General features: G+C 38.3%; 47 protein-coding genes (2 of these 47 cut by a window edge). All 47 read right to left on the bottom strand.

The genetic code is table 11. The features are described 5' to 3' along the window. A protein-coding gene (locus DXA60_RS06330) for a hypothetical protein (protein ID WP_147345384.1) crosses the window boundary here: on the bottom strand, window positions 1-1,157 show its 5' portion. It extends 307 nt beyond the left edge of the window; the window shows 1,157 of its 1,464 coding nt (coding positions 1-1,157); its start codon is at window positions 1,155-1,157; its stop codon lies off the left edge, out of view. A gap of 66 nt (window positions 1,158-1,223) precedes the next feature. Then, on the bottom strand, window positions 1,224-1,868 hold the full coding sequence (locus DXA60_RS06325) for a NeuD/PglB/VioB family sugar acetyltransferase (RefSeq protein ID WP_117920485.1): 645 nt from the start codon (window positions 1,866-1,868) through the stop codon (window positions 1,224-1,226). A 12-nt stretch (window positions 1,869-1,880) separates the two neighbouring features. Beyond that, window positions 1,881-3,053: a LegC family aminotransferase gene (locus DXA60_RS06320; protein ID WP_117920484.1), complete on the bottom strand. Its 1,173-nt coding sequence runs from the start codon at window positions 3,051-3,053 to the stop codon at window positions 1,881-1,883. A gap of 35 nt (window positions 3,054-3,088) precedes the next feature. Continuing rightward, window positions 3,089-4,069 carry an NAD-dependent 4,6-dehydratase LegB gene (locus DXA60_RS06315; protein ID WP_117920482.1) on the bottom strand — a complete coding sequence of 327 codons (981 nt, stop codon included), beginning with the start codon at window positions 4,067-4,069 and terminating at the stop codon, window positions 3,089-3,091. Between the two features lie 16 nt (window positions 4,070-4,085). Beyond that, entirely contained in the window at window positions 4,086-5,318 is a 1,233-nt protein-coding gene (locus DXA60_RS06310; protein WP_117920480.1) for an O-antigen polymerase, read from the bottom strand. Window position 5,319: 1 nt separating this feature from the next. Beyond that, window positions 5,320-6,015 carry an acylneuraminate cytidylyltransferase family protein gene (locus DXA60_RS06305; protein WP_199536196.1) on the bottom strand — a complete coding sequence of 232 codons (696 nt, stop codon included), beginning with the start codon at window positions 6,013-6,015 and terminating at the stop codon, window positions 5,320-5,322. Window positions 6,016-6,022: 7 nt separating this feature from the next. After that, window positions 6,023-6,862 (bottom strand): glycosyltransferase family 2 protein, encoded by an 840-nt coding sequence (locus tag DXA60_RS06300; protein WP_147345382.1) that lies wholly within the window; start codon window positions 6,860-6,862, stop codon window positions 6,023-6,025. Window positions 6,863-6,879: 17 nt separating this feature from the next. Then, entirely contained in the window at window positions 6,880-7,923 is a 1,044-nt protein-coding gene (locus tag DXA60_RS06295; protein ID WP_199536195.1) for an N-acetylneuraminate synthase family protein, read from the bottom strand. Window positions 7,924-7,946: 23 nt separating this feature from the next. Then, on the bottom strand, window positions 7,947-9,263 hold the full coding sequence (locus tag DXA60_RS06290; RefSeq protein ID WP_117920473.1) for a capsular polysaccharide export protein, LipB/KpsS family: 1,317 nt from the start codon (window positions 9,261-9,263) through the stop codon (window positions 7,947-7,949). 2 nt (window positions 9,264-9,265) lie between these two features. Beyond that, on the bottom strand, window positions 9,266-10,291 hold the full coding sequence (locus DXA60_RS06285) for an acyltransferase family protein (protein ID WP_117920471.1): 1,026 nt from the start codon (window positions 10,289-10,291) through the stop codon (window positions 9,266-9,268). Window positions 10,292-10,296: 5 nt separating this feature from the next. Beyond that, on the bottom strand, window positions 10,297-11,334 hold the full coding sequence (locus DXA60_RS06280) for a sugar phosphate nucleotidyltransferase (protein WP_117920469.1): 1,038 nt from the start codon (window positions 11,332-11,334) through the stop codon (window positions 10,297-10,299). A gap of 13 nt (window positions 11,335-11,347) precedes the next feature. Continuing rightward, complete coding sequence (murJ, locus tag DXA60_RS06275; RefSeq protein WP_117920467.1) at window positions 11,348-12,889, bottom strand: murein biosynthesis integral membrane protein MurJ; 1,542 nt, start codon at window positions 12,887-12,889, stop codon at window positions 11,348-11,350. A gap of 25 nt (window positions 12,890-12,914) precedes the next feature. Next, window positions 12,915-14,591, bottom strand: coding sequence for a hypothetical protein (locus DXA60_RS06270; RefSeq protein ID WP_158570865.1), 1,677 nt, complete (start codon window positions 14,589-14,591; stop codon window positions 12,915-12,917). Window positions 14,592-14,610: 19 nt separating this feature from the next. Further along, window positions 14,611-15,753, bottom strand: coding sequence for a glycosyltransferase family 4 protein (locus DXA60_RS06265; RefSeq protein WP_117920463.1), 1,143 nt, complete (start codon window positions 15,751-15,753; stop codon window positions 14,611-14,613). A 6-nt stretch (window positions 15,754-15,759) separates the two neighbouring features. Beyond that, complete coding sequence (locus tag DXA60_RS06260) at window positions 15,760-16,377, bottom strand: sugar transferase (RefSeq protein WP_117920461.1); 618 nt, start codon at window positions 16,375-16,377, stop codon at window positions 15,760-15,762. 32 nt (window positions 16,378-16,409) lie between these two features. Next, the gene (locus DXA60_RS06255) at window positions 16,410-17,060 is read right to left on the bottom strand and encodes an acetyltransferase (RefSeq protein ID WP_117920459.1); all 651 of its coding nucleotides are present in this window, start codon (window positions 17,058-17,060) and stop codon (window positions 16,410-16,412) included. A 19-nt stretch (window positions 17,061-17,079) separates the two neighbouring features. Beyond that, complete coding sequence (locus tag DXA60_RS06250) at window positions 17,080-17,640, bottom strand: hypothetical protein (RefSeq protein ID WP_117920457.1); 561 nt, start codon at window positions 17,638-17,640, stop codon at window positions 17,080-17,082. Then, complete coding sequence (locus tag DXA60_RS06245; protein ID WP_117920455.1) at window positions 17,637-18,947, bottom strand: AAA family ATPase; 1,311 nt, start codon at window positions 18,945-18,947, stop codon at window positions 17,637-17,639. The genes DXA60_RS06250 and DXA60_RS06245 overlap by 4 nt, the downstream gene beginning before the upstream one ends. Window positions 18,948-18,971: 24 nt before the next feature. Continuing rightward, on the bottom strand, window positions 18,972-20,243 hold the full coding sequence (locus DXA60_RS06240) for a DegT/DnrJ/EryC1/StrS family aminotransferase (RefSeq protein ID WP_117920453.1): 1,272 nt from the start codon (window positions 20,241-20,243) through the stop codon (window positions 18,972-18,974). A gap of 28 nt (window positions 20,244-20,271) precedes the next feature. After that, a complete protein-coding gene (locus tag DXA60_RS06235; protein ID WP_117920451.1) occupies window positions 20,272-22,137 on the bottom strand; it encodes a polysaccharide biosynthesis protein in 1,866 nt (621 codons plus the stop codon). 90 nt (window positions 22,138-22,227) lie between these two features. Continuing rightward, a complete protein-coding gene (locus DXA60_RS06230) occupies window positions 22,228-24,156 on the bottom strand; it encodes a hypothetical protein (protein WP_117920449.1) in 1,929 nt (642 codons plus the stop codon). Beyond that, window positions 24,153-26,150, bottom strand: a complete 1,998-nt coding sequence (locus DXA60_RS06225; protein WP_117920448.1) for an O-antigen ligase family protein — start codon at window positions 26,148-26,150, stop codon at window positions 24,153-24,155. Before DXA60_RS06225 ends, DXA60_RS06230 begins: the two co-directional genes overlap by 4 nt. Window positions 26,151-26,158: 8 nt before the next feature. Next, window positions 26,159-26,686: a KdsC family phosphatase gene (locus DXA60_RS06220; RefSeq protein WP_117920446.1), complete on the bottom strand. Its 528-nt coding sequence runs from the start codon at window positions 26,684-26,686 to the stop codon at window positions 26,159-26,161. Beyond that, window positions 26,676-28,916 carry a 6-hydroxymethylpterin diphosphokinase MptE-like protein gene (locus DXA60_RS06215; protein WP_117920444.1) on the bottom strand — a complete coding sequence of 747 codons (2,241 nt, stop codon included), beginning with the start codon at window positions 28,914-28,916 and terminating at the stop codon, window positions 26,676-26,678. Before DXA60_RS06215 ends, DXA60_RS06220 begins: the two co-directional genes overlap by 11 nt. 99 nt (window positions 28,917-29,015) lie before the next feature. Continuing rightward, window positions 29,016-30,596: an aldolase catalytic domain-containing protein gene (locus DXA60_RS06210; RefSeq protein WP_117920442.1), complete on the bottom strand. Its 1,581-nt coding sequence runs from the start codon at window positions 30,594-30,596 to the stop codon at window positions 29,016-29,018. Window positions 30,597-30,625: 29 nt separating this feature from the next. Next, window positions 30,626-31,279: an acylneuraminate cytidylyltransferase family protein gene (locus DXA60_RS06205; RefSeq protein WP_117920508.1), complete on the bottom strand. Its 654-nt coding sequence runs from the start codon at window positions 31,277-31,279 to the stop codon at window positions 30,626-30,628. Window positions 31,280-31,298: 19 nt separating this feature from the next. Beyond that, window positions 31,299-32,027 carry an ABC transporter ATP-binding protein gene (locus tag DXA60_RS06200; protein WP_117920440.1) on the bottom strand — a complete coding sequence of 243 codons (729 nt, stop codon included), beginning with the start codon at window positions 32,025-32,027 and terminating at the stop codon, window positions 31,299-31,301. Further along, window positions 32,027-32,809 carry an ABC transporter permease gene (locus tag DXA60_RS06195; protein ID WP_117920438.1) on the bottom strand — a complete coding sequence of 261 codons (783 nt, stop codon included), beginning with the start codon at window positions 32,807-32,809 and terminating at the stop codon, window positions 32,027-32,029. The genes DXA60_RS06200 and DXA60_RS06195 overlap by 1 nt, the downstream gene beginning before the upstream one ends. 58 nt (window positions 32,810-32,867) lie before the next feature. Then, the gene (locus DXA60_RS06190; protein WP_117920436.1) at window positions 32,868-33,698 is read right to left on the bottom strand and encodes a 6-hydroxymethylpterin diphosphokinase MptE-like protein; all 831 of its coding nucleotides are present in this window, start codon (window positions 33,696-33,698) and stop codon (window positions 32,868-32,870) included. A gap of 9 nt (window positions 33,699-33,707) precedes the next feature. Beyond that, on the bottom strand, window positions 33,708-34,463 hold the full coding sequence (locus DXA60_RS06185; protein WP_117920434.1) for a glycosyltransferase family 2 protein: 756 nt from the start codon (window positions 34,461-34,463) through the stop codon (window positions 33,708-33,710). Window positions 34,464-34,468: 5 nt separating this feature from the next. Next, entirely contained in the window at window positions 34,469-35,848 is a 1,380-nt protein-coding gene (locus DXA60_RS06180; protein ID WP_117920432.1) for an exopolysaccharide biosynthesis polyprenyl glycosylphosphotransferase, read from the bottom strand. A gap of 226 nt (window positions 35,849-36,074) precedes the next feature. After that, window positions 36,075-40,493, bottom strand: a complete 4,419-nt coding sequence (locus tag DXA60_RS06175; protein ID WP_117920430.1) for an N-acetylmuramoyl-L-alanine amidase — start codon at window positions 40,491-40,493, stop codon at window positions 36,075-36,077. Window positions 40,494-40,664: 171 nt separating this feature from the next. Next, window positions 40,665-43,997, bottom strand: coding sequence for a hypothetical protein (locus DXA60_RS06170; RefSeq protein ID WP_117920428.1), 3,333 nt, complete (start codon window positions 43,995-43,997; stop codon window positions 40,665-40,667). Between the two features lie 77 nt (window positions 43,998-44,074). Next, window positions 44,075-44,869 (bottom strand): hypothetical protein, encoded by a 795-nt coding sequence (locus tag DXA60_RS06165; protein ID WP_117920426.1) that lies wholly within the window; start codon window positions 44,867-44,869, stop codon window positions 44,075-44,077. Further along, complete coding sequence (locus tag DXA60_RS06160; protein ID WP_117920424.1) at window positions 44,853-45,857, bottom strand: DUF6077 domain-containing protein; 1,005 nt, start codon at window positions 45,855-45,857, stop codon at window positions 44,853-44,855. The genes DXA60_RS06165 and DXA60_RS06160 overlap by 17 nt, the downstream gene beginning before the upstream one ends. A gap of 13 nt (window positions 45,858-45,870) precedes the next feature. Further along, complete coding sequence (locus tag DXA60_RS06155; protein ID WP_117920422.1) at window positions 45,871-46,680, bottom strand: hypothetical protein; 810 nt, start codon at window positions 46,678-46,680, stop codon at window positions 45,871-45,873. Between the two features lie 15 nt (window positions 46,681-46,695). Further along, window positions 46,696-47,718, bottom strand: coding sequence for a DUF6077 domain-containing protein (locus tag DXA60_RS06150; RefSeq protein ID WP_117920420.1), 1,023 nt, complete (start codon window positions 47,716-47,718; stop codon window positions 46,696-46,698). Between the two features lie 61 nt (window positions 47,719-47,779). Next, entirely contained in the window at window positions 47,780-49,264 is a 1,485-nt protein-coding gene (locus tag DXA60_RS06145) for a flippase (protein ID WP_117920418.1), read from the bottom strand. 2 nt (window positions 49,265-49,266) lie between these two features. Then, window positions 49,267-50,043 carry a glycosyltransferase gene (locus DXA60_RS06140; RefSeq protein WP_117920416.1) on the bottom strand — a complete coding sequence of 259 codons (777 nt, stop codon included), beginning with the start codon at window positions 50,041-50,043 and terminating at the stop codon, window positions 49,267-49,269. An 8-nt stretch (window positions 50,044-50,051) separates the two neighbouring features. Then, window positions 50,052-50,984: a glycosyltransferase family 2 protein gene (locus tag DXA60_RS06135; protein WP_243006779.1), complete on the bottom strand. Its 933-nt coding sequence runs from the start codon at window positions 50,982-50,984 to the stop codon at window positions 50,052-50,054. Between the two features lie 41 nt (window positions 50,985-51,025). Next, window positions 51,026-51,859: a glycosyltransferase family 2 protein gene (locus DXA60_RS06130; protein ID WP_117920412.1), complete on the bottom strand. Its 834-nt coding sequence runs from the start codon at window positions 51,857-51,859 to the stop codon at window positions 51,026-51,028. Between the two features lie 53 nt (window positions 51,860-51,912). Further along, window positions 51,913-52,857, bottom strand: coding sequence for a glycosyltransferase (locus tag DXA60_RS06125; protein WP_117920410.1), 945 nt, complete (start codon window positions 52,855-52,857; stop codon window positions 51,913-51,915). 13 nt (window positions 52,858-52,870) lie between these two features. Further along, on the bottom strand, window positions 52,871-53,785 hold the full coding sequence (locus DXA60_RS06120) for an NAD-dependent epimerase/dehydratase family protein (protein ID WP_117920409.1): 915 nt from the start codon (window positions 53,783-53,785) through the stop codon (window positions 52,871-52,873). An 11-nt stretch (window positions 53,786-53,796) separates the two neighbouring features. Continuing rightward, window positions 53,797-54,951: a glycosyltransferase gene (locus DXA60_RS06115; RefSeq protein WP_117920407.1), complete on the bottom strand. Its 1,155-nt coding sequence runs from the start codon at window positions 54,949-54,951 to the stop codon at window positions 53,797-53,799. A 67-nt stretch (window positions 54,952-55,018) separates the two neighbouring features. Then, window positions 55,019-56,179, bottom strand: a complete 1,161-nt coding sequence (locus DXA60_RS06110) for a glycosyltransferase family 4 protein (RefSeq protein WP_117920405.1) — start codon at window positions 56,177-56,179, stop codon at window positions 55,019-55,021. After that, a complete protein-coding gene (locus DXA60_RS06105; protein ID WP_117920403.1) occupies window positions 56,176-57,381 on the bottom strand; it encodes a glycosyltransferase family 4 protein in 1,206 nt (401 codons plus the stop codon). The genes DXA60_RS06110 and DXA60_RS06105 overlap by 4 nt, the downstream gene beginning before the upstream one ends. Then, on the bottom strand, window positions 57,350-57,671 hold the 3' portion of the coding sequence (locus DXA60_RS06100) for a hypothetical protein (RefSeq protein WP_117920401.1). Its footprint extends 857 nt past the window's final position; 322 of the gene's 1,179 nt are visible here — the last part of the coding sequence; its start codon lies off the right edge, out of view — the gene reads right to left on this strand; it ends in the stop codon at window positions 57,350-57,352. Before DXA60_RS06100 ends, DXA60_RS06105 begins: the two co-directional genes overlap by 32 nt.

The following is a 57,671-nucleotide window of genomic DNA, read 5'->3' as shown; positions in this document are numbered from 1 at the left end:
GCAATCATCTCAAGCTGTTCATCCTCTGTCATCTGTTTCCGGTTACGATTTTTTAATTTAAGAAGAAATGCATCAATTCCTGTTTTTTTACTGGCAGTCTGAACCGATCCAAACAGACGCACTCCATAAACATCAAACACCTCTGCTGTATTCTGCAGTCTGCCAGCAAATAATACCTGACATACACTCCACATAGCGGATAAAATAACGCCAAGAGCAAAACCTAATACTAGGTATTTTGTGCTAAATCCCGGTTTAACAGGTTCCACAGGTGTGGCATTTGTCATACTGCCCTCATCTGTTTCTTCCTCGTCTATCACCGCATCTCCAAGTGCCTCCAACTGTGCATTGGACATTCCGGTTTTTAACGTTTTCAACTGATTTCGGTAATTATTGACCATAGTCTGGTAATCCTGCTGTGCGTTGATCAGCTTATCATCTGTACGTACTGTAGTTTCTTCTGAAAGTAATTTCAAAGAATGACTTCCAATACTTTTAGAGAAAACCGGAGTCTGTGCATCCAATGAATCCTTTACAACTTCTGCAATATCAGATAGCACGGATGCATCCGGATATGCTACTTCCACACTGAAACTTTTGCCTGATAAATCTGAATCCACGCTGATCAGTTCTTCCACATACCGGATTTCATCACTCAGTGATAATTTATCAATCATCTGCTGCGCCAGATCGCTGTTCTGTGCATAATTTCCATAAGCACTCACCAATGCATCCGTATAATTTACACTGTTATCCTCTGTGTAATTAAACGTATAATCGGAATCAACATAATACTCCATGATCAATACATTTTCTTTATACGCATTCAGATTCATATAAATAGAATTCTGCATATACAGACGGCTTCTGTCTAACAGACTCTGTAAAGATTTTGCATCATTTATCTGTTGCAGCTCCTCTGCAGTAAACTCAGCTTCATTTACAGAATCCTGCTCTCCTGATTCAATTGCAGCAATCTGCTTCTGATACTCTGCACATGCAGAATTATAAGCTCTTTGTGCCTTAAAATGATAACCAAACGGCAGTAAAATCGCAAACAACACTGCAAACGCAAGCAAGCGTCTCCAATCCTGCACGATTTTCCACAACAAATCCTGCAAGGCTACCTCTCTTTCAAATACTTTTGTTGATTCCATATCATATTCTCCTGACATTTTTGTTTTCTCAAACAGCTTTCTATAACTCCCATTCATAGATTGGGCTTATAAATTTCTAGTGGGTACACCAACTGCTTTACAATCATCAGCAATATTTCGGATGACAGCACTGCCAGCTCCAACCACCACGTTCTTTCCTATCTCAATTCCCTGAATAACATGTGTCCCCATACCAATATCACTGTTTTCACCAACTCTTACAGCTCCAGCAAGTGCAGCTCTCGGACTAATTGTAACAAAATCGCCAATTATTCCATCATGACATATCATACCCCCTATGTTAACAAATACAAAATTGCCAATTTTTACATTTGTAGATATGCAGCATTCCGTACTGATTATACATCCCTGTCCCATTTCAATATCTTTACATACCTGTGCACTTCCAAGTATAAGTGTTGGAAATTTTATAAATTCATTTTTCTTTAATTTCTGCACAATTTTTCTGCGTAACCCAGGATTTCCGACCGTAATGGCAACATTGATTTCGCTCTTTTGCTCCAATAACCACATATCATCCCCTAAATACGGACAACATATGCCACTGACATAACAATCTTCATTTCCTTCCGCTTTTTTATTATCCACATATCCAAGTACTTTCCATTCTTTGGCATTCTTTCCTTCATATATCTGCCATAAAATTTCTCGCATGCAGCCGCCTGAACCTACCAACACGATATTTTCCATAGTTCCTCCGTTTTATCTGCCGCATATCTCCTTTACCAAAGCAGCAACATACTCAATTTCTTCCGCTGTGATCTGCGTACTACAAGGCAGATTAATAATGCACTGACTAAATTTTTCTGCCTTTTCCACTTCAAATGCCTCCGACATCTGATATGGTCTCTGTTGATGGATCAGTCCCCAAATTGCTCTCGTCTGTACTCCTTTTTCCTGTAATTCAGAAATAATACGGTGTAATCCATCCTGACTTTTGATGTTAAACAGTTCTAACGCATAAAACCAGCAATTTGAACGTGTTCCTTCACGAAATGTCAACAACCTTCCCCACTGGAAATCTGCCAACAATTCTTTATAAAGATTATAATTATTATTTTTACGTTTTATAAACTCGTCAAGTTCCTCAAGCTGTGCCACACCAATTGCTGCCTGTACATTTGTCATTCGATAATTATACCCTATTTCATGATGAATATAATAATGTACATCATCTTTTGCCTGTGTGGAAAGATAACGTATATGCTCTACTTCAGCCGCATTTCTTCCGGTTACAGCACCACCGCCGCCTGTCGTAATAATTTTATTTCCATTAAACGAATATGCACCAAAGTCACCAATTGTTCCCGCGTATTTTCCGTTATATTTTCCTTGTGTGTAATGTGTACCAAGTGCCTCTGTTGCATCTTCAATCACCTTTAAATGATATTGCTCCGCAATCTCCATAATGGATTCCATATCCGCCAGATTACCAAATACATGTACCACCACGACCGCTTTCACCTGTTTTCCAGAAGCCTTATGTATACACTTATCATCCTGTAACTCACATTCTGTATCACAGAACTTTTTTAACTTAACTGGGTCCATACACAAACTATCATCACAATCCATAAATACTGGCTCTGCAAACTGATATCGAACCGGATTAACTGCTGCAATAAATGTAAGTGTAGGAACGATAACCATATCTCCAGGCATAACTCCACACTCAACCAATGCCAGATGTAATGCTGCTGTTCCACTCTGACAAGCTGCTACCTGAGGCACCCCAAGATACTGCTCTAAACTTTCTTCCAGTTTCGTAATATATGCGCCACCGGTTGATACCCAGCCCTGTGCTACTGCATCATTTACATATTTTTGTTCATTTCCCTCAAAATTAGGGATTGATAATGGAATAAACTTGCCCATGTTACCCTCCTGCTTTATATCTGTACTTTTTCACTTTAAATATTATAAATATCGGCTTTATATGCATTCATATGTTCACGCATCCATGCTATCGTCTCAGCAATTCCCTGTGCAAATGTGTACTGCTGCTTCCAGTCTGTGAGTTCTTTTATTTTTGCATTTGCACCAAGCAGACGATTTACCTCACTTTTTTCAGGACGTAATCTCTGCTCATCACATACGATATGTGCCTTTGGATTAATCTGGGATATAATTTCCTCTGCCAGCTCTCCAATTGAAATTTCCTGCTGCGTTGCAATGTTGATTTCCTGTCCAATCGTTCTATCCGATTCTGCAATTGCAATAAATCCTGCAGCTGTATCCTTTACATAATTAAAATCTCTGGTCGGAGTCAAAGAACCCAGTTTTATCTCTTCTTTTCCAGCAAGCAGCTGGCTGATAATAGTCGGAATAACAGCTCTCGCTGACTGTCTTGGACCAAACGTATTAAATGGACGTACAATAGAAACCGGAAGATTAAAACTTCTGTAAAAACTTTCTGCCAGTCTGTCTGCACCTATTTTGGTTGCAGAGTAAGGTGACTGTCCCTGATATGGATGTTTCTCGTCAATCGGAACATATTGTGCTGTACCATATACCTCTGAGGTTGACGTCACAAGAACCCTTTCTGTTCCAAGATCCCTTGCAGCCTGTAAAACATTTAAAGTACCTTTAATATTGGTATCCACATAGGAGTCCGGTGAATGATAGCTAAACGGGATTGCGATCAGTGCAGCCAGATGAAATACGCCATCCACACCTTTCATTGCTTCGCGCACACCGTTTGGATCTCTGATATCTCCTGTAAACACCTCAATCTGATCCAGTTTCTCTTTTGGAAGTGAATCTAACCAGCCCCATGTATTGAAAGAATTATAATAAGCAAATGCTTTTACTTCATATCCTTTTTCCAATAAACTCTCCGTCAGATGGCTTCCAATAAATCCATCCGCACCTGTTACTAATACTTTTTTCATTGTTATTCCTCCATTTTTATTTTCTGATATATATTTTATTTGTAATCTGTAATATTGCACACAATGCAATCGCAGTTACTATCATAAAATCAATACTTCCAACATGCCATATATAATATAACGGTGAAAGCACACACATTGTAAGCATATAAGGCTGTAATACAAGGGCAACTCTGCTTCTTCTCTTATATTTATATAGTTTTCCCATTACAAGTCCCATAAAAAAGGTAACGATCAGCGTTCCAAATAAGCCAAAATCACGCATATAACCCGTCACAAACGGGGTGTAGGAACCAACGAGACATGGGATCTCTTTCACAATCGTGTTATACGCAGGAAAACCACTGAAAAAAAAACCAATTACTCGAAACATATATGCCCCAAAATGCGGCTCTGACATATCTATTTGCTCAAAAATCTGTGCATAATAAGGAACACTATGTGTAAAATAATAAAAAATGTTATATATTGGTTTTCCCAAAGGAGAATTACCAATAATCTGCCATATAGCTTTTACCTCTATTTCCCCATAATATGGCATTATGGTCGTATATGTGGATGAGACACCTCTTACCATAAACAATAAAAAGCAGATTCCAAGAAGTATACCTATGGCTATACACAACAAAAATTTTATAAATTTTGATGTTTTCCTATCTTTTACGCATGTCTTTTCTACGATTCCAAAAATAATTAATACCACAAACAATGTCCATCTCGCGCCACTCAGCATAGTAATCATCACCGGAATAAAAAGACCTGCTTTACTCATCAACTTTAACAATTTACAATGCACCTGACCATAAGACGCAATAATGTAAACTGCAATTGTTATACAGGACTCTGCCTGAATCAATTTAAAAATAAATGGCATTCCACTTGCCAGATTACGAAAATCTCCCATGGACTGCCCTGCTATAATATGAATAAGAAAATACATTCCATATACTACTGCAGCAGCAAAATTTAACCCTTCAATAATAACAAGTATGTACTCACTAAAATCAGATATTTTCCATTCCTGATCCTTTTCTGTATCTATATGTACCTGTCTGCCTGTCACACATGCACACTTAATCCCCAAGTACCACATAACATACGCAATAACAAGATACACAATTGCTGTCCAATTACGTATTTCAAATGAATACGGACCTATAATATACAAAAACAGATAAATCAGAATCCCATATGTCAAAAAATGTTGTGGGGTAAATTTTATCAGTTGAATTTCATCTTTCTTCCACATGTTAAAGTTTTTCCTTCTGCGAAAGTAATAACTCTGCTATCTTAAAATCCAATGCACAATCAATGTCTACAGATTCTTCCTGTGACATCAGATATGCCACCGTATTATCCGAATAATATGTACGTTTTTCTCTTAGTAACCTGGTGTCTAAGATGTATATCGCACCATTGGGAATATAATATACATTATTTACCTGACGATTTTTAACCGCATTTTGTCCATCAAATCCCAGATTCTTAACACGTCCCTCTTCATTCACCCCATAATACCAGCTAATAGGCGTTTCTGCTTCTTTCATTGAAATCAATGTTTCTGCTTTCTTTTCATAAAATTCTTTCAATGCCTGTTCGATATTTTCTGACCCACGCAACGGTGCTGTCGGAAGAAGGACCATAAACTTTTGTATTTCCTGACCGCTTTCTTTCTGTAAAAAATCGACTGCGTGCAAATATACATCTACTGCACTTGATGTATCTCCCGCAAGCTCCTCTGGTCGTAAAAACGGTACCTCTGCACCATATTGTTTTGCAATTTCTGCAATCTTCTCACTGTCTGTCGTCACAACTACACGGTCAATTCCACTTGCATTCAGGGCAGCCCCGATCGTGTGTGCAATTAATGGTTTTCCACATAAATTTTTGATATTTTTCCCCGGCAGTCCCTTTGATCCACCCCGGGCAGGTATCAATGCTATCATATCATTCTCACTCCTCATCTGATTGGATATCTGTCAGACTCCACCAATATCCCGTCGTCTCTTTTCCTTTAAAATCCTCTGCGCACGCACTGCTATAAATTTCCAGCATATTTTTGTAATATGTTGCATACGGAGCCAGCAGTCTGTAGTGTTCCCTTTTTATTGCAATTTCTTTCTCAATCGCCTGTTTACTATATTCACATTTTCCCGCTAAATTAGCTTCATAGATTCTGTAATAAGTACAACATCCGGCAATTTTTTTTCCTTTTTTTTCAGCTAATAATAACCTTGAATACAAATACCAGTCAAAAATTCTGGTTTCTCCTTCTCTCAACGACTCTATAAATTCCTGAGATATGCCTTTCAGATAAATTGCTCCATTAGACATTCCAAGATAATTACTTTGTCCTATATCTCTATAATCCAACGTATAGGCCGGAAGCTGTTTCATTACGGACTTACCGTCAAAATCCAATAATTCGTTATAGAAAAAAGTATACACCGGGTCAAACTGCTCTTTTATACAGGAAACTCTGTTTTCAGATGCCTTGTCATCACAGTCCATCATGATCAGCAAATCTGTTTTCAATGAAAATGCCTCCTGAAGTAATTCCACTCTAAGCATTCCCGGAGAAAGTTTTTTTCCATTTCTGTTCCCAATATACAGCCTGTCCTTAAGCCCGGGTGAAACACCTGCAATAATGTTTTCCAAATGTTCAGAAGAAATATTATCATTTATCAGGATAACAGAAAAATCCTGATCTGTCTGCGTCTCCAATGACTCAAAAAAATCTCCCAAATATTTAGATGCTTCTTCAAAGATAACACTTCCTACTGCTGTCTTCATTTTCTTCTCCAGTCTGCTTAAAAGTCTTCCCTGCTCAAAATACAATCTTTTTGAATATCTCTTGTGGCTTTTCTGCCTACAATAAATGAATAATACTTCGGCTCTATTCCTGTTCCCGGACGTTTAAAGTCAATATCATCCTCCGTTATAATTTCTCCACATTTAATTGCCCGTGCAGCTACGATGCTTCTCTTAAATGCATTGCGTCTCTCTTCATCTTCATTTACAACTTTTTGATAGCTTCCAAGCATCTTGTATCCCACTTTTGCAGCATTACAGATAATCTCTAATTCTTCCGGATTTGCAGAAACTTTATGATCCCATCCAACCATATTCTTATCCAGTGTAAAATGCTTCTCGATAATACATACTCCTTTTGCCATAGACAGTAACGGTGCCACTGTTCCTATTGTATGGTCGGAATAGCCCACCTTGCATCCAAAAGTATTGCGAAGCATATCTATATTATTAAGATTTACCATATCATCTGCCGGCGGATAAATAGATACACAATGAAGCAGAATAATTTCTTCACAGCCATTTTTTCTGAGACAATCAACAGCATCACTAACATCTGCCAGTCCGCACAATCCCGTACTGATTACAACCGGTTTTCCTTTTCCTGCCACATATGTGAGAAAAGGTATATTATTCAGATCCATCGATGCGATCTTAATAAATGGCACATTTAATTCATCTACAAGTAAGTCTACTTCAGCCTTAGAAAATGGTGTTGAATTAAATTCAATCCCGACTTTATCACAATATTCTTTCAACAAATAATGATCATTTCTGTCGATGCTGTATTCGTCTACAATCTCTTTTAATGTATAATCCGTACGATTCCGATAATCGTCCCTCAGAAAATAATTATCCTTATATACTTTTTCTGAAAAGATCGTATCTTTAGACCATGACTGAAATTTCACACAATCAGCCCCACATCTTTTTGCCTCATCTATCATTTTTTTTGCCAGATCCATATCTCCATTATGATTTGAACCTATTTCAGCAATAATATAAGGCTTTTCAAATTCATGAATTTTGTTATAATCAAACATTTCTATCCCTCCATTTTATTAATTTATCTATTGTTTTTCTCAGTTACATGATTTACATAAATCCTGTGCATTTCTGCCGCAATCTTATCTATCTCACTGTTCCCAATATCTTTTCCGGCAGTTGAACTTCCTGGAAACATTCCTGACAGAAGCTGTCTCATAAACTTCTGATTATCATGTTCCAGCTTTTCTTCTATCAGATCACCTGCCTTTATCCGCTCCGTCTTTACAATGTTACTGCTGCACCCGGAATAATAATTATCTGTAACAGTAAATACTTTTTTCCCACGCAGTAACGCTTCCACACCTACTGAACCCGTATATACCATGACATTCCACAACTCCCGCAGTAACTGATTACTGTTTTCATACGGATGTATCAGCTGAACATTCTCCATGGAAGTAAGTTCTTTGTAAAAATTGATATTTCTCTTGCCATACATAGCTGGATGTTCTTTTACAACAAATGACACTCCCGGATCAGACGCCTTGATAAAATCAATCACGGACTGCTCGTAATATGCCCACTTTTTATTATCACACCAATAGTCGACAGTTGCTTCCGGTGAATAATGTAACGGCACATAAACACTCTTCTTCTGAATATCCGCTTCTGATATTTTTTTGTAATATCTTTCGGCATTTTTTACCGAGTAATCCGCATAGTTTCCACCTTGAAAGGACAGTGTATTATAATGATAATTCCACGGGTCCTTCTCTTTATGCTTTTTATAAGGAAAATACAGTTTGTCCACCATTCTTCTACGCAAATAAAATTTTGCTGTGTCAAACTGCTTTTTTTCTTTATTCAGGCTGAATGTAACTTTATAGTCATCATTCACTAACATACCAATTACATGATCGATTTCCTCATCTGTTACCTGACGCTTTGCATCAAATAACTCTCCCTGTTTTGTAAAACGGCTATAACCACGCACAAAACTTGTCACCAACGCAAAATATTCTACATGATACTTCTCTGCTATCCGTTCAATAATATCCATCGTGTAACAATCAGCGATGGGGGACAGAACCAGATCATACTTCCCTTCCTGAAACAATTTTTCTGTTCCATTCCAGAAACGTCTTGCCAGTTCCTCTGCTTTTTGTCTGGATATACTTCTCAAAAATCTGCACCTTGTTATGATATCATCCTTTTCCTTTTCAAACTCTTCATTGGGCACATCATAACAGCTGTCATATAAATAATCTCCGCTCCACACATCTGCCAGGCCACGAAAATCAGCTATTGTTGTAATATCCGGATTTTCAAATGCTATATTCGCCAGCCGGCAATAAAACTCTTTGTTCCATGCTCTCACATGTATCAGTATCTTCATATTTATTTTCTATCCCTTCTTTTGCATATGGTGATTCCTGTCAACTTGTGTAAAATTACTGTACTTACACATACTTCCAAAACAAAAACGATCATTTTAACAGGCCATGCCATCTTCAATGATCCTACTGCCAGTCCACCTGCTAACCATGTTTTATGAACTAAATAAACATCATAATTATAAGCATCTGAGATATTCAATATTTTTCTTATAACATCCCACTTTTTTATATATTCTCCTGTCCGATATAAGATATCAAACAAAAACATTCCCCAAAAAGCTTTATAGAACCATACAAAACGTGTTCCTGTTAAATTCTGTGATTTAAACCATACGATATAAATATATATTGCTGAAGAAAAAATCACCCCCCCCGATATTACTTTTGTAATATATCTTTTTCCATCCTCAAAATTACTGATGTTTGTTTTATAATATTTCCATAAAAGAAAAACCCCGCCGTATACCATATAATATGGTATCCAAGATGCCGGTCCCAAAAAATTCCAATTATATCCGATCCAATAGAATACAAGGCAAAATCCTATTAAAAAGAGAAACAGCTTTCTGACTGTCAAAGTGCTGACGCTCTTCCACAGCCAGTCAAAAATTGGTGTAAGCAGATAACACCCCAATATAAATGGAATATACCACAAATGCCCCAATCCGGGTAGTACAAACTGATTATAAACACTATTGTTCTGTCCCAAAAATAACATTGTTCTAATATTCCATATACTGATATCTGATCCGGTTAAATAATATATAACAAATACTGCTAAAACCCATATATAATATGGCTTTAAGATTCTGCATGCTTTATGCTTTATTGTTACCAAAGGATCCTTATACTTTGCATCTGCCATTAATATAGCACTGATGATTGCATAAAGCACAGTGCAGCTCTGTAAAACGATCACAAATATATTATTTGACATACCGTCCCATTGAGGAAGTATATGCCCCACAATAACCATAAACATTGCTATTAAACGTACAAAACTTATACTATAATTTTTCTCCAACATACCGTCTAATTTTTCTCCAACTGCTTACGCATATTCTCCAGTTCATTAAGCTGTCCCATATCCATCCATGCATCTTCCTCTACTTCATAAACACCAATTTGATGTCCCATTCTGGAGCATTTTTCGATCATATCCGTAATATGTATAAATGTATTTTCCGGTATTAAATCTAAAAACTCCGGCTCTATTACATAAAATCCCGTATTAATAAGAAATGTATAAGTAGGTTTTTCAGTCAATCCGAGATACCTTCCTTCTGTATCTTTTTCTACCGTACCATATGGAATTTCTATCTTCTTCTTAGCACAGACCATTGTTATAAGATTATTCTGGCTTTTATGCATTCTATATATATCTGCATAATCTGCTTCCAGTAAAATATCACAGTTTGTCATAAAAAATGTCTTATCGATACCTGTGAGAAGCTTTAACCCACCGCCGGTTCCATAAAATTCATTTTCCTCTACAAACTTTACTTTGTAGACGCTGTCCTCTGCAAAATATGTCTCAATAAACCTTTTTTTGTAATTCACGATCATTGTAACATCTGTGCATCCTGCTTCAATAAAACGATCCATAATATGTTCCGTGATTGTTTTATTTCCGATCGGGATCAGTGGTTTGGGCAGAATCTGTGTATACGGATAGAGTCTCGTCCCTTTTCCGCCTGCCATAATAACTACCGGTACACAAACCTGTTCTGTGTTATATATTTCTTCACCACTTTTAAAATATATCCGAACGATTTCTCCCTGCTCATTAATGACAGGAATTGCTGTAATTTTATTCTCCTTCATATATGATTTAATTTCACAAGTATCTCCTGCCTTCATATATCTCGGAGCATAGTTTGCAATATCCCTGACCTGAAGTTCCATATTCCCCTGGTTTAAAATATGGCGTCTTATATCACCATCACTCAAAACCGCAACAAATTTGTTTTCCCGGCAAATAAATGCAATTCCCCTTCCATTTAAATCTATCGCCTTAACTGCATCCAGTACAGTCATATTTTCATCAATTATAAAGTCTGAAATTTTCATACTTCACCCTATCTTAATGCTTTTTTTTCATTCTTTTGATAATATAATTTTTTAGAATTAATGCTTCCTGTTGTCTGAAAATAAATAACAGTACAATATATATGACCATTCCAACAAGTGTCAAACTTATTATACTCCCCATTAACTGTAATGTACCATTCCCCATTACTACAAAAAGTGCTTCTTTCATCATCCAGACAATGATTCCCATTATTCCGCCTGCTATTCCTACTTTACCAACCGTTACAAACATTCTTTTCGCTCCAAATCCTCCAATTTTCTTTCTTAACTTAATATAGAAAATTATGTAAGTTATAAATGAGGATATGGAAGTTGCCAACGCAAGACCACAGTGTTTGATATTTGGCACCAGTAAAATATCCAAAATAATATTACTTAAAATTCCTATTGCCGAATTCAGCATCGGTATTTTTGTTTCTTGATACGCATAAAAAACTTTCTCCATAATTGTTCGAAGTGCTATCGGCAACATACCTATACTATAACATATCAAGCTTTCCGCAGTAATCTGTAAGGCCCTTTCAGAAAATGCTCCTCTAAAAAATAGTAACTGTATAATTGGATATGCCAATACACACATTCCAATTACCAGAGGAATTACACAAATAATGACAATATTTAATGATACTGACAATGTTTTCTTTAATTCAGTAATTTTCTGACTTACCACCTGCTCTGAAAATTTAGGATAAATAACTGTAGAAATCGAGGCCGCTGCTGTTGCTTGTATTAACATTGCTACTTTATATGCATAATCCAATCCTGTAATACTTCCTGCCTCTAACCCTGATGCAAAATTTTTATCAACAATAACATTTATCTCTAATATCATTTGACCTATAAATATGGGAATTATCATTGTTAATAGTTTTTTTAAATATTCATCCTTCAACTTTATGTAAGGCACATATCTGAACCCCTTTTTATAAGCAGGAATAAAAAAGTATGGTAAATATATCGCATATGCCAATACAGTTCCCCAAATCATTATCTCAAGATGTTCTGCATCGCTAAGCATAATTGTAAATGCCATAATCAAATTTGTAGGTATTGTCATCATGCCTACCAAATAAAAACATCCGTTTGCCTGCAGATACCCCTGTAGAACACAGGATACAGCCATAAAGATCATTGCAAGTACCATTATCTTTGACATGCTCACCGTCAATTGAAAATTTTCTTCATTGAAACCAGAAACAAATAAATTTATAATCTGTTCTGGAAAAATCCAATACAATATCACTAAAAATACTGATAAGACTGCAATGACATTCACAATATTACTATTAAATTTATTTACATATTCTGGTTTCTTCCCTTTAATCTCATTATATACAGGAATATAACATGTGAAAACAGCTGTGACTATTCCGCTAAACAACACCGTTGGAATATTTACTGCTACCAAATAAGCATCACTTATATTAGATGCTCCATATTGATATGACAAACACAGGTCTTTTCCAAAACTTATAATTTTTGCCAGAAACATAACCACTACTAAAAAAATCGTAGATTTTGCTAATTTATTCATAATATCCTATTACCCATCAAATTATTTAATATTCTTTAATTGTAATCTGCAAATCCATTTTTTTTAACTTTTCAAGCAAATGATGCATCCAATAATTTCCCAATAATTCTTGTGTATATTGAATCCCCGTATATCCTGTTGGTAATTGTAAACTCTTCTTTTCTGAAACCACTTCTCCCCACTCTGATTTATTCAATGCTAATAGATAAATATCATGGACTCCCATCACATTTCCATACTTCTCTAATTCTTTTGTATTCAAACCAAAATGTGTGATATTTTTACCATATTTTCGATTTTCTCTAATATATTGATATATATATTCTTTAGGTTGAAATACGCTTTTTCCATTTAAAGGTATATTATAAAATACATTTATCATCTCTTCTGCCGAAAACGGTAAAATCACGCACTCTATCCCATATACTCGTGCTACAGCTCCAATTATTTCTGACTCTCCACCTTTTAAGTAATTTTCCACTTTTTTCTTATACAAGTATTTTTTTATATTCTCCGGCTTAACCTTTTTATCACCTAAACTCTCTTTGATTGCACTGCTTTCTGCCTCATCTTCACCTGTTTTTCCAAAAATTGTATAATCATAGCTGTGTATATAATTACATATCAATTGATAAATATCATCTGGTATACTTAATTCGAACTCATGCTTCATCCGTTTGTAAATTGACAATCCAGTCTTAGCAATCAAAAACTTCACTTGACTTGCTAATGGCCGATATCCTTCAACCTCTTTATACGCCCGATAAAAATTCTCTGAAATACAAAATCTTTTATATAAATTCATCAATCCATTAAAAGATAACTCTACCCTTCCTGTCGGTCCTAAATTATAAAGATTATCTGCATTCTGCCCACACCATATTGTATCAATTCCATCTTCTTTCATTTTTTGAATGATGAACATATGCATTACGGAAAAGTGCTTTGTATTTGGAAGTATTTCTATTAACTTATGATAAGTTGCATCCACTTTTATTTTTCTATAATCAATATCAACCACTTCACACTCAACACCCAAATCCTTGCATACACATACCGCATTTTCCACATCATCTAAATTTGACGCACAATACGGCAAAATTCTTCCTACATATGCTTTAAATGGTATCTTATTATTTTTTAACATTATAGCTAGAAAGCGAGAATCTGCCCCACCACTTAGCAATAGGCCATTTCTGTTTCCTTTTGCGTTTCGCCTTATACATTTATGCATTTCCTGTTTAAATGTTTCATAAGTAATCTTCTTATCCACATATTGAATTTTCTTTTTTATCAACTGCGATTCTTCAAAGCAATATACGCAATGGTTTCCCAATCGTTTAATTTCATTTACCCATGTCTTATTTCCATGTAAATAAGAGTTTGTCAAGAACTCCCTCAACAACGTTTTATCAAATGTAATTTTTCCCAAATATTTACAAATTTCAAAAAAATCTGTGCTAAACGCTATCTTCTCATCATCTATACAATAATAAATATCCCCTGTAAAACAAGCAGGCAACGCTATATATTTTATCTGTTTCTGTTCAACACAAAATACCGGTTTATCCCATATCATATTTCCTTTTAAATAATTATCAATATCATCAACGCTATATTCTTCTATATATTCAACAAGTTCGCTTTCTTTGAAACTTTTATTTTCAAGAATCTTTCCATCCCTATTTGTAATGATCAACATTCTTTTTACCTCTTTATACTTAGTACTTTCGAAACAACTCCCGGTACTTTTCCACAATAACCGCCTTTGAGTACCGAATTTCCACCTCTCGTCTTGCATTACTTTTGTATTTTTCCAATAATCCTTCATCCTTATAGAGACGCAACAAAGTTTCTGCAAGCTTATTTTCATCTGGAATGCTTAATGCTTCACCACAATTACCTCTCAAAATCAGCTTCTGTAAATCATCATGCTCACTGCAAATTCCAACAATCGCCATTCCACATGCCATCATACTATATGTCTTACTTGGCATAAATAAATGTGCCATTGACGTTTCCTGTGAAACAATCCCAACATCTCCACAGGCCATTGACTGTGGAAATACTTCTTCCGGCTGTAAAGGTAACAATAATATATTTGAGGTATTATGTTCTCTGATAAAATCTTCCACTGTTTTATACTTTGGTCCATCTCCAATAAATACAAACTGTATCTGTTTCTGTGACCGTAGTATTTCCGCAACTTTCAAAATGATTTCTATATTATGTCCATATCCCATTTTTCCCGAATATAACACTACAAACTTATCTGTTAAATCGTATTGTTTACAAAATGGATTTTCTTTTTTTACGACAGGTTTCAATCTATCTGTATCCGTGGCAATAGGAATTACATGAACCGGGATTTTGTTTTTTAACTTGTCATTGATACTTTCAGCCACAATATCCCCTATTGTAATCATACAGTCAATGTTTGTATAATTTTTACTATTCCAATGATGCCACGCCTTGCACACCAGGTTTGTAATGGGATTATGGATCATATATTCAATACACTGTGGATATAAATCCCAGTTCATATAAAAAAACGGGGCGTGAAACATCTTTTTCAGTTTAATTCCAATGTAAGAATTGACAGGCGGGTTAGAAACGGCAAAAATCGCATCAAAATGTTTATCCGTATTTTCCCTCATCCATTTTTTCATAAAATAAAAATGCTGCCACCAGCATATCAGCCTTGATTTTAAACTTGCCGGATTATGTGGCGGCGAAGCTATGACATTTCCTCTGATCTTACTTCCGGTAATAATCTCAATCTCAGTATTTTCTCCAAGTGCCTCTGTCAATGTATCTACATACCATTGTGGAATTGCCTGTGCTACAATCAATACATGTTTCATGTTCTTTTACCTTGTAATTCCTTTGCTCCCTTTAAATTCTTCCATCGTCGCTGCCGATGCACTGTTTATACCATCACGTTTCAGTACAACTCCTACTGTCTTTAATATGATCCTGCAATCCTCCAAAAATGTGACATGTTCCACATATTTTACATCCCACTCAAACTTTTCTTCCCAGCTGATGCTGTTTCGTCCGTTTACCTGTGCAAGTCCTGTAAATCCAGGTCTGACATCATGACGATGTTTTTGTCTCTCATTATACAGCGGAAGATAACGGACTAACAGCGGTCTTGGTCCAACAATACTCATATCACCCTTAACAATATTAAAAAGTTCCGGCAGTTCATCCAGACTTGTGCTTCGAAGTGTCTTTCCAAATTTTGTCAGACGCACTTCATCCGGCAAAAGTTCCCCGTTCTCATCTCTCTCATCTGTCATGGTGCGAAACTTATACATATTAAATATCTTTTCATTTTTTCCCGGACGCTGCTGTTTAAACAATACCGGACTTCCAAGTTTCACTCTGACTAAAACAGCTACAATTAACATCACCGGACTTAAGATAATACTTGCAATCAGTGACAATATAAAATCCAGTCCACGCTTTATATATTTTTGATACATATTTTACCTCTTCTGCGACACTCCAATTTCTGCTATTTTGCATCATGAAACTTAATTGGTTTTGCAGGATTTCCTACTGCCGTACAGTCAGATGGCATATCTCTGATTACAACCGAACCAGCTCCAATAATTGTCTTTTCCCCAATATGTATTCCCTGAATGATATGACTGCCTGTTCCTAATTCTGTTTCGTCACCAGCCTCTACACATCCTGAAATATTCACGCTGGGATATACGGTAACATAAGAATGCAACACAGCATCATGCCCCACAGTACAATCAAGATTAATAATATTAAAGTCTCCTATCTCAATATCAACTGTCATTATATTACCTGCACAGATAATATTACCTTTTCCCATGCAAATACGTTCTGACATCTGAACGGACGGGTCAATCACATTTGGGAACTCCAGGTTTTCATTATCAATAATTTTATCAATTATCTTTTTTCTGGTTTTCGACGAACCCACTGCACACACAACAGCTAACGGTTCTTTTGTCTCGATTAAATATGTAATATTTCCCAGTACTGGCAGACCATCAACGATCGTTCCAACAGCAACTCCATCATCACTATATCCAAGTAAATTCCATTGTTCTTCTTTTTCGTTCATACGTTCTAACAGCCACTGCACTTCACGTCCAAAACCGCCGGCACCAATAATCACAATATTTTTCATTGATAAAATAACTCCATTTCTACCCTAACTCATTTAATACCAGTGGATTTCTATTCGAGCACACCACCTGTCTCGTTTTTCTGTTTATGACAGGTCGTTCCTGTTTTTGAACTACCTTGACATAATAAATTAAATCGTACATATCCTGTGGTTTTTTCTTGCTTTTCGCATATAATTTTTTCGCCAAATCTCTTTCGTGACTGTTTCCACCTTTTGGTATCTGCTGCCTGTTCGGACTCACAATGCAGGCCATAACTTTATTCCGCCCCTTTAATAATGATTTAAACTCATCTGAGCTTTCAACATTTTCAACCGTTTTCAATACTTGCTCTAACGCCGCATTAATCACAGCCCCTTTCAACTCTATCAGATAAAAACTGCCATCCGGGCTCTCTGATACAGCAAAATCTGCTTTTTTGATACCATGACTTACATCATTTATAATGCCTTTATCCACAATAATCCTATAACAGTCCTGTCTGTCCCTGACAATTATTTTGGTCTGATCATCCTGCAATTCAATATTATCTCCGGCTTCAATATATGAAAAACAACCCTTGTACTTATCTGGTACATTCAATCCTGTTCCTCCACCTCGTATAACCTTGTATATAATTCATTATTGATATCTGAAACCTCATCTATCAATTCTGTATACAATTCCTGTTCCGTTTCCATAATCAGATTTTCAACCTTTGTATGCCCTTGCTCACAGATAAGCTTTCCTGCATATATTTCTCCGGGTTTCACAGATGTATGTTTTCCAACAATCCTGTCTACTTTCTCTTTCTTATTTTCATTCTCTGCAATTTTTCCAGCATAACACAAAGTGTTCATACATGTCAGCACATATGGACTATGCGTAGTTATCACAACTGTGCTTCCCGTAAGATTTGCAAACCGTATGATAAAATCAACGACCTTTCTCTGTAGTTTGGGATACAAATGTGCCTCTGGCTCCTCAATGATCACAAACGATTTTTCCTCTCGCAGCAACAGTATATAGATCTGATTCAGCAGCCATAACACTTCCTGCTGCCCAGACGAGATAAAGTTTATAGGAATACGGTAGGAATCGTCTAATACAAGATATTCCTGTCCGTCATTGTAATAGTAATCTCCTTTAAGATCCTGCTGTAATTCTTTTACCATTGTATCAATCGAGAACTTTCGTTCCTGTCTTGCATAGTATTTATGTGCCTGTGCAATTCCACCGTCAAATCTAGGCTGTATATTCTCGATAAACTGCATAAAATTACGATTCACCAGATCAAGCGCTGTATAATCCAATTTTGTCTTCTGGCGGGACATCAATGTCAGCATACTTCTCCCCGCCGGAATATAATATGTTTCCATATCATCTTCAAAAATATGGTTCATCTGCCTCTGAATATCATTATGAAGCTGTATCCTCTCAGAGGTAATATAGGAAAATGTTAAACTTTCCGACTGTCTTTTATAAAAGTCAAACGACTGTTCTTCCAGTTTTTTTACTTTTTTCCTCAATGCATCACTATACATTACCTGTAAATATTTTTTGCCCTTTACTGCACCAATACCTACTGATATTGAAATCTCATCTGTAAAAAAATATTCTGCATGCAAATCATTCGGTAAATTCCAGCTATATCCAAACAACTGAACAAAAATATCTTTTACAGTGGCATTGAGTGCTTTTGGAAAATGCTCCTGCTCTAACGCATATCCTGCAGTCGAGATGCGAAATAAATACTTTATAATCTCGTTTTTAACTAATCTGAAAAAATAAATTGCCTTGCATATGGTGCTTTTTCCCGTTGCCTGTTCACCGATCAGCACATTTACATGCTTAATATCCAATTCAAATTTTTCAACTGCTCCCAGTTTGTCAATTTTTAATCTTCCCAAACCCGTCTCCTATATTTTCTTCAACTACTCAAAACATCCCCTGATCACACGGATAATCGCATCCTGCTGCTCCGCTGTCATCTTATTATCGCTCGGCAGGCACAGTCCCCTGTGGAATATATCCATTCCGACATCAAGCGGTCTTCCATCTTTTCCAACAGCGCCGCCGCTGATATATGCGTTTGTCTTTGCCCTGCCGTCTCCCTCTCTGGTCACAAAACCATTCATGCGGTAGATCGGCTGCATATGCATTGGTTTCCAGATCGGTCTTCCCTCTGCGTTGATCGAAGCGATTGTGTCAAGGATCTCTGTCGGACAGCTTTTTCCATGCTCTGGAATGAAAAGCACTTCCTGCTCTCCTCTCACCTGCCTGCACATTGCATCCGGTTCAATAATCATGCAGCTCAGCCAGAAGTTTGGCACACTGTTTGCAGCATCAAACGGATTCATGGATACCGGCAGACCTTTCAGTCCTTCCCTGTATCTTTCATAGATCGCTTTCTTCTGTGCAATGTGCTCTTCCAAATAAGGGAACTGTCCTCTTACAACACCCGCGATTACGTTGCTCATTCTGTAATTATATCCCACTTCTTCGTGCTGATACCACGGTGCGTTTTCTCTCGCCTGCGTAGACCATTTTCTGACCTTGTTTGCATCTTCCTCAGAATCGGTAAGGAACATTCCACCGGAGGAACCTGTTATGATCTTGTTTCCATTAAAAGAGATCGCATTGAAATCTCCAAATGTTCCCGTCTGTTTTCCCTTATAAGATGCACCCAGTGATTCTGCCGCATCCTCAATGATTTTTGCACCATGTTTATCTGCAACTGCTTTCAGTTCATCGATCTTTCCAGGTGTACCATATAAATGCGCAGCCACGACCAGTTTGACATCCGGATATAGTTCAAATGCTTTCTCTAATGCCTTCGGATCCATGTTCCAGGTATCATACTCCGTATCAATAAATACCGGTACGCCGCCTTCGTATGTGATTGGGTTTACCGTAGCAGCAAATGTCATATCGGAGCAAAAAACTTTATCCCCCGGTTTTACCCCTGCGAGTTTTACAGCCATATGAAGTGCTGCGGTCCCTGCTGATAATGCCACCGCATATTTACAGCCAACTTTCTTAACGGCAAGGCTCTCAACTTCATTGATATTTTTTCCGACTGTAGACATCCAGTTCGTCTCATATGCTTCTGTCACATATTTCAGTTCATCCCCGTGCATTGTCGGTGACGACAGCCAGACCTTTTCTTCAAACGGTGTGATTGTTTTTGCTTCATTTCCTAACATGATACATGCCCTCTTTTTCTACATCTCATTATTTCTGCTGCATTGGTGTATAAGTCGGAACGATCTCCTGTACAACTCTGCGGATATCATCTGGCTCCTGCACCACATAATCTCTTAAATCATTCAGCTGCTGCATGAATTTTTCTTCATCCATCTGGATCGGCTTTCCGATGTGGATCAGTTTGTTATCCGTATCCTGCATTCCTTCTTCTGCCATCAGCATCTCTTCATACAGCTTTTCCCCCGGTCTTAAGCCTGTAAATTCGATCTTGATGTCATCATCCGGTTTGTGCCCGGACAACAGGATCAGGTTCCTTGCCAGATCTACGATCTTGACCGGTTCACCCATATCCAGAATAAAGATCTCTCCGCCTTTCGCATACGCGCCTGCCTGAAGTACTAAGGATACTGCCTCCGGAATCGTCATAAAATAACGGATAATATCAGGGTGCGTTACCGTTACCGGTCCGCCTGCCTCGATCTGTTTCTTGAATAACGGGATGACACTGCCGTTACTGCCTAATACATTACCAAAACGGACTGCCACAAATTCTGTGTCAGAATGTCTGTTATAAGTCTGAATGATCATCTCACAGATACGTTTGGTTGCCCCCATAATATTTGTAGGGTTAACTGCCTTATCCGTGGAGATCATGACAAAACGTTTTACTTTCCATTTATCAGCTGCCTGAACGACTTTCCAGGTACCAAGCACATTATTCTTGACCGCCTCATTCGGACTGTCTTCCATCAGCGGTACATGCTTATGTGCTGCTGCGTGATATACAATGTCCGGACGGTATTTTTCAAAAATCATATCCATACGTTTTGTATTTCGTACAGAGGCGATCAGAACAACCAGGTTCAGCTCCGGGTAATTTCTGCGCAGCTCATTCTGAATATCGTAAGTCGTATTCTCATAGATATCTACCAGCACCAGCTGCTTCGGATGATGGGATGCGATCTGTCTGCAAAGCTCACTTCCGATACTTCCACCGCCTCCGGTCACCATGATCACTTTATTTTCCACATAGCCAAGAATGGAATCAAGATCCACTTCGATTGGGTCTCTTCCCAGTAAGTCATTCACATCTACATCTTTTAACTTTGCAACACTCACATCTCCGTTGACAAGCTGATAGATTCCCGGAAGACGCTTCATTTCACAGCCGGTTTCCTTACAGATATCAAGAATCCCTTTGATCTCTTTCTGTGAAACTGCCGGCATCGCGATAATGATCTCATCTACCGCCAGTTCCTTTGCAAGGCGTGGGATCTCATAGCGGTTTCCCATGATCTTCACACCATGGATAAAACTTCCGATCTTATCCCGGTCATCATCGATCACACATACGACTTTTTTCTGGATATGACGGCTGTTACGAATCTCCTTGATCAGGACATTTCCCGCCGCGCCTGCTCCGACAACCATCACACGATGCATCTCTGCAGCATTTTCTCCACGGATATATCCGACAAGCCAGCGAAATGCCCGGTAAAAATAGCGGCTTGCAAAAATCAATATGATCAGATTCATGATAAATAACAGCCAGTAACTTCGCGGCATCCTTACATCAATAAATGCATAAAATGCGATCTGAAATCCACCGACAACACATCCTGCCAGCACAATGTTCATCAGCTCAACCGCACCCGCATAAGTCCATAAGCTCGAATACAGACGAAATGCGTAGAATACCAAAATTGTTACAATGATCATGATCCAGTTGTATCTGCGATATGGATTCAAAAACTGTTCCAGCACCTGTGACGGCTCTAATTCAAATCTCATCAAAAGTGCCAGATAGCCCGAAACACTGACTGCGGCTATATCATATATAACCAATAGCAGCTTTTTTAACAGTAATTGATTATCCCGAATTATTTTTCTCATTTCTGTAAGTTCCTTAGTTTATTTTTTAATACCTCTTCTTATCATACAATAACCGAACAAAAAAAACAATACATACAGTCTTTACGTCATTCAGCCTTCATTTGTTTCGACAAACCAAACACCTGGCAGAAAGAAAAAAAGAAACATCGCCGGTTGAGAATAAAACGCTCCCATATTCTGTACCCCATTTAACAAAATATAACATAATATTAAAAAGAATACGTACATCGGTAAATACCCTTCTCTCGTTTTTTTTATTCCTATTCTAAGAACTGGAATCTGATACATGATATACGGTATCAGCATAAATATACCATACCTATATGACATTCCTATATATTCATTGTATACCGGCGTTTTTTGTCTGGATGTTTTTCTGATTCCGTTTTTACCAAATGCTCCCCATCTTCTAATATAGGTTCTCCATATATTTTTGCGTGGTATCTCATTTTCCCTATAAACTGTTCCCTTTCGCCCCATCTCCTGCAACTGATATTTTACTGGTTCTGTATACTCATCCTCTATATTTGTAACATATACCTCATTTGCACACTCAACATCAAGATTTAATATAACAGGAATTGTTCGCAATGCCCCTTGCATAATCAAAACTGCTATCATAGCTATTGCCATTCCCCGAACCATTTCCAATAAATTGTACAGATCTTTTCGCTTTATTTTTCTATATATTATGATAAAAAACCAGCAAACCATCACGCCTGCTGTTACAATCTGGCAAAACACTTCTTTTGACAGAAATACTAAACAGACTGACAAAAAAACTCCGCTGATATTTCTTATATAATTTTTATTTTCTCCATACACTGATGCTAGAAATGTAATAGTCATTATGGTGCCATATATTGCGTTCTGTTCACAATCTGCAAACAAACCATTATATCCGATTCCATTAACTGTAGGACGAAATAGAATACAGAATGCCAATCCTATCCAAAATGTGATTTGCAGACTGCGTATCAGACAACTTAACATCTGGTTTGAATATTTCATCTGGTTCCATACAAAAATAAGAAATCCTATCGATAGAAATAAAATATAACCGGCAAATTTTATGTCTTTCGATACCACATAATCAGAAATAATCATAACCATGCCTATCATAATCCAGGTTTTTGCCTGCCATGAGTTCCACGTAATCCTTTTTAACGGTCTTTCCCATGATACGAATGCCAATAACAATATCAATAGTATATACAACAATATATAATACTTATATACAGTTTGTTCTGTTGACCAGCCAGTCATATTGCCAACTATCATAATTGTCCATAAACAGCAAAAAAGAAAAATTCGCATATCATTGGCCTGCGCTCTGCGAAGTCTGCCTCCCATCCGTGAACCAGCGTAATCCCCAAATACTTTAAAAAATGTTTGCAATATATATATCACGCCACAACAGCAATCATCTATATGTATTTCTCTTTTATATTTTTTTTCAAAAAAATTGAATATACCCAGGAATACAATCCCCACTATAAAACAAATGACAAATATTTTACCAAACCGACTTGCCGAAAACCCAAGTGCCGTAGTCCGAAGTTGCATAGATGAGATTTTAAAGGTACTACCCGCACGATCGATCAGGCATATTCCCATCCGGTACATCGGACATTCTCCAAGCAGCATAACTATATTTTCACCTTCGTTTAATACGATCGGTTGTTCTGACACTTTCTGATTATCAGAATTATAATAATAAATATAACCACTTAATTGTTCTATATTCAATTTTTCTATATTAATATATAAATAATTCCATGTTTCTTCCTGCTCATTCAGTAAATATTTATTTAGTGCCTTATTCTCCAGAATAACATAATCATTAGATTCTGCATTATAAATCCATGTCGAGGACGGTTTAATAAGATCTGCTTTTGGAAAATCATAAACTCTTCCCGCTTCCAGAAAATCCAACAAGTTATTAGTTCCACCAATATGAAGCATTGTCGCAGCAATTGATATCACGAAAACAATTAAAAATCTCCAAATTTTTCTCATTCTCCTGCCTCTTCTATCTCATCCATATTCTCTGCCTGTATCATGGTATAGCCAATCATCATGTAGAAAATAACCCATGGCATATAACGAAGCGGCTGCTCCATATTACCTAAAAAAGCACTCCCAAAATAAGATATACCTGTAAAAAGTATCATCAGCGCATAACTTCCTTTTGTCCTGCGCATTTTTATCATATAGCAAAATCCATACTTCAAAATGCCCAGGATCAAAAAAATATATGGCACTACGCTAAATATGCCATATCGATACGCTATTGTAATAAACATATTGTGAGCACCTATTTTTTTATCAACAGCCCCATCTATATCTGCATCGCCGTAGTGTCCCCACAGATTTAGTTCAGACAAATAATTCTGCCATATCCTTATGCGTCCACTACTATATACATCTAACTTTTCATATAACATTCTTTGTTCAAGTGTGGATGCATATACCGTTTCTCCCCTGTCAATCATTTGTTCTTCTGCTATATCTTTTTCTATACTTTGTCCGGGTAAATTTGCTGCTGTCCAACTACATACTGTGCTTATTGGCAGATATGCAATTCCAAAGATTACAACTGCTGTAAGGACATTTCTCCGGTACCTTTTATCCTTAAAATTTCCTATTGCTTTTACAAGAAAACTAATCGTCAATATTTCAAATACTAATTTAGATGCCCGGCAGTCACTCATTTCTATAAATGTTAAGGCTAAGATCAATTCCAATATATTGGCAAGAAATCTTTTATCTGTATTATATAGCCGTTCATCTAACACTGTATATTCTATGGCGCATATCATTGCCATAAATTCCCCTAACGTATTAGGGTTGTTTGTCATTCCTATATAGCCAAATCCCATATATTTTTCAAAAAAGAGACAATATACACATGAAACGATCAGTAAAATTCTTATCACAATATATAGTTCTTCTATTGCCTGAGTTGGATTTTTCATATTATTCCACGAAAAAAATACAAGGGTAAATATAACTAACATCCACATACCTGTATAAGCAAATTTTTTTTCTACAACAAAATCTGATATACACATTAATATACAAAAAATTCCCCAGGCATTGAGCATACGATTATTACCCGATATTATACGCATTCTGCATTTTGCATTTGTCATTGACCATAATATCAACAGGAGTAACTGTACTGTAATATAATACTTGTAATAATCTTTCTGCAGGTAATCACCATACTTTGTTGTAATTAATAAATTACTAAACAATGTAAGCAAACATATTTTTCTTAAAATCGACCGACTTTTTTCTGATATCTTACCTGTTTTTTTCCTGACCATTTGAAACAACTCTAAATATATCTGCTGTATCATTTCCATATACGGTATTTTTTTCAGCTGTATTTTTTTATATTTGCAGTAAAAATCTATCCCTGCAAATAAAGCCAGGAATATAATGAAAAATACAGCTGACTCACTCAATACAGTCCCGCCAGAAACATATTTTATATTCTCACGCAATTGTATTTTGTATAGGTTAAACTCTATTCCGGCTTCGTTTTTAAATACAAATGTAATTTTGTTTATTTTATCCCCACAAACAGCAACTGCATTTTCCCCTTCTGTAATTTTCATAGCACTATGATATACCAATGCTTCCTGTTCATCATATATCATCAATTCTGCATCCAGTTTGTCTGCAGGTATATTTTCTGTATAAAAATACAAGTACCTCCATTCAATGGAGGTATTGCTGTTGGTAAATGATATAGTTGCGTATTCTTCATTAATTTTAAGGAAATAATCATTATACTGATATGTAATCCCTGCCGCCTCATTCTTTCTGAGTCCCAGTTCATACACATCTCCTGTATCAAAGAACTTATTAAGATTCCAGTTTTCACTACTATGCATTGCCCCAACCATATAGCCTAAGATCATACAAATCAGAACAACAATACACCCATTCGATACTATATGTTTGTTTTTTCTTCGATTTTCTACTGTCTTTATATCATTCATCTTTCATCCTACTGATGCAAACCATATAAATCTTCCAAAACCTGTTCTAACTTTCCCTGCTCTTTTAAAATAAGTTCTGCCAGTTCCCTGATTGCCCCATGTCCTCCCGAATGTCTGAGTACTACATCACACTTCTCTTTTACCATGTCTGCTGAATCTGCCGGGCATACTGCCAACCCTGCATTTAGCAATGCAGGAAGATCATTCAAATCATCCCCGATATATGCTATATTCTCAAGTTTAACACAACATTCATCTGCAAGATGCTGCAATGCCTCATCTTTTTTAGAAATACCCTGCATTACTTTTGTTATTTTTAATTCATCAGCTCTCTTTTGTACAATTTGCGATGTTCTTCCGGTAATAATCGAAGTAATGATGCCACTCCGATTTAAGAGGCTGATTCCAAGGCCATCCTTCACATCAAATGCTTTCATCATTTCTCCGTCTTTGCCTATATAAATAGCTCCGTCTGTCAAAGTACCGTCCACGTCCATAGCTATTACTTTAATGTTCTTTATTCTCTTATCTGACATTCTTATTACCAACTACCTCATCCAAATTTTTTCTTTCATAAACTTCAAGCATTCCGCCTCGCGTTGCATTATAAATATGAATATCCTTTTTATCTGCATATTCCCGTAATACTTTATATGAAAACGTGCTTTGATCAAAATAATATGCTGCAACCTGCTCAGCTGTTAAAGTAGGATCATTTAATCTTTTTCTAACACGTTCAATATCTTTTTGTATCAATTCCGGATTTACATATCCTTTTGCGCAGTGTCCACCTGCTGCAAGACTTGATGTACAATCTACACCTATCAGATATATTTCTTTAAATCCCATATACATAGCCAGCTCAATCATAAATGTCATAACGGTTGCACCGGATGGCACATAATATGCTTCAAAATTGTCACTTACCCTGTAAGGTTTTTCACCTAAATTACGCGCAAAAATTAGGTGCTTTGGTAAAACCTTCATCAAATCTCTTGTATTGATATTTGTAAATAATGGACATGTTACATTTTCTGCTAATTCTTCTGAACTATACTTAGCTATTAGTGCATCTATCATACAAAAATATGTTGGTCTCCACGTTGTATCTGGAAACATTTTATACACACGGTTGCATCCAAAAGTCACTTCATTCTGGATCAATTCGAGATCATGAGTATTTAAAGATGGACCATTTCCTACCAAAAAGCATCGTTCTCCCTGATGCTTATTCTTGTAAGTATATAATTCTTTGGCATTTGCACTAAAATTTATCCCTTTGCCTCTGAAATAGCCTGTAAACGTGTAGTAAACATACAATAATTTCAAATCTGCATTTTTTAACAGTTCTTTTGTACCTATTATTAATTTTTTTCTCGCTGCTTTCAGTCTGTAGTTAAACTGATTTACTTTTTTCAATCTTGAAAAAAGCGCAGGTTTACTTCTTAAATATGCTTTGAGTGCAGAATCCGTACTTCCAAGTGTCGGATCAACAAACTGTTCTATTATATTCTTTCTGACAGGTTGTATATTTGGATAAACTATATCTGCAATTCCTTTCGGTACAGATGTCTGGTTTTCATTTAATGCACTAGCCAGATCAGTTTCATCATACAGCCTAAATGCAGGATACTGATTTTGTATCATTCTAAACGCCTGTTGTTCAATTCCCTCCTCTGTCAATTTCGTGCCTGTAATGCAAAGTACATTTTTTCCAAGTTTTTCTGCTTCTAGTGCTTCATTACACTTATCTGTTATTATGATATCTGACAGTTGAAACAATTCACCCCTTGTAATCTGTGCAGGACAAAGTAAATATGGCAGTGATTCAAAAATCTCATCGTAACATTCCTCTGTATTCTCAATGTTCGTTTCTGCCTCCTGTTCAACTACACTGTCAATCTCCTCCTGCCGGTCTATCTGATAACCTTCACCATTTAAATTCAAAACTACCTGTGGTTTTTTTCGGATCAAAAATACAATATCATGCTCATATTTACTTTTGATTTCATCAAGAAATTGTGGTGTCACTTTAAATTTTTCAGACAATGACAGCAGTACTTTTTTTCTTTCTTCTGGTATGTCAAAATTCCGGTATTTTCTTTCTCCCGGTTGAACATTCATCATGTCCATCATGTACAAGGATTCTTCTATAATTTTGACATCGTGCTTTCCATATTCACCGCAGATCTTTTTTATCTGCTCCTGCATAACAGGGTTGGATGCAAACATATATTTTGCATACTTAAATACCTTCTTAGTTTTTATCCATTCGTCCCCGGCTTCTTTCAGGTACAATGCACTCCCATAATACTCTTCGGGATCAAATATCAGAATCTGTTTTTCTCTTATTTTCTCGTATTCTCTCAGATCCTGATTTAAAATAAGATAATGTGCCTTTTCAAAAATTCTGACTCCTTTTTTAGTCCCGACAGAATACGCTCTGGTTCTATCATTGTCGTTCAGAAATTTAAAATCATTTTTATTATTTACCAGCCAGACAAACTTAAAGTTCTGGTACGCAGGATCTGTAAGCATATACTCATATATCAACTTTGGAGTTCCCGAATATCTTCTACCTGACTGAGCCCGAAACAGTACCAGATTTTCATCAATACTCTCAAAATATGCAAATCGAATTCCCCACCATTTCTTTCTTAACATGAGCAATTGTCTGTATCCGGGAATATATTTCTTCAGAAATTTTCTTATTTTCTTTTTTCCACGTCTTATTTTTCTCTTTGCTTTATTATATTGTCTAATCATTTTTCCTCTTTGCAAAAAGACTCCTTAAAAAATCTAGCCATCACCAATCACTTGTAATAATGCACATAACTTAAAAGGAGTCTTTTTATTATCATTAATTTAGTTATAAATTGTTTTGGTAAGATAGGTTACTTTTACAGTTTCTCTTACTGAATTCACAAATTTTCCAAAAAATGCGTTTCGATTTTTTGCCTGTTCTTCTGTTACCGGATGACGTAAACTTGGATCAAAATAATTCTGATTAATATTAACAGAAAATCCATCAAATCCTGCTAACAAAATCTCTGAAACATTACATTCTTTTAACAGATTCATTGCAATTACGCCTGAAGAATCATGCGTACTTTCATCTACTATAATCCATCTTTTGTAATCAAGAATTTTAACTGTACCTCTTCCACCTTTAGAAATATTAGATGTAACAATAACATTCTTTCCCGTCTTTACTGCTTCATCATAAGCTTCTGTTCTGGTGGTCAAAACAAAATCTGTGTCAAATTCAAAATTATTTAAACTTATCGTACAAACATCCGTATTATCCACATACTTTTGAATTTCGTCCTTTGCATCCAGTATGCTCTTACCTGGAGCAATAAGAAGTACCTTTTTTCCTTCTAATGCCGCTTTCAATTCCTTAACTACCGCAGTATCATTAATTGATTTTCTCTCGTTATACTGACGATATAATTCCTCCGCATATTCTTTGTCAAATGAAATTTTCTTTGTTTCATCAATCATTCCTAATAATTCTGCCACCTGATCTACCGGAAGCATATGTTTATTATAAAAATGTCCTGCATAACTTGGTGTACAACCATTTGCAGCTGACAAATAATATTCTACAGCATATCCCCAATAATTTTCAGAGTGAAGCTGATTGATAACTTTATCTATTACTTCTAGCAATGGTGCAATACTGTATTTTTTACCATAATATAAATTCAGATGTTCTAACAAAAGTTCTGTATTTAAATTTCCAGCACCTTTTCCCATTCCCATAATGGATGAATCAAGCATAATGTTTCGATTGGTAGGGAACCTCAAGAGTTCAACTGCATTTGAATATGACATCTGTAAATTGTTATGTGAGTGGAAACCAACTGTCATGCTTGGAATTAAGTTGTGATCCACCAAATTAATAACACGTTTCATGTCATTCGGACGCATTTCACCAAAACTATCAACAATATAAAATCCCGATGCATCTGGCAATTCTTTATTTACCATTTCAATTAACTCAATTAATTCTGCATCTGTATAACGCAATGTAATCATAGGCTGAATAAAAAATTCATACCCTTTTTCCATAATGGTCTTGCCTACAGAAACAATGTCACGACAATTTTTTTTATGGAATGCCACACGTAATCCATCAATTCCATCTGGTGTTCTTGGTTGTAAATTATTCGGGTCAAACTTACCATAATCCATCATGGCAACATATTTTACCCCGTCTTTTTTCTCTTTTAGAATACACTTGGTAATAACCTGTTCATTAATGTATTGGGTTCTTCCCTGCTCACTACCATTTTTTTCATCAATATAGCCAAGCTCGATATACTCTACTCCAGAAGCCTCTTGCGCAGCAAGAATTTTCTCCATATATTCCTGTCCAAAATTAAAATTATTGACACATCCTCCATCTCTGAGCGTTACATCTAACACACTTAATTTGTTCATTTATCATCCTCCAATAATCTGTTTCTCTTTTATAATTCTACAGGTAACATTGCAATTGCCAGATCAAAATCCTCTGGATTATTAATATCCACAGCTTCTTTAAAAGAAACTTCCTTAATATAAGGATTTTTTCCTATTCTGCGATGGTATTTTTCAAAAACTTCTTTTGTATATACATAAACTCCTGATGTCTCTCTATATATCGGTTTTAAATCCTGACTTCTTGGCACATTGGTCGCATCAAAATTAAGTGGCTCTCCATCCTGCCATAAATAATCCTGAATTTTAGATGCACAAAATGCAGAATCGTATTTGCCGGATAATACTGCATTCATGCATTCCACCATAGTCTCTTTTGTAATAAATGGTGCAGTGGCATGTGCATATACATAAATATCTGCATCTACTTCTTTTGAAAATGCCTCAAAAATCTGTGAGAAATTAGAGGTTGGCAAATCCAATGTTTCAGAACGTTTCACAAAGTTCACACCCTGTGGCAAATATTGACAAACCTCTTCATTACTACAATAAACATTTATACTATCAAGCATTCCTGTTGCTAACAGATTATCTAATTCATACTGAATTAACGGCTTATCCCCCAGCATTTTTGTATTTTTTCCAGGCAGTCTTTCATTTTTTAACTTAATAGGCATAATTGCTACAATTTTTTTCTTATCCATTTTTTCCTCCTTGGTCTGGTTAAGACATAAACTCTTCATATAACGGCAGTACTTCATCAACAGATCCCTGCATTTTTATATTACCATCATGTAACCATAATACAGTATTACATAATTTTCTTATAGTATCTGAGCTGTGAGAAACTATAATAACAGTTCGTTTCGAATCTGTTATCAGCTCTTTCATTTTTTTATAACTTTTTTTCTTAAATTTTGCATCTCCAACGCTCAATACCTCATCAATTAACATTATTTCTGTTTCCAAAACAGCCGTAATTGAAAAAGCCAGCTTAGAGTACATACCACTTGAATAAGTTTTTACCGGTTTATCAATAAAATCACCTAACTCTGAGAATTCTATAATCTCGTCCATTTTTTCCCGGACCTGCTTTTCTGAAAATCCCAACAGCATTCCAGAAAGTATAATATTTTCACGTCCGGTCAATTTTTTCTGAAATCCCACTCCAATAGAAAGCAGTGAAACGGTATGCCCATGTAAATCAATTGTACCCTCATCAGGAGAAAAAATTCCTGCCATTGCGCGCAGAAGTGTTGATTTTCCACTTCCATTTTTGCCAATGATGCCCATTATTTCTCCTTCTTGCACATCAAACGATATACCGTGTATAGCTTCAAACGTTTCTACCTTGCTTTTTTTTAATTTAAACAGACTTTTCCGAATAGATAATTTATTTACACATCTATAACGTATTTTTAAATTCTTTACTTCAATCGCATTTTTTACCACTAAATCACCTTCACATAATTGTTTTCATTTTTATAAATCAATCGTACCCCTATAGCAGATAATGTCAGACCAATAATCCCCCAAATTCCAATCATAACAAAATCCGGATTTTTTTTATAGATCATACAATTACGCAATCCATCCATTATCATTGCAATTGGATTACATTTCAGCAAAATGATTTCGAGCACCCCATCTATTCTGTTAGCAATAGAATAAAATATACCCGACAAATAAAATACCAACCTCAAAAATGCATTTATGACATTGAATAAATCCTCTACAAAAACACCACAATGTAACATAATTGTACTAATACCAAATGTCACTACTATAAGAACTGCAAAAAGTGGTATAACATAAATAATTCTATAAGATATTGGCACCCAATATAATATCATCATTCCAACAACTAATCCATAGGATATCATCATTTTAAAGCCATTTATCAGCATTTGGATATAAATAAGAATATACTTTGGCAGATATACTTTAGAAACAACAGCACTGTTTCCTGAAACTAACTTTACACTCTGCTTTATTGTTTTTGAAAAAAAATCCCAGCTTGAAAGTCCAATAAAAATAAATGCTGCCAAATATTTTTCACTTTTATCAAACACTATTATACTTACAAAAGAATATACTAACATAAAAAGCAACGGATCTAAAATCCACCAAAGCCAGCTTAATCTTGAACTTGCTACTTCAGATTTTAATTCTGATATTGCAGCTCTCTTTGCATACTCCCAATATTTGCATGTATCATCAAAAAACCTTTTCAATTTTTTCCTCCCGCTTATATAAGTACCTCTTGCATATTATTAATTTTTCTGTAAAATGTCAACCTTTTTGTAAAATGTCATTAAAATCCGCCCTTTCAAACACTTCTAATGCTCCTCCACGGGTTAAGTTTTTTATAATAATCTCATGTTGATCACAATACTTTTTGGCTGACCTGTATGCTGCAGTACTAGTCTGTACATTTTGCACATTATAGTTTTTAGATGGTTCATCATCAAAATAATCTTTTACCTTCATATCCACCTTTATTGCACCGGATTCTTCCCTGCTTCTTGCGTATTTATGATCGACTCCAAGTAGATATATTTCCTTAAATCCCATATATATCGCAAATTGAATCGCATTAAATGTCACAGTTTCTCCTGCCACGAAGAATTTCGACACATCCTCACTTACATTTATTCCCTTAACTCGTTTATACTGATTTACTAAATATGGATAATAGTTATTAATGTATTTTATTTTTTTATTTTTCTCATGTAATTTATATTTTTTACACTCCAAAGTAAGGAAAATATTAGGAAGATCTAAACCACAGATTGTATCTTTCATGTCCTTAAATACAGACGAATCTACACACATATAATATTCCGGTCTCCATTCTGTCTTTGAAAATGCATTACAAATACGATTTGCTGCAAAGCAATGTTCTCCTTTTAACTTATCCAGATCCTCCATAGTAAGACTTGGTCCATTTCCAATAATAAAGCAGCGTTCTCCCTGATGTATATTTTTATATGCTCTTATTTTCCTTGCATCTGAAGAAAAACGATAAAATATTTTCCGGAAGAAACGTATCATATTTACTACAGGGAAAGCAGCCACTCGAATCATTTTGTTTTGCTTTATTATATAAATCACATTTTCCATCACACTCTCCTATAATCTCCTCACAACTGCTGCCCAGGTATTCACACACACATAATATGCTGCTTTGAAGAACGAAAACTTCTCCACATTACGGTACAGTTTCCATTTTCCCCATACTGCATCTAATTTATTTCCCGAATAAGCACCCTTGTGACGGCAGTATATGGTAAGAATTTCATCAAGACCATAAGCCGTAATACCCGTTTTCATGATCTGCATCCACGTGGCTGCATCTTCCAGCCTGACCTTCTCCGGCATGTAGATGAGTGCCGTATCGACCTGATTACGGTCTAACACTGCTGTACTCGGTGCGATCGTTGAACTTTTTAAGATCTCTTCGTAGCCGACTCTCTCCGGCGCATGTGCAACCGTTCCGCTGCGGACGGCATTTGCATCCGCAAATTCATAGCTGGTAAAGCTGAACGGGTAATTTCCTTTTTTCATAAATGAAATCTGCTTTTCTAGCTTTTGCGGCAGCCAGAAATCATCTGCATCCAGAAAAGCGATATATTGTCCCGTTGCGTGATGCAGCGCAAGGTTTCTTGCGCCTGCCGGTCCTGAATTTTTTTCACAGTAAAAACAATGGATTCTCTCGTCCGTATAACTGCTCATGATATCTCTGCTCTGATCTGTTGAGCAGTCGTCTGCCAGCAGTAATTCCCAGTTTTCATAAGTCTGTGCCAGAATACTGTCAACTGTCCTGTTCAAAAAGTTTTCTGCATTGTAAACAGGAACAATAATACTGACTTTTCCCTCAATATACATCTGTCTCACACCTGCTTCTTATCGTTGTCTGCACTTTCATTTCGCAGTGCATTACTTTGATACTCATCTACACCTTCTGTCTTGTCCTTTTTAAAGAGGATTTTTACTGTCAGAAGGATCAGCTTTAAATCAAGCCAAAGCGAATAGTTCTCGATATACTTAATATCCAGACGTACCTTATCATAAGGTGTTGTACTGTATTTTCCATACACCTGGGCATATCCTGTCAGTCCGGCTTTAACTTTGGTACGGAGTGCAAATTCCGGAACAACCTCAACGTATTTATCTACCACTGTTTTCCATTCAGGTCTTGGACCAACCAGAGACATCTCGCCTTTTAAAATATTAAATAACTGGGGAAGCTCGTCCACATGAGCGGCACGGATCACTTTTCCGACCGGTGTCACTCTTGCATCACCTTTTTTGGTGATCTTACTGTCTGCATCATGAACAGACATACTGCGGAATTTTAATACCATAAATACTTCATTGTCCCTGGTGTATCTCGGCTGTTTAAAAAACACCGGGCCACCATCATATAATTTAATACATACTGCTATGATCAACATAAGTGGGGACGAAATGATAATTCCAATCAGAGAAAACACAATATCTTCAATCCTTTTAAAGAATCTCTGATCGATCGTAAGTCCCTCATTGCGAAGCAGCAGTAACGGTGAATCAAACAGATGAATATCGTCTGCCGCACTAAGAAGAATATCTGAGATTTTAGGTGTCACATAAGTACGGATGGATTCCTGATAACAGTACTTCATGATCTGGTTTCTCGCCTCAGCAGGCAGATCACACAAGACCACGGCCTCGTATTCCTTTGCCATCGTATATAATTTCACATATCCGATCTTGTAGCTTACGGACATACAGATATTATACTTATCTTTTCTTGAATTAATCTTCGCGATCAGATCATCCGGCGGATAATTGCCATAGATGACTAACATTCTTCTTGGAGGATAAAGCTTCTGATATAAATTCCTTACCAGCATCGTCCAGATGATACTGAATATGATCTCGATCACTGACATACACACCAGTGGATACACCGATACATAGCTTCGCACTGCCAGAACGACAATAAAATATTCCACAACTGCACTCATGATGATTGCTAATGCATGTGAACTGAATATATCGGAAGCCTCAAGGTAACCAATATGAAATCCGCCCAGACTCTGCGTAAAGAAAAATGCCAGCAAAACATACAGTCCGATAACTCCCCAGTGACCACGTTCTCCAAATTTATTGGTCATCAATGGATTATAGTAAACGAACCAGACGTATGAAAAACACATCATCTCAAAAAGAATCATGATTAAGTTCGCGCAATAATTCAATAAATGTTTATAGCCTTTTCTTTTTTTCATAGCTTCTCTTTTCAATCTTTGTTTACGTCAGCAGAACTGATTTTAAAGCATCAGACCTGTTATATATATACCGGCGTATTATACCAAAATCAGCCGTTCTTTGCAAGTTTTCCCGCCATAGAATGACTGATTCAATGACGGACATTCTGTAACAGCTCAAAAGGCTGCAAAAAATGTTTGTACCATTTCTCACAGCCTCTTATGTTTTTACTGCCCTTTATTCAGTTTATAAACTATCCATGATCCGAAGCAGCTTCGTACCATAATCCGCATCTGCTGCCCAGCCTTTTCCATATGGATTCTGCGGAATCGCAAGCCACTCCACGTATCTGGCTGTTCCACGCGATACATACTGGAAACGCTTATCCACACATGCATTGTTTAATCCATCTGTACTTGCGTATGCTTTTAAGTGCTGTACCTGCGCACGGAGTCCGGTTCTTACATCTGCAAAAGTCTCACCTGCTGCACCGCCACCGACTGCACCGAGTCCTCCAAAGTTACACTGACTCGGCTGCACATCTCCGCCGAATTGTAATCCTCCGGTCTCTAACATAACCTGCGCAAATAATACATCTGCTCTTACACCCTCGGCTTCTGCCTCTTCTTTTAAGATCTTAAAGAATGCCTCCGCAGAATCTGCTCCCTTATCACGGTAAGTATCTGCCGGGAAGGTATAACGTTTATTATAGTAAGATACCATCTGGTCGACTGTCACACTGCTTGTACCCATGATCTCATGCGCTGCAGCTTTTGCTTTTACCGCTGACCATGGTCCGTACATACGGATTCCGTTGCTTAAATCTTTGTATGCTCTTACTTTATAGTAATATGTCGTTCCCTGTACCAGATTACTGTGTGTAAAGGATGTTGCATCAGAAGTCTGTAATGTGGTATAAGTTCCTTTTTCGCTGACCGCACCGGCAAGTTCATAGCCACTTGCATTTGCAACACTGTTCCATGAGATATTTAATACATTATTATCTCCGAGTGTGATAGAAGAAATACTTCCCTGTTTTAAGACTGCAACCTCTGTTACCTTACTATAACTTCCTCTGCCTGCACTGCCTTTGATCTTATAAGTTGCTGCAATTTTATAGTAATACGTATTGCCGCTCTTTACGCCCTTATCCGTGTAAGTCAGTGTAGATTCGGATGAAATTGAAGCGATCTTTTCAAATCCACTGTTTGACTTGTCGCTCCGGTAAATATCATACCCCTGTGCTTTTGAAACTTTCTTCCAGCCAAGTGTGACCTGATTTTTGCTGTCACTTGTGATCTGGGAGAATACCACCTGTTTGATCGTCCATGCCTTCTGTGCTTTTGAGAAAGATGCCACACCGTTTTTAGCACTGTTGCTCTTATATGCACGAACCTGATAATAGTAAGTTTTTCCGGCTTCTAATGTTTTATCCTCATATTTTTTCGTATTTTTACCTTTGACCTGTCCGGTCTTTTTATAACCACTGTCTTTTGACGTACTCCGGTAAATCTGATAACCGGATGCACCATCCACAGCTTTCCATTCCAGTCTTACGGAAGTACTTCCGGTTGCCTTGACTGCTGTAATGGATGTAGTTTTTAATGTCTTTGCTGACACAACTGCGGAATCACCGCTGTATCCTTTTTTGCCATTTACCTTGTTGATCGTCTCTACCTTATAATAGTAGGTCTTTGCAGTTTTTACATTTTTATCCTGATAGGTCGTATTATTTTTTCCTTTTAAAGTGGCAACCACTTTATAAGTACCATTCTTTGACGTACTGCGTTTGATCCGGTAGCCGTAGGCACCGCTCACTGCTCCCCATTTTACTTCAATCTGATTACTTCCATTTGAAACAGCATACTTGATCTTCGCTTTTTTCGCTGTTCTTCCTTCCATGGACGCTGAATCACCGCTATAACAGATATTGTCTCCTGTCTTTACCATCGTTTCAACCGTATAATAATAGGTCTTTCCTGCTTTTACACTGGTGTCTTTGTAGCTGGTCGTGTTTCCGGATTTAATCGTCTTAACAACTTTGTAAGTACCATCTTCATCGGTACTTCGTTTGATACGATAACCATAAGCTCCTGTGATCTTATTCCACTTGATCGTCAGTGTTTTTTCATTTGTGGAAACGATTGATGTGATCTTTGTACGTTTTGCAGTTTTTCCTGCCACCGCGTCTGATGCACCGCCGTATCCTTTTGTACCGCTGTTGACATTATATGCTTCGACCTTATAGTAATAGGTCTTTCCTGCTTTTACAGTATCATCTGTGTAGGATGTTTTTCCTGTTACTGTATCAATCTTCTTATAACCGCTGTTCTTGCTTGTGCTACGGGAAATGGTATATCCCTTTGCACCACTTACCTTTTTCCAGGAAATTTTTAACATATCCTCATTAGAAGATGTAATTCCTGTAATTTTTGCTTTTGCAAGTGTCTTTGCTGATTTCGTGGAGGAATATGCACCGACACCCTGTTTACCATTATTTGTGTTATATGCCTGTATTTTATAAGTATATGTTTTGTTATTGGATTTCACAGTATCTGTGTATGTCAGAGTCTTTCCTGAAGTCACTTTACCGATCTGATTATACTTTCCATCCTCACTGTCTTTGCGATAAATGAGATATCCTTCTGCCTGCGAAACTTTTTTCCAGGTTAAAGTGACCTTCTTTCCACTCTTTGCCTTGATTTTCGTAAAGTTTGTCTTTGCTAATGCCACACCAGAGATGGATTTGGAGTATTCTCCCGTAGTTCCGTCATTAAATACCGGACGAACCAAATAGTAATATCTTGTTCCCAATTCTACGGTATCATCGATAAAAGATGTCGCATCAGATACTTCATCGATCTTTTCATAATCATAGGCATCTTTAGTATCACGCCAGATCTCATAATAATCAACATTATCAAGTCCGCTCCATTTGATTTTCAGACTTCCATCCGCTCTTGACTGCGTATAGGTACAGGTAACTGTCTGAGCACCTTTTGTCAGACCGAAATATTCTGCGATCGCAGTAGCATCTGCAACCCCGAGTGCCTTTAATTTTTCATCTGAACTTAAATATGTATAATAATCATTTGCATTGTCCAAAAAGGCATGCTCGATGATCAGTCCAGGAATGCCATTATTTTTACAACGGCGGATCAGTCCGTAATAGTCTGCCGCAGATCCATCCGGATATTTGTCATAAGAAGCATTCCGAATCTTTGTGCCACGATAATTTAATCCAAGTGCTGCCAATTTGTCACATATTTTCTTTGCAAGTGCCTGTCCGTTGCTTCCCACCTGCGCATTATAGTTGCTGTTCGGATAATAAACTTCCACACCTCTCGCTGTTCCGTTTGCAGTATTTAAATGGAAACTTACTAACACATTTGCTCCCACATTCTTTGCAAGGTTTGCACGGGCATCCAGACATGCAATATAATCTCCGCCGCCTGCCGGACAGCTTGCACTCTCTCTTGTCATATAAACAGTAATACCATTATAGGTAGATAATTCTTCTTTACAGTATGTGGCGATCTTAAGTGTCAGATCCGCTTCCTGTACTCCAAAACCGGGTGCTCCTGCATGGGTGCCATCATGTCCCGGATCGAGTACGACTTTCACATTACTGTTCGCACCTTTTAAGTTATCTGCAACACTGGCGACAGCATCTGAGATTCCCTGCTCCAGCACATTTTCCACAGTGTTTTCGGAAATAACTTCTCCATCTGCGCTCATAGTAACAACATCAGCATCCACATCCGCATAGGCATCTTCATCATAAAGTACCTGATCCGGGTTCGTCTCTGCCTGTTCATTGACACCAAATCTTACATCCATGCCAAGGTCTGATAGCAGGATTTCCTGTTTTGTTTTCTCCTGTGTAAACTGCACGGAAGTGATCTGATACTCTCCTGCCTGTCCATTTTCTGAAAAATCCATGGTAAACCGGATCATATCCTCTTCTATTCCTGCAGCTTTTGTCTGATATGCTTTTCCGGTGGTCAGATTCTTATAATTTAAGACGATATCCGAAAGCTGCTCATAGCCTGTTCCAAGACTTAAGACCACATTCTGCGTTCCCGGTGTCTCAACGTACGGTGACTCTACCATCATGTAGTTAAGTTCTGCTGCCTGGACAGTCTCTGTCTCCGCAGTCTCCGTTTCGGTCGGCTCTTCTGTCTCTGTTTCAGTTGTTTCCGTTTCGGTTGACTCCTCTGTCTCCGTTTCAGCTGTTTCCGTCTCGGTGCTCTCTGTTTCCGTAGTTTCTGTTTCGATTGTTTCTGTCTCTGCCGGTTTCTCTGTTTCCGTAGTTTCTGTTTCGATTGTTTCTGTCTCTGCCGGTTTCTCTGTTTCCGAAGTTTCTGTCTCTGCCGGCTCTTCTGTCTCAATCGTCTCTGTTTCGATTGTTACCGTCTCGGTCGTTTCTTCTGTCTCTGCTGTTTCTTCCGTTTCAGCTGCTTCTTCTGTCTCTGCCATCTCCGTTCCGGTCAGCTCTTCTGCTGCATTCCCAGCGTTTTCTGTCTGGGCTGATTTCTCTGCCGGTGATGTTTTCTGCGTGCTTTCTGTCTGAACTGCACTGTCTTCTGCTGCACGTACATCTGCAGGCAGTGCTGTCATACTCACGCAGACTGCCATGATTACTGCTAAAATCCTTTTTTTCATTTTCCTGTTATCCTCTTGTATATTTCCTGGTATTTGTGCATTTCACATCCACTGCTCATTCTATCATAAAACCCAACCTTTGAATATATCTTACCAGAATTTTCATAAAATCTTAAAAATACCCCGGCAGGATGTATGATGATCATCCCACCGGGGTATCTCTTTTTACTTTTATTTCGCTTTGGTCTTTACGGAAACAACGGAAGAATAACTTCCATATACTTTCTTTCTATCCACTTTACGATATACACGGATCTTATAATAGTAAGTCGTTGATTTTTTCAGTTTTCCATCTTTATAAGATGTCGTACCGCCTTTGGATATAGTTTTTACTTTCTGGTATTTTCCATCTTTTCTGTTGCTGCGGTAAATCTCATAGCCATTTGCGCCTTTTACCTTTGACCAGGTCAGCTTTACGTTCTTTGCATTGGATGCTTTCGCTTTTAGTGTTGTCTTTGCCGGTACAGCTTTTGCAGATTTTACATTGGAAAATCCACTGGTCTGATTTCCATTCTGCGTCTTAACAACTACTTTGATCTTGTAATAGTATGTTTTTCCGGTTTTTACACTGCTATCCGTCCAGGAACTGGTTCCCACACTGTCGATGGTTTTTATATTCTGGTAATCTCCATCTTTTTTCGTGCTGCGGTAAATCTGATAGGAAGCTGCAGCCGGCACAACTTTCCATGAAACTTTCAGTTTATTGTATGCTGTCGATTTTACGGAAGTTACGCTTGTCTTTTTATTTCCAATCTTATTTACACAGAGGGTATATTCTTTATCTACAGCATTTTTTGCAAATGCCTGCACTTTCAGATAATAGGTTCCTCTGCTTAATTTGACTGCAGATGATTCTGTATAAGTACTTCCTGCATAAGAATAGATATGGTCATAATCCTGATAACCTCTCTTAGCATTTGCATTATAAAGTGTTACATACCAGCTTCTTCCCGCATCATTGATCTTTTCATGTGCCAGACTGAAATTGATATACTGTGCTTTTGTAAGTGTAAAACGATAATAGTCTTCGTCTGATGAATAGCCTGTGATCACACCCTTTACCGCTTTGCCTACCTGTATATTATCTGCGGATGCCCAGTCACCGTTATTCTCTGTCTCCCAGCCGGAAGCTGCTTTCTGTGTCAGGCAGATCGTGTAGTCTCCGGTATAAAGGGTCGAAGCCTGACTGACGCATACGTAATATTCCCCCGCATCCAGTCCTAATTTACAGGATGTATAAGAAGTCTCTGTCCCGGTATTCGTAAATTTATAAATTTCACTGTTATCCTTATTGTAAAGAACAACATTATAACAGCTTGCTGTACTCTGACTGTTTTTATGTCCAAACTTAATCTGCAGATAGCCTGCTTTTGACATTTTGATCTTATAGTAATCTTTGTCCGAGGAACTGCTTGTGCTTCCGTAATAAGTTTTTCCGTTCTTTACGGTATTTGCAGTGGCAGCAGAATCATTCGACTCCACTTCCCGGTCACTTGCTGTCTTTGCTTTGATACATACATCATAGTTTACAGGATAACTCGTTCCGCTCAATAATGTTCCCGTCGTATTTCCGGTTCCTGCGATCTTAATGTAATACTCACCTTTCGGCAGTCCAAGGTTCGGCGTGGAAATGCTTGTGTCCCCGCCACGGATCTTCGTAGTGTAGACTTCTGTATACTGGTCTTTATCCACTTTGCGGATCACGCTGAGCACAAACATGTTTGTTGTTTCCTGTCCGCTCACAACCGGATGCGTCAGTTTCACATTGATATAACCATTTGCAGAAAGTGATGTTTTAAAATAATCCACATCACTGTAGGTACGGATATCTCCGCTGTATGTTGTGCCGGAAACAGCCGTATTTGCTGTATCGTAAGTATCATTGCTCTCGTGCTCCCAGGTACTGCACGCCTTAAAGGTAGTTTTGATCACATAGTTTCCGCCGTAATATGCATTCTGACCTGCCACCTTAATATAATATTTACCTGCTGACAGTCCCAGTTTAATGGAATCCGTGGCTTCATCTTCCGCTTTACTGGTCATTTCGTAGATCGAATTGCCGGAAGTATCACAGACTGTAACTGCATAAATAGCCTTATTCTGCCATCCTGTAACTTTCGAATGCTGCAGATTGATCACGATATATCCGTCTTTTGTTGTCTGAAAACCATAATAATCAGAATCACTGACACCATACAGACTTCCGTAAACTGCCTTGCCTGATGTCATTGTGTCTGCTGTATTTATATCATCATTGCTCTCGCTCTCCCAGTTGTCTGCATTCGTCCAGGATACCTTCAGCTTGTACGTCTCTCCATTTGCTCCCTGAACTGTCAGTGAACCTGACGCATCCATATATTGGATTCCTGATACTTTCAGATAATAGGTTCCGGCGTCAAGTCCAAAATTAACCGACTCGGATTTCTCCTCATCTTTCTTACTTGTCATTGTATACAACGTATTTCCGGCAGCATCGCAGACTGCTACACTGTAAATATCTGTTGAAAGCCTGCCGCTCACTTTATCGTGCTGTAACTGAAATGAAAGATATCCTTTCGTGGTGGATGTGATCTTATAATAATCGGTATCCGATGCAGAGGAAATGCTTCCTGTTATCGTCTGACCTAATCTGTCATAATTATCTGCTGTGGCAATCGTATTATTTTGTTCTGTCTCACAATAGGTATCTTCATACTGTACGCTGAAGCTGTAAGCTGCAGACCCGACTGTAAGTACTCCGGTTCCGGTAATCTGTACATAATAGGTACCGGCATCAAGTCCTATTTTCGCCGTCTGGTTCTGTGTATCCTGCATTCCGCTTGTTACAGTGACTAACCCACCAACCTGATCGGCAATAAAATCAATCCTCCAGGCCGTACTGTTGCTTGCGCTCGATAAATTCGCATGTGCAAATTTCAGTTGTACCATACCGGCTTTGCTCATCGTAAATTTATACCAATGTGTAACAGATGTTCTGGATGTCGTTGCATTATAAGTTGTATTCAGTCCAATCGATGTTGCTGCCGCATAGGTACTTCCCGGAGTCACATTTCCATCTTTCTTTAGAATATCCTCACTTTCTTCTTTCTCCGTGTCTGCCGCTTCGTTATCCCCGATAAGTGCCTCTGTACTTTCTGTATCGTCAGTCATCTCTGAATCTTCTGTTGCCTGCGTACTCTCTGTATTTTCAGTCGTCTCAGGAATTTCTGTACTCTCCGTATCCGCCGGCATCTCAGAATTTTCTTCTGTTCCGGTATTTTCCGTTGTCTCAGAAATCTGATCTTCGCCACTATCTCCTGCTTCGTTCCCCTCTGCGTTTTCAGAGTCTCCCATCGCCTCCGTGCTCTCTGTCACCTCAGGATTCTGTGTTAGTTCTGTAATCTCTGTTTCATTTTGTTCACCGGCTGCATATACCACCTGCTCTGCCGGAACTGCTGTCACGCAAAGGCTCAATACCATAAGCCAAGCAGCGATCCTTTTTCCTGCCTGATGTCTTTTTTTCATATTATTCTCCATTCCTGCGCTGCTTTCAAGCGCATCTCAAGTTTGTGCGTACTATATTGGTTATACCAGTCGCATTTTTAATCTTTCAAATACACGACATAACTGTCTGTCTTTCCAAAACATGTATACCCTGCTTCCTCCATTTTAGGTTTATCATCATCTGAAATCCGTAGTACAATACAGTTACTGCCATAGCGCTCAGCAACATCAATCTGATGATCTACCGCCCGTGGAACCGCCACAATGGTTGCACAGGCCTCATAAAATTCTTTTTCTTCTTCGTCTTCAGAGACATCTTTTCCATCTATCATCTGTCTGATCAGATCTTCCCCATACAAAAGCTGCACCGACTCATTTAATTCACGGATCTGTGCACATACTTCCCTTGGCGCAATCATATTCGTAATTGCAGGATTTTCACTACGCAGCAGGGTATCAAGTTCCACAATATCTTCTGAAACCTTATATGTATTCTGTAACAGTTGTATTTTTACCTCGCCAAAACGAAAATACATGCTGACAACTATAAGGCACACACACCCAGCTATACATAATACCTTTGTGAAAAAGTTTTTAACTGCTGAAATCAGCTCTGTTACGAGAACTGCTATTACAACAGCCGGCATGAGCAGCATAAATATTTTCGCATAATCTTCCTGCATCCAGAAACTGCTTATATTATTGTAACCAAACGGATTTCCAAGAAGCAGAAAAAACAAAATTTCATATTTTACCAGCCGTCCGATACGCCAGTCAAGTCGTTCTTTCTCTGCTACAAGAAAAAGAACTGCAAAACCTGTCAGTGCCAGACTTATTCCATCTGTACCAAAATTTCGAAACTGCTCTCTGAGTGCTTCAAATGCTGCTTCCATTTTTCCACCTCATAATACCTGTCATAACTATAACTGCCACCCATGCAAATGTTATCATAAAAAATCCTTTTTCATACATCAGTTGTCCTGCCAGCGCCGATGCCACATAACAGATCAGTACCGGCACAGATGCATAATTTTTCAGACTGCGCAGCTCTTTTTCCTTTCCGAAAATCTGTAATATCGACCACGGCAGCAGAGCCAGGAAAAACAACGGTTCTCCATTCCATTCATTTTGAAAAACACTGAAATAAAATGCCTTGTCTGCTGCCAGCGGAATTGCATACAATACCCATATCATCGCAAGAAACATATATCTTTTCCCCGCTTTTTCCCCAGGGAATAAAAATCCTGCCCAGAGAACATAGACAGCATAATATATCGGAAACATAAAAAACGGTAGGATCATCCGGATGAATTTAGCCGGATTCAGGTTACATATTTTCAAACAGACTGCATAATATGCATCTAACGGAGATCCTGCCATCTGTGCTAACAATTCTTTTTCTACCGGCAACATCGGTGCTTTTCCTGTCATCGGATTGATCTGATACAGCGTATCAAAAGTATACATAGTCAGCACGGATTCTACCGTATTATCTTTCTGGCTGACCGTCACTGCTCCCACACTAAATACAGTAAGTATGATCACAACCAGTATACCTGGTATCAGTTTTTTCACTTCCCTGATGATATCTGACAAGCGTATTTCTTTTCTTTTCCAAAAAATAAATGCCAGCGCCAAAATGATCACAAGTATCATAACTTTGCACCATATTTCTGTCAGTACGGACAAAGATAACTTTTGCATAATCACAATCCGTGCGATCAGATAAAACAGTCCAAATAATATTATGATTCCCTTCAGATAACACTGCAGAAAATCTATATTTTGGGCACCACTTTGTTTTTCCACCACAAATCCCACCGCTGTGGGGAAAATATACCAGATGCCTGTAAGTACAAGCAATTTAAAAACAATAAGCAATTTTCTGAGCCTCCTAATCGTTATTACAGCGATATAATTCGTACCCGTCTACCTTATCAACATAGACCAGATCAAGCAGATCCATATAATAATCCGAATAATACTCTGTATTCCGGACAAAATATTGTACTTTATTCTTTTTTAACAGCTTATTTGCTGTCTCAGGATCGATTTCCACTCCTCTGGTAAACATGGATAATGCCCTTTTATTGTTTTTATACTGTTCTTCCGGATCTATACCGGAAGCTGACTGAAACTGGTACAGATCCATTACTTTATTTGACACTGCAAGCACAACTGACGGATCATACTGACGCAGCCAGTAATACAGATCCGCATCACAAAGCACAACCGGATTTTTGGTATCTTTATTTCTCCCGATCATGTCTGACACCTCAATGACTGACTGATCTATCTTATAAACATTATCATCAAGTTCGATTGCCGTTGCCCTGCCGCTGCACAGATACAAAAAACACAGCAGAAACAGAAACAGAATATTTCTCTCAGCACCTTTCTTCTGCCTTACGATCAGCTTTGCTCCCATAAATGCACACAGAAACATTACCGGAAGAATCCAGTAAAATCTGCTGTAGCGGTCTCTCCATCCCAGTTTTTTCAACACCCATTCCATAATAAACGGATTAAAAATGGTAACCAGTGAAATAAAAAACGGCCATACAAATATCTGTTTTAATACCTCGTCCTTTTTTTGGATAATATAAAATAAACATCCCAGATATGGCACAATATAGAGAACATTCCACCAGAACCCCAGAAAAGTTGTATGAAAATAACTTAGATTAAACCATTCTTCGAGCATTTCATCCCTCTTTCATTACAAAATCCGAATCATTGCCATTACTATCCCCGGTATCATGCACACAAATGCCCGGAACAGATACCGCCATTTTTTCTGTACAAATATGATGGACAGTAATCCCGCTCCTACCATTACCGTGATAATAAAAATACCGCTGATAGACATTGATACACCTGCAAATGCGATCAGACAGAGTATCAGCCAGTTTCTTTTGCTTTCTATTTTTTTTGCTAAAAGTACCATCGCCAAAAGTACCATTGGGAGATACAGATTAGCCAGCATTGACTTTGATTCTGCCGTTCTCTGCCACAGATAAAATGCTGATGTTTCCTCAAACTCATAGCATAAAATACTCATAAATCCATAAATTCCAACTGTCCAGTCTGCAATGTCTCTTCTGCCGTCAGAAAGACGTCTTGCGATTTCATACACGATCAGACTGGCGGTCAGAATCTCTACACATGCCAGTACCCGGCTGCTCGCCACAAGCGGATGCATTCCAAATATCCTTGCTAAAAATGCGATCAGCATCGGATAACAATCATGCACGTAGTTTTCCTGCCCGATATATTCGCCTGTTCTTGCATCATACTGGTAAATAGTATCTGTATACAAAGCATTTGCTGCATGTCCGTTATAATAAGATGTATCATAACCATTGATCCGGCTTCCATTGTTCATTCCATAAAAGATCTGCAGCAAAATCAGTACAAACAGGATTATCGTCACCTGATCCGGTTTCTTAAAAATTATTTTTTTATTTTTTCTGTTCTGCCTCAAAAGGTATGTAATACATCCTGTCAGTATTATGACAAAAACTGCCGTTTCTGCATATACCAGTACATGAAATGCCATACCCGATAGCTCAATTGGAATCTCTATTAATGCAAAAACCGTAAGAAATATTACAAATCCGGACAGATATTCAAATGCTGTCGTTTCTTCCGTTCCAAATATACAGCAAAAACTGCTGCCCAATATAAAAAACACAGCGCTAAGCACAAATAAAGCAATTATAATGCCTGTAATTGAATTCATATCTGCACCTCTCCATTACTCTGGCTATAAGTATATCATGCCATTCTGTCACAAACAAGACTCACCCCTGTCTGCGTTTTGCATAAACACGCACCTTTTTCCAAAGTTCTTCCACGATTTCATTGCGTAATATGATCAACACTACAAAGTATACCACTCCTGCAACTGCAATGACAAAAAGAATCATCCATACACGGTTCGTAATCAACTGTTCCAATCCGAAAGTCACTGCTAACATTGCTAAAAGTGCGATTGTCTGTGTAAGTATATAATGTCTGCTAAATTTTAATATATAATACTTTTTCGCATGCACCAGCAAAATTACCGTAACGACTGCTTCCGATAACACAGATGCAATAGCCGCCCCATCCTGTTTTAATACGGGGATCAATGCAAAATTCGCACATACATTTACCACAGCCCCTGTAACCGTAGCACGCAGGATCATTTTTTCCATTCCAGTCGCAGTTAAGATGATATGTCCCAGAAAATATGCGATTGAAAAAATCAATATCAGAACACTCAAAATTCTCAGTGTTGGGATTGCAGGATCAAATGCCCTGCCAAATAAAAGAGGCACTACATATTCAGCCGTAGCTAAAAGTCCTGCTGCACAGGGCAGTGCTAAAAGCAGCAAAATCTGTGTTCCTCTGTTGATCAGCGCATTCCCCGTCTTATAATCTTTCTGTTTATAACACATGCTGATCCTTGGATAAAAAACTGCTACAAGTGCAATCACTACCGTATACGTCATTCTGACAATCTTTACAGCATTCGAATAATATCCTACATTTGTTTCCCCATAATAGTATTCCAGCATCACCGAATCAAGCATTGTATAGATATCAGTTGCAATCGATGATGCAAGAAGTATCATGACCGGACGCATATGTTTTCCTATATGTAGTCCTGTATCTGCCACTTTTCCCTGTCTGCTGTGGCAGATTCCCTCCAGAGAAATATATTTTCTTAAATTCCATGCATTCCAGAGGTTATTTCCAGCCGTTGCAATACATAAGATCAGCGCATAGATCAGATAATCGCTCTCGTCCTTTACAAAAAGAAGCATCAGTCCAAACGATGCAATCTTTACAATAAAACTGCGCACGGAAATATAGACATATTCTTCCATTCCCTGATAAAACCAGTCAATGTTAAAAATATTGAGGATAAGCATCAGTCCCATAACATTGAATAACGGCTTGCGGTCAGCAAAATGCGGAAAATAATTGACAAATAAATAATATGCGATCGTGCAAAGAACAGTTGCAGCAAAATTGATAAGAAACAATTCCAAAAAAGTCCTGCTCCTCTGCTCCTTGTCGACATTGCTCTGCGCAATCGCCTTGACACCATAACTTGGCAGGCCTAAAGAAGCAATCAGCACAAAATATGCCGCGATCGTATTTGCATACGATACACGTCCCACGCCTGCCGGCAGCAGAACATGCGATACATACGAAGTCGTTATCAGTGGAAAAAGGGCCGTAAAGCCCTTATATGCCATGTTGAATATTGAATTTTTTGCAAGAGATTTTTTTCCCATTTTCAGTACCTGTTCAATCGTATCAATATCTCACGTTTCCAGTAAAACAATAACCTGTGCATAAGGTCAGTCCGGCTGCTTCCACACACAGTGCGAAGCCATTTCAAAGACATTGTTCCCTCTTTTTTATCAGCTTTGGCATAACACTTTGCCACCCGGTAAAATCCCTTATTATATTCCCTGCCAATCGTTCCTGTAGATGTGTGGATCAATGGGATATCACATACATAGACTTTATTTCCCTTTGCACGGGTATACATACAGCGCTCCACGCCATATAAATGCCAGTTATCACAAATTATCTCATCAAACGGATGCTGCAAAAAGAACTCCGTATGACCGCCAAAAAAACACTCATCCACTGTCTCACAGCCAGTCATGCCGCTGTACTCCCTTTCTCCTGCCACTACCTGTTCCCTGCCATGGCGGACTTTTGATAACACACAGGTATGTTCTCTTGCCTGTCTGTCATTATCCTCCACAGCACCTGCCACTCCAAGAATATCTTCCTTCTGCGTCATCAAAAGATAATTTACAAACTTCTCCAGCATATCTGCATCCGGCAGTTCTATATCCTGATGAGAATATATCACATATTCTGTTTTCACCTGTGCGGTTGCCGCATTCAATGCTTTTGCACAGGAGCTGTACTGCTTCCCGCAGTTATCGATTCCTATCAGCGTATAGTTGTAATGCTGTCTTGCCAGATCCTCCGTCAGCTTTCTGTACTGTTTTGGATCATTATAACAGCATACCACCGTCACATCTGCTCTGTCCATATTCCCTGTCACTCTTTCATCAACTTCAAAAATGTCCGATAGGATTTCGTGATATTCCCGAAATAAAAAATCTTCGCATCACAAAAATCTTTCATCACAAAATTAGTGGACACTGCCTCCTTGTGCATGCAGCCGACCTCCGGTGCATACAATAGCGTCATGCCTTTTTTCTTTGCAAGATAATAGAGGATCTCCTCCTCTGCATAGAGAAACGTCCCGTCATAAAATCCGTCCATCTTTCCAAAAAAATCTTTTGAAAATACCAGACAGCAGCCATGCAGAAGGACATCTCTCATCCGTTCATTCACACGGCTGTCCGCGGATACAGATTTTCCATTCTCCTCGCGCGTGGTAAGATTCTTGCTTGCATCTTTGACATCACGTCCCTCTTCATCGGAAACAACTCCATAATGACCTGCAATGGCTTTCTTTAAATGCAATAATTTGATCATCTGGAACATTTTACATTTTACCCAGGAAACCGCAATCTGCTTTCGCATATAGTTTAATGTATACTGCCTGTTTTTCGCCACCGGATTAAAATGTCTGCTGCGGCTTGCATCCACGATATCACCGCCTAAAATGTCAAAACGTTCTTCCGCATAAATCTCACGTAATTTCTCACAATAATCTTTCTGCTCAAAGATGATATCACTGTTTGCTGCCACGATAAAATCCGGCTCAAAATGAGATCTTGCGTACTGGATGCCCAGATTATTGCCACGCGCAAACCCAAGATTTTTTTCACTTGCGATCACGTGCACTCTTTTTTCCCCGGCAAATTCTTCCCGAAGTGACTCCTCACTGCCATTGCCGGAACCGTTATCCACTAGAACAATGCGGATATCCTGTCCCTGCTGTGTAGAGAGAACTGACTCCGCACATGCGGCAGCCTCTCGCCAGGTTTTATAATTTAAAATCACAAAACAGATCGTTCCCATATAAATCCTCATTCAAATAATGCCATTGTCATACCGGCATTCTATGCGCCGGAATATCTCGTCTTTGTTCCAAGTATGATACGGACATACGGTGTGATGGAACGTACAATTGCCGTTCCCAGTCCGAAGTTTTTATGCAGGAAGTGGAACCAGTCACGGAACGGCAATCCCTTACGGCTTTCCTTTAAGCGGATACGCTCCATGCGCGGCAGTGTCTCATCCTGCCAGGTTTTCTGCAGCGTATTATCATTGCACTCACCCACAAACTTTGGATAAATATGGATCTTATATCCAAGTCTGCTGATCTGTAAACCATAATCAAAATCGCCGATGCTGTGCTGATAAAACGGATCGATACCGACTTTTTCAAAGATCTCACGCGGAATGATAGCACAGTTTGCATTGAAGGTATCACAATTTGCCTCCGGTGCATCCGGTCCTAATTTTTTGTATTTGATCCCTTTGGTATATTTGATGCCACCATAACTTAAACCACCGTTTTCTCCACAGATGGCTCCGACAGTGACCTCATCTTTTTTCAGATGCGGTGCCATCTCGTCAAAAATGCCCGGAAAAAACTTCGTGTCATCATTCATCAGCATATAGTAATCGTAATCCATATGTGTTTTTTTGATATGCTCGATTGCCTTATGCATGCCGCCATTCCAGAAATTGTTTCCGTCTCCCTCGATCAGATCGATCTGATATGTTCCATCATCACGCATCTTCTTTAACATCTCACGTGTTCCATCAGAACTATTGTCATCTAAGATCACATAATCAAAGGTAACATTTTTATTTTCAGAAAGAGTTGCCATCCCCCGTTCTGTCAGTTCTCTCCTGTTAAAACAGGTAAAAATTGCAAGTATCTTCATATTTATTTCATCCTCATTTCCAGACAGCCTGTTTTGTCTGCCATTCAAATGTTCTATGCCTGTCCGATATAGTTTTTCCGGAATACCACATGGTAGATCCGTTTGATCAGATTCGGCTGTGACTCATGGATCAGTGCTTTTTTCATCGCCCTATGGATCTCCGGTTTTTCACAGATCTCCTGTGGGAACTCTGTGATTCTGTGATCTGTCATCAGTTTATGGTCGAATACCAGTCCTTTTTCATTGCCGCAGTGGATTCCTGTTCCATCCCAGCCTTCATTGCTGACTAATGACTTTGTCGGGGATAAGATCAGTCCCTGCTTTCTGAAATTCGTCCAGTACCAGCGGATCGCCCAGGAATTGGTTTTTGTATCAGTTTTCTGCATTTTCATGATCTTGTAAAAATCATAGGTGTTGTCATAATTAAATGCTTTCCGCAGTTTTTTATCGGAAACCATATCCGTCCAGTCATCACAGTCTGCATCAAAATATTTCCAGCGGTCACTCCAGGTTGCCCATGACCAGCTTGTACCTGATAATGTATTAAAATAGGATTCACACGGATAGGAGAATGTATCTCCGAAATGGGAAAATCCGGTAATTCCTGTCACTTTCTTTTCCTGTTCATAACGGTCTAATCCATCGTTCATAAACAAAAGGAAATAGCGGTTTGTGACAAGATCATCCTCTAATACGATCACTTTTCCATATTTATTTACGATTGCAGTCACACCTTCGATCACGTTTTTTGCAAGCCCATAGTTCTGCTCCCTTGCAGTCAGTTCCACGTGACGGAATCCCTGCACAGTCTTTACATAATCACGGATTTCCTGCACTTTTCCTTTATCTGCATCTTTTTTTGCAGCATCAGAAAATACGTACAGATCGGTTTCTTCTGCCAGTTCATTCGCTGCAAGTGCCTGAATGGTACGTTTTGTATGCTCCGGCCGGTTGTAGGTAAATAATATGACCGGTGCTAAACATCTTGTTTCTTCCATTCTATTTTCCTTTCTATGCCTGCTGTTTTACCCAGCTTACATAATCACGGATTCCTTCGGTAAGATCCATTTTTTTCTCATATCCGATCTTTTTCAAAAGAGAGATATCTGCACGCCAGTTCTGCGGATCGCCGACCTTCGTCTCACCGTTGAACCGCACGATATCCGTTTTTTCTCCAAGCTGTGCGGCATAAATCTCAGCAAGTTCCCGGATAGACACTTCCTCGCCGTTTGCAACGTTAAAGATCTCCTCCGGTCCCTGATATCCTAAGATCAGCTCTAAGGCACGCAGAATATCGGAAATATGGATAAAATCACGCGTCTCATTTCCGGTTCCGAACAGATCGATCCGTCCGGTATTTAAGTATTTCTGATAGATATCCCATAAAAGCTGTTTGCGCAGACCGCTTCCATATGCAGAAAAAATGCGCACACAGCGGATGTGATATCCATGCACCCTGTTATAATAACTGCACAGTTCCTCGCCCATCTGTTTATGAAGACCATATGGGGAGATCGGTGAAAGTGCATCCTTTTCCGTAATTGGAAGCTGCTTCGGATTGCCGTAGACACCTGCACTCGAAAAGAAGATGATCTTCGGTCTTTTTTCAAATGACTGCAATGCTAAAAGCAGCTGATATAAACTGTGCAGATTTCCGTCTAAGTCCGCCATCGGATTTACAATCGATGCTCCGACATTTGCACTGCCGGCACAGTGTAAGATCACATCCGGCTGTACTCCGGTAAATATATTGGCGAGTTCCTGCGAGTCCTTTGACATATTACACTGATAGTAGTGGATCTCTGCTCTATCCTCGCAGTAACGGTCGGCTAGATCAATGCCGGTGATCTCGTAATCTTTGCTGAAATATTCCATGGCGCATCTTCCGATAAAACCATTTACGCCGGTGATGATCATTTTTTTCATGGACAAACCTCCTATAAAAACACTCTCTCAAGTGCCCTCGAATACTCTCTCGCCTCGTGGTACATATTTTTAATTCCCTGTTCCATGTCGCCGGCATATTCGGCTTCATGCTCCGGCAGGGATGCACGCGCTGCAGTGCGCGCGATCGTTTCGGCAAGCTGTTTCGGATCATGTGGATCAAAAAGAACACATTTTTTGTTCTGCTGTTCCTGATGTACCGGGATGTTTGACAAAAGTACAACTTTATCAAGTACTTTTGCATCCTCTAAGACTGTCCCCCACCCCTCACAGAGTGATGGCTGTACGATAAACTGTGCATTCTTCATGATCGCAAGCTGCTCGGTACGCTCCACAAATCCTAACAATTTTATATTAGCACAAACTGCATCTGATTCCATGATCTTTCTCAATTTATCGATATATTCCGGGTTACGGTAATCTTTCAGATTGCCGGTAAATACAAAATCATAATCACAGAGTCTGCCCTCTTTTAACAGACATTCAATTGCTTCTACCATAACGATATGATTTTTATGCTGCCAGAACTGGTTCGGAATATAAATATATTTTCGCTTCAGATCAAACTTTTCACGGACACTCTGCTCTAATTCCGGTGTAATGGCACGCACTTCCGGTTCAATGTAAGATACAAAATGTACCACCTCAACCGAGCATCGGTGTCCCGGATAGAAACGCTCTAAATCCCTTGCCGCATCGAAACTGCTTAAAACCATCGGATTATCGCTTCCTGTCATGGCAAGATCATTTTTTTCTTTGTGTGCCAACTCCTCTGCGCCGAAAAACTCCGGCAGGGTTCTGTGCTGAAAGTCAGGTATCCAGAAGATACCTTTCTTTTTAAAGAGTTTTCCGATCTTGTTGAGCTCTAAAGCATAGCAGTATTTCACTCCGCCAAACCAGATCAGACGCATCTCATAGAGTGCCAGTTTTATTTTATTATTTCCATCAAAAATACGGACATCGACATTTGAGTTACCCTTAAAGCAGTCAAAGATATCTGCGTGTTCCGGATCGATCAAAAGCACCAGTGAAAAGCGCTCCATGATATTTTCATTCTGCAGGCAGCTGAATATAATGTTCTTAATATAATAAAGTCCACCGATCCATCCTCTGTTTCCAAGTCCGTTAAATAAAATCTTTTTTTTCATTATGAAACTCCAATCCTGTGTGTGGAAAATATAATTTTTCACACGATAATCCTAAGTTCTGAGCAGCTCATTTTTTCTGCATCAACACATACGAAAGTGCCTCGATACAGCCCTTTGATACCTGTTCAAAAGAAAATTCATGCGCCTTTTCGTAACTCCTTTTTCCCATGGCAGATGCCGTATCTCCCGCAGAAACCTTTTTTATTGTCTCCGCAAATTCATCCGTATTTTCCGGATCAATGATATATCCGTTTCTGCCATCTTCGACAAGATCGAAAGCTCCATCTGCATACTTCGATGAAATGATCGGAAGTGACGCACACATTGCCTCTAAAAGTACAAGTCCAAAACAATCTTCCCTTGTCGGAAGTACAAAGGCATCCGCCGTGCGGTATAATTTCTGCAGCGGTTCACCCTCCTGATATCCCAAAAATTCCACACGGTCGGAAATTCCAAGTTCTGCGCACTGCTTTTTCAGCAGATCTTTTTCCTGTCCCTCTCCGACGATCCAGAGTCTCACATTCTGCGGTGTTTTTGCGATTGCCGGCAGTAACAGGTCAAGTCCCTTACGCTGGATCAGGCTTCCGACATATAAAAGCTGAACCTGCATATCCTGTACTGCACAAGCAGCATCTGTGCTTCTGTCCGGCACGCTTTTTTGTGGTGTATCCGGTCTTTTATACAGATATTTATCAATATCCACAGTCAGATATGAAATAAAACATTTCTTTTCATCGGCACCGTAAGCGATCTGTGCTTTTTTCGATGCTGTGCTGCTCGCGATAAAAGCTGCAGCCCTCTTTATGATATAGCTTCTCGACAGCCGCTGTACTTTTCCGATATTTTTTTCGGAATTTAAGGTACCATCCGTCCAGCTGATAAACGGTATCTTTTTCTTCCGGCACCAATGTACTGCACGAAGGATCGTCGGGTTGTACTCCATGGCAAAAACCACATCCGGCGCAATCTCTTTCAAAGTTTTTTCCACCCCTGTCGGAATAAACACATAACGGTCATCAAATCTTTTTCTGATAATGATCGTCTTTGACTTTAAGAAATGATAATGTTCGATCTCCTCCATCTCTACATTCCACTTCCGGTTTTCCATGCCTGCGCCGGAAAAAATAATATGAAATTCATATTCCGGGAAGTTTTTCTGCATATAAGAAAAGAAATCCACCCGGTATGGCGATGGTATATTTGTGATAAATACTGCCTTTTTTTTCATTGTTCTTTTTCCTCTGAAATGCTGTGGTAGATACTGATAAGTTTCTGATAGTTATCCTCCGGTCTTAAGCGGTGCTGGTAAAACTCTCTCGCATTTTCCTTTAAGGTATTCAGATCCATCTGTTCAAATTCACAGACTTTTTTTGCAAGATCCTCGACGGAATTGTACTCAAATTTTACGCCTGTCACACCCTCATTCACCATACCGTCCATATTTCCGACACGACCTGCAATTACCGGAACACCAAAGGAATATGCCTCCGCGATCGTCATTGCAAACGCCTCATAACACTGGGAGGTCATAATGACTGCCTTTGCATTATAAAATTTCTCAGTCATTTCTTCTTTCTGCAGATAACCTAAAAACCGGACATTTTTCATATTATGGGTGCTGACATATGACTGCATCTCATCCATCATTGGTCCTGTTCCTGCAACATAAAGCATTTTATCCGGCAGTTTTTCAAATGCCTTTACCGCAACATCAATTCCCTTTAATGCTTCGACTCTTCCTGCAAAAAGATAATATTCCTCTTTGGGCTGCTTCCTGACCGGAACGAGTCCATCCGCAAAAGTAAAGTTTGGTTTGATATAAACACGCTTCGGATCAACAATCTTTTTCCCAGGATCTAGGGAACTTAACAGTTTGTTTTTATTAAACTCGGTCAGACAGATAAAGTTCACACGATAATAAGTTCCAAGGAAACGATGAATCCAAAGAATTGCTGAGCTTACCATTGTCTGTATCTTACTTCCACGGTAGCATTTATGCCTGATCGCACATTTTAAACCACCGTCCACACACTCCTCGCAGATCACATCATTGCGGAAAAAAGATCCTGCCGGACAGAGCATGCGGAAGTTATGAAGCGTCTGTACCACCGGCACCTTACACCCAAATGCTGCATAAAATACAGATGGGCTTACCATCATCAGCGTATTGTGTACATGCACGATATCAATTTTATTTTCGCGAATGATCTTTTTTACTTCCCGGCAGGTCTTAAATGAATAAATCGCAGTAAATGGAATCAGAAGTTTTTTTAACTTTCCTCCTTCATTCAGCTCTTTGTTGCTGCGGTAATAAGTAAAAACCTCATGCCCGTGATCTTCTAAAAGTTTCTTTTCATTGCGTACCACAACATCTTCCCCACCCGGGATCTGATAAAAATTATGAATTTGAAGAATACGATATTTTTCCATGTTTTTCCTCTTTTTTACCTTCTTTGATCTGATTTAACAGATTCGGATATAAAAGAATCCCCACCAATAAGATAAACGGATTCATAAATCCATTCAGTACAAACTGCTCCATGATCGCATACAATGAAAATACAGAAAGCATGACAAGTTCTTTATAACAGCCTGCCTGATAAAGTTTTACCATTGCCAGAACGATCACCGCAAAAAACACCGGTGCAAAGATCCATCCACAATACAGTAAAATATGCATGTAAGAGTTATCGATCAATCCATGATAGCTTGCATAAAAA

It is taken from the genome of Roseburia sp. OF03-24, from assembly GCF_003463035.1.
GTDB classification, from domain to species: Bacteria; Bacillota; Clostridia; order Lachnospirales; family Lachnospiraceae; genus Roseburia; species Roseburia rectibacter.
The sequence above is the reverse complement of the archived record's forward strand: the minus strand, read 5'-3'. Positions and strand labels throughout refer to the sequence as shown.

Excerpts from the sequence above, each read along its gene's own strand:
- DXA60_RS06325 (WP_117920485.1), bottom strand. The coding sequence starts at position 1,868 with ATGGAAAATATCGTGTTGGTAGGTTCAGGCGGCTGCATGCGAGAAATT.
- DXA60_RS06320 (WP_117920484.1), bottom strand. The coding sequence starts at position 3,053 with ATGGGCAAGTTTATTCCATTATCAATCCCTAATTTTGAGGGAAATGAA.
- DXA60_RS06315 (WP_117920482.1), bottom strand. The coding sequence starts at position 4,069 with ATGAAAAAAGTATTAGTAACAGGTGCGGATGGATTTATTGGAAGCCAT.
- DXA60_RS06310 (WP_117920480.1), bottom strand. The coding sequence starts at position 5,318 with ATGTGGAAGAAAGATGAAATTCAACTGATAAAATTTACCCCACAACAT.
- DXA60_RS06305 (WP_199536196.1), bottom strand. The coding sequence starts at position 6,015 with ATGATAGCATTGATACCTGCCCGGGGTGGATCAAAGGGACTGCCGGGG.
- DXA60_RS06300 (WP_147345382.1), bottom strand. The coding sequence starts at position 6,862 with ATGAAGACAGCAGTAGGAAGTGTTATCTTTGAAGAAGCATCTAAATAT.
- DXA60_RS06295 (WP_199536195.1), bottom strand. The coding sequence starts at position 7,923 with ATGTTTGATTATAACAAAATTCATGAATTTGAAAAGCCTTATATTATT.
- DXA60_RS06290 (WP_117920473.1), bottom strand. The coding sequence starts at position 9,263 with ATGAAGATACTGATACATGTGAGAGCATGGAACAAAGAGTTTTATTGC.
- DXA60_RS06285 (WP_117920471.1), bottom strand. The coding sequence starts at position 10,291 with ATGTTGGAGAAAAATTATAGTATAAGTTTTGTACGTTTAATAGCAATG.
- DXA60_RS06280 (WP_117920469.1), bottom strand. The coding sequence starts at position 11,334 with ATGAAAATTTCAGACTTTATAATTGATGAAAATATGACTGTACTGGAT.
- murJ (WP_117920467.1), bottom strand. The coding sequence starts at position 12,889 with ATGAATAAATTAGCAAAATCTACGATTTTTTTAGTAGTGGTTATGTTT.
- DXA60_RS06270 (WP_158570865.1), bottom strand. The coding sequence starts at position 14,591 with ATGTTGATCATTACAAATAGGGATGGAAAGATTCTTGAAAATAAAAGT.
- DXA60_RS06265 (WP_117920463.1), bottom strand. The coding sequence starts at position 15,753 with ATGAAACATGTATTGATTGTAGCACAGGCAATTCCACAATGGTATGTA.
- DXA60_RS06260 (WP_117920461.1), bottom strand. The coding sequence starts at position 16,377 with ATGTATCAAAAATATATAAAGCGTGGACTGGATTTTATATTGTCACTG.
- DXA60_RS06255 (WP_117920459.1), bottom strand. The coding sequence starts at position 17,060 with ATGAAAAATATTGTGATTATTGGTGCCGGCGGTTTTGGACGTGAAGTG.
- DXA60_RS06240 (WP_117920453.1), bottom strand. The coding sequence starts at position 20,243 with ATGTTAGGAAATGAAGCAAAAACAATCACACCGTTTGAAGAAAAGGTC.
- DXA60_RS06235 (WP_117920451.1), bottom strand. The coding sequence starts at position 22,137 with ATGAGAAAAATAATTCGGGATAATCAATTACTGTTAAAAAAGCTGCTA.
- DXA60_RS06230 (WP_117920449.1), bottom strand. The coding sequence starts at position 24,156 with ATGAGAAAAATTTGGAGATTTTTAATTGTTTTCGTGATATCAATTGCT.
- DXA60_RS06225 (WP_117920448.1), bottom strand. The coding sequence starts at position 26,150 with ATGAATGATATAAAGACAGTAGAAAATCGAAGAAAAAACAAACATATA.
- DXA60_RS06220 (WP_117920446.1), bottom strand. The coding sequence starts at position 26,686 with ATGTCAGATAAGAGAATAAAGAACATTAAAGTAATAGCTATGGACGTG.
- DXA60_RS06215 (WP_117920444.1), bottom strand. The coding sequence starts at position 28,916 with ATGATTAGACAATATAATAAAGCAAAGAGAAAAATAAGACGTGGAAAA.
- DXA60_RS06210 (WP_117920442.1), bottom strand. The coding sequence starts at position 30,596 with ATGAACAAATTAAGTGTGTTAGATGTAACGCTCAGAGATGGAGGATGT.
- DXA60_RS06205 (WP_117920508.1), bottom strand. The coding sequence starts at position 31,279 with ATGGATAAGAAAAAAATTGTAGCAATTATGCCTATTAAGTTAAAAAAT.
- DXA60_RS06190 (WP_117920436.1), bottom strand. The coding sequence starts at position 33,698 with ATGGAAAATGTGATTTATATAATAAAGCAAAACAAAATGATTCGAGTG.
- DXA60_RS06185 (WP_117920434.1), bottom strand. The coding sequence starts at position 34,463 with ATGTATATTGAGGGAAAAGTCAGTATTATTGTTCCTGTTTACAATGCA.
- DXA60_RS06180 (WP_117920432.1), bottom strand. The coding sequence starts at position 35,848 with ATGAAAAAAAGAAAAGGCTATAAACATTTATTGAATTATTGCGCGAAC.
- DXA60_RS06175 (WP_117920430.1), bottom strand. The coding sequence starts at position 40,493 with ATGAAAAAAAGGATTTTAGCAGTAATCATGGCAGTCTGCGTGAGTATG.
- DXA60_RS06170 (WP_117920428.1), bottom strand. The coding sequence starts at position 43,997 with ATGAAAAAAAGACATCAGGCAGGAAAAAGGATCGCTGCTTGGCTTATG.
- DXA60_RS06165 (WP_117920426.1), bottom strand. The coding sequence starts at position 44,869 with ATGGAAGCAGCATTTGAAGCACTCAGAGAGCAGTTTCGAAATTTTGGT.
- DXA60_RS06155 (WP_117920422.1), bottom strand. The coding sequence starts at position 46,680 with ATGCTCGAAGAATGGTTTAATCTAAGTTATTTTCATACAACTTTTCTG.
- DXA60_RS06150 (WP_117920420.1), bottom strand. The coding sequence starts at position 47,718 with ATGAATTCAATTACAGGCATTATAATTGCTTTATTTGTGCTTAGCGCT.
- DXA60_RS06145 (WP_117920418.1), bottom strand. The coding sequence starts at position 49,264 with ATGGGAAAAAAATCTCTTGCAAAAAATTCAATATTCAACATGGCATAT.
- DXA60_RS06140 (WP_117920416.1), bottom strand. The coding sequence starts at position 50,043 with ATGGACAGAGCAGATGTGACGGTGGTATGCTGTTATAATGATCCAAAA.
- DXA60_RS06135 (WP_243006779.1), bottom strand. The coding sequence starts at position 50,984 with ATGGGAACGATCTGTTTTGTGATTTTAAATTATAAAACCTGGCGAGAG.
- DXA60_RS06130 (WP_117920412.1), bottom strand. The coding sequence starts at position 51,859 with ATGAAGATACTTGCAATTTTTACCTGTTTTAACAGGAGAGAACTGACA.
- DXA60_RS06125 (WP_117920410.1), bottom strand. The coding sequence starts at position 52,857 with ATGGAAGAAACAAGATGTTTAGCACCGGTCATATTATTTACCTACAAC.
- DXA60_RS06120 (WP_117920409.1), bottom strand. The coding sequence starts at position 53,785 with ATGAAAAAAATGATCATCACCGGCGTAAATGGTTTTATCGGAAGATGC.
- DXA60_RS06115 (WP_117920407.1), bottom strand. The coding sequence starts at position 54,951 with ATGAAAAAAAAGATTTTATTTAACGGACTTGGAAACAGAGGATGGATC.
- DXA60_RS06110 (WP_117920405.1), bottom strand. The coding sequence starts at position 56,179 with ATGAAAAAAAAGGCAGTATTTATCACAAATATACCATCGCCATACCGG.
- DXA60_RS06105 (WP_117920403.1), bottom strand. The coding sequence starts at position 57,381 with ATGGAAAAATATCGTATTCTTCAAATTCATAATTTTTATCAGATCCCG.